The organism is Streptomyces sp. NPDC007896 (genome assembly GCF_042959425.1).
In the GTDB taxonomy this organism is placed as follows: Bacteria; Actinomycetota; Actinomycetes; order Streptomycetales; family Streptomycetaceae; genus Streptomyces.
In genome coordinates, this window is the sequence record NZ_JBIBKX010000015.1 from 296044 (window position 1) to 351582 (window position 55539).

The window sequence follows — 55539 nt, forward strand, 5'->3', positions numbered from 1 at the left end:
CTCAGGCGGGCGGCAGGAAGGGACGGCCGGTGCCGGCGTGCAGCGCGAACGCCAACGGGCGTACGCCGCTGAGCGCCTGCTCGTGCTCGTTCCCGTCGAGCGCCTCCGTCTCGTCCGGGCCCACCGGCAGGTCGCGCTGGATCAGCGGCGCGGCGGCCCGCAGGTGACTGCGGACCGTCACCGGCGCCAGGTCCAGCGCGGCGGCCGTCCGCCCGGTGTGGGTGTCGTTCTCCAGCCAGACCCGGAGCGTGCGCAGCAGATCACGGCGGTCGGCCCGCAGCGGCTCGAGGAAAGAGTCGGCCCAGGCGCGGACCTCCGGAGCGGACACCATCGCGCTGAAGTCGGCCCCCGGGTCCGCCGAGTGCGCGTCATGACCGTACTTCACGACGACCTGGAGCGCCGTCGAGACCACCACCCGGTTCAGGACCTGACCGCGGTCGAGCCCGAGCAGACCGAAGCCCTTGCTGATGCGGTGCGTCACCGTGTTGCGGTGGATGCCGAGCAGCCGGCCGACGGCCGTGTGCGGGAACTCGAGACCCAACTCCAGTGTCCGTACGAGCTGTTCGCGCTGCCCGGCCGGCAGGGTGAGCACCGGGCGCAGCAGTGTGCCCGCCCACCGGCGGGCCGCGGCCGGCGGCAGGACGTCCAACAGGTCGGCACGCTGTTCGGCGAGCGCGACCCGGCCGGGCGACCGGCGCGCCGTCAGGAGGGTGCCGGCCGCCTGCGTGTAGGCGTCCGCCACAGCGCTCAGCGCGTACACCCGGCTGCCGCCCATGCAGTGCCCGGGCAGTGCGGCGACGACCGCCTCCAGCGCGCGGCGCACACCGCCCGGAGCGTCCTCGTCCGTCTGGAGCGGATCGACCACGATCAGGTGATTGAACACCGGGCACCGCGCCAGCAGCGCGCGTCCGGCGAGCGCGTCCTCCGCCCGCCGGAGCGCCACCTCACGGTCCTCCCGCGCGCAGTCGATCACATGGACACGCACCGACTCGGTCGCCAGCAGCCCCGGCGCGAGGCCGGCCAGCACGCGCTGGGCCGCCACCTCCTCACCCACCATCAGCAGTTGCAGGACGCTCAGCTGCACCTCACGCCGGGTCTCCGCCAGTTGGTCCCGCAACCGAGTCCGGTCGATGAGACCCAGCGCCTTCGCCGCGTGCCCCAGCAGCTCGGTGCGCACGTCGTCGAGCGGACGGCGGGCGGTCACCGACAGCACCGCGCCGGAACCGGCGGCGCTCAGAGGGAGCGACTGCGTCCGCGTCCGGGGGGAGGCGGTGCGAGGGGGCCGCCGAGTGAGGATGTCGGGCGCCGCGGCCAGTACACCGCGCAGGGGATCACTGACCACCACATCGGCGTCCACGGCGGCCGCCAGCCAGTCCGCGATCCGCTGCATCGCCTCCGTGTCCGCGTCCGTCTCCGCGTCCGGGTCCCTGTTCGTGTCGGCGAGCCGGTCCGGAAGCCGGTTCAGCAGCGCGGTGAGCTGATCGGCGTGCCATTCGGCCTGCCGGTAGCGGTACTCGCGCAGCCGCGGGATCAGTTCGTGCCAGTCGCGCAGCTCCTTCGTCGTGGTCAGCAGCGGTACGCCGAGGCGGACGGCCGAGCTGCGGATCACCACCGGAACGGACTGCGCGCCGTGCTGCCCGACCACCACGGCGAGTCCGGCGGCCCGCTGCCGCGACAGCTCACGCAGCAACGGCTCGACCCCCTCGTGCACGGATGTCCGCCCGGAAACCCAGAAGTCACCGATCACCACCAGCGTGTCCCTCACGTCACCCAGCGAGCCGCCCGCGGTCGCGGCCAGGGACAGGGCGCGTACGGAATCGACCGCGCGGTCGGCCATCGGACCTCCGTTGACGAACCGAAGACAGAAGTCGGGCTCCTCGCACAGGTTGATCAGCGTGGGCATGGCGTCCTTCCCGTGTCGATGGCGCACCGGCCGCTGCCGACACCGTAGGCGCGTCCACCGCCGGGCCGCAGTACGGGGTGCGCGAAATAGACGCAGGACGGCTGGTACCCCTCCGCCATCAAGACGGGTTGCACCCCCGCCATCACGCCGTGTGCCGTCGCCACTTGGGCCCCGTACACGCCCAGTCCCGCTCCCACTCGGCAAGCCGGCGACGCGCGGCGATCCGCCGTACGGCGAAGTGCCAGGCGAGTACGACGGCCACGACCCCAGCGGCGGTCGACGCGCCCGTCGTCAGCGCGTGTTGCCAGACCGCGCCGGCGCTCACCGGCGGACCGACGTTCCGGCCGCGCGCATCGAGCCAGACGGCGACGCGGTCGCCCCGCTGCCCGCCCGCGGGGACCAGGGCCTCACCGGTCCGCGGCTCCTTGCCCGGCTCGCTCCAGCGCACCTTCACCCGGAACGTGGGCAGCCTGGCACCCTGCGGCGAGGGCACGGCCGCGGGCGCGGTCTCGACGAGTACGGCGCTGACCCGGTGCCGCTCGGCCCGCTGCGCCGCCGCCCGCGCCTGCGCGCTGTCGTACCGCCACCACCCCACAGCGGCTCCGGCCAGCGGCGCACCGACGAACAACAGCACGGCGACGGCCAGTACCGTCCACGCCTCGACGACGTCCGAGCGGCGGCGCAGCGGATTGCGGCGCCAGCGCCAACCGCGTACCCGGGTACGCATCTTCACCTCCTCGCCTCCACGGCCTTGCCCGCGGAGGGCCGAACGGGCCCCCGTACCACGACGATTCGGCTCACCCGGCGTGACTGATCCGTGCCTCCTGTGGAACCCGCGAACCACTCCGCACAGCGAACAGGAGCCACCATGACCTGTGCCCATCCAGCAGCACTCGACGCGCGCTGGCGCGTAACCGACCCCCGTACGAACGGCAGTTGCCCGAGGTCGCACCCCCAAGGAAGGCAGGAGCCATGAGCATCGGCACGCGGACGATCACCGTGGGCATCGACGGCTCGCGGCCCAGCCTGGACGCGGCCGACTGGGCCGCCCGCGAGGCGCAGCGCCGTCGGCTCCCCCTGCGGCTGTTGCACGCGGGGACCGAACCGGCCGTCTTCGGCCGCGTCTGCGACGTCGACGTTCCCGCCGGGCGCACCCGCGCCGCACTCGACCGGGCCGCCATCGAACTCTCCTACGCCCACCCGGCCTTGGACATCATCGCCCGCCGCACCGCGACACCGGCGGTCCCGGCGCTGCTGGCCGCGGCCGTCGAGGCGGAGACGCTGGTCCTCGGCTCGCGCGGCCGTACGGGGAGCGCGGGGTTCCCGGTCGGCTCGGTCGCCCTCGGCGTCGCGGCCCGCGCCGACCGCCCGGTCGTGCTGGTGCGCGCGGGCGAACTCCCCGAGGACGAACGGATGCCCGTCGCCGACGGCTCATCGCCGAGTACGGCGCCCTACCTGCCGGTCGTCCTCGGACTCGATCCGGACGCCTCGGCCGACGAGCTGATCGGCTACGCCTTCGACACGGCCGCCGTCCGCTCGGCGCCGCTGCACGTGGTGCACCCCTGGACCGTGCCGACCAGCACGCTGCGGCCGTGGCGCCACAGGTTCCCCGGGACCACGGTCAGCGAGCACCGCGTGGACGGCGATCCCGGCCCCCGTCTGCTGGAGGCGTCCGCGCGGGCCGGTCTGCTGGTCGTCGGGCGCCGCACGGGCCGGGGTCCGGGCCGCGCCGCGCGGTCGCTGATCCGGCACGCCGACTGCCCGGTGGCGGTCGTTTCGCACGACTGACCGGGTTCGACGGGTGAGGACGTCTCAGCCGAAGCGTTCGATACGAATGCGGTCCACCGGCTGCCCGGCCTCCACCAGCAGCCGCGAGGCGTGCTCCGCGAAGCCGTTGGAGCCGCACACATAGGCCTCCCACCCACCGGCCGGCCGCTCGGCCAGCAGCGGCGCCAGATGAGCCGCCGCGAGTCGTCCCACAGCCACGCCCTCGGGGGCGGTGCGCGTGAAGACGGGCGTGGTCTCGGCGCCGTACTCCCGCGCGTAGATGAGTTCTTCGGGGCCGCGCGCGGAGACGAGCAGCCGCAGCGGCACGTCCAGCGCGCGGGCGCGGTGGTGGCGCAGCATCGACATCAGCGGTACGACACCGGAGCCCGCGCCGACGAGCAGCGCGGGCCGGTCGCCGGGCCAGGCGAAGAACCCGCTGAGCGGGCCGCGCACCTCGACCGAGTCACCGGGCTTCGCCACCGTGTGGAACCAGCCGGAGACCTCGCCGCCCTCGACGTGGTCCAGGGTGAGTTCGACGTGCCCGGTGTCGTCGGGCGGCGACGCGAGGGAGTAGTGACGCTGCGCCACATACCCGTCCTCGGCGGTCAGCCGCAGCATCAGGTGCTGCCCGGGCAGATGCCCCGCCCACTCCGGCACCGCGAAGCGGAACGTGGCGGCGCCCGGCGTCTCCCGGCGGATCTCGGTGAGCGTGGCGGTCTGCCAGGTAACGGCGGCCCGGTCGCTCACCGCGATCCGCCCGGGCACGGCGAACCGGGTGGGGGGTACGAACGTGTCGGTCATCGTCTCAGTCACCGGAGTAGCGCTGCTCTTCCCAGGGGTTGCCGCGTGCGTGGTAGCCGTTCTGCTCCCAGAAGCCCGGCTCGTCGTGGTCCAGGAGCCTGAGGCCCGCGATCCACTTGGCGCTCTTCCAGAAGTACAGGTGTGGCACGATCAGCCGCGCCGGGCCGCCGTGTTCGGCGGGCAGCGGCCTCCCCTCGTACTCCCAGACGATCCAGGCACGACCGCCGGTGATGTCGGCGAGCGGGAGGTTCGTGGTGTACCCGGTGTGCGAGTAGGCGACCACGTGGGTGGCGGACGCGTCCGGGCGCACGGTGTCCAGGAACGCGTCCAGGGAGACACCCCCGAAGCGCACCCCGAACTTCGACCAGCTCGTCACACAGTGGATGTCGCCCTCGTACGCCGAGGCGGGCAGCGCGTGCGCCTGCTCCCAGGTCCAGGTACGCGGCTCGGCCACCAGCCCGTCGACCCGGAAGGTCCAGTCGGCGGCTGCCAGGTCGGGGGTGACCTCGGCGGACAGGACGGGCCAGTCGTCGCCCGCGTCGTACTGGCCGGGCGGCAGTCCGGCGTTGTCGACGCGGGGGCGCCCGGTGAAGGCTCGGGTGACGTTCATGGCGGTGGTGCCTCCAGGCCGTCGGGTGCGGCGGCCCGCGGCCGAGCGTGATCGGTGCGTACGCAGTCAACCGTACGTGGCGGTTACACCGTACGTGACCGCGGGCCGTGCTCCGTGCCCGGGCGCGGTCCCGATCATTGCGGCCGTATGAACTCTCCCGGGACCCGGGAATAGCCGCACCGTGATCTTCCTTGCCGATAGTGCCGCCCGTGGTGGTGACGGCGGAGGAGAGTGAGGAAGCAGATGCCCAAGGCGTACGTCTTCACCCGGTACGGCGGACCGGAGACCGAGGCCCTGGTGGAGCAGGACCGGCCGAGCCCGGGCCCCGGCCAGGTACTCGTGGCGGTCCGCGCGGCGGGCGTGAACCCCGTCGACTGGAAGCAGCGGACCGGATACGCCCGCCCCGGCGCCGGGGCCCGCGAGCTTCCCGCCGTCCTCGGCAACGAGGTCGCGGGCGTCGTCGAGCAGCTCGGTCCCGACGTGACCGGGTTCACCGTGGGGGACGAGGTCTTCGGCAACCCGGTGGCCGGCGGATACGCCGAGTACGCCCTGCTGCCGACCGCGGTCACCGCCCACAAGCCCACCGCGCTCTCCTTCACGGAGGCTGCGGCCCTGCCCATCGCCGCGGCGACCGCGTACGACGGGATCCACCAGCTCGGCCTGCTCTCCGGCGCCACCGTGCTGATCACCGGTGCGGGCGGTGGCGTCGGCGTCGCGGCCACGCAGATCGCGCGCGCCCTCGGGCTCACCGTGGTCGGCGTCGCGAGCGAGGGCAAGAAGGACTTCGTCGAGGAGCTCGGGGCCGTACACGTCCCGTCGGGGCCGGATCTGGCCGAGCGGGTGCGGGCCGCCGCGCCGGACGGCGTGGACGCCGTCTTCGACCTGGTCGGGGGCGAGGTGCTGGAAGCCGCGGCGACCTTGCTGGACGACCGTACGAAGCTGATCACCGGTGCCGACCGGGAGACGGCCGCCCGGCTCGGGGGCGGACCCGTCGAACGCGCCCGCACCGCCGCCGTCCTCGACGAGGTGGCACGCCTGGTGGTCGACGGCCGGCTGAGGCCCTTCGTGACGCGGACCTTCCCCCTCGACCGGGCCGCCGAGGCGCTGCGCACGGTCGAGGAAGGCCACGCCCGCGGCAAGATCGTGATCGAGGTCGCCCGATGAGCGACCGTCGCATCACGAGCCCCCGTCCGCCGGCCGGCGCCACGCACCCGCTGGACAACCCCGCCCTCGCCTCGCTGACCGGCCCGCACGCCCACTTCGCCGAACGCCGGGGCAGGGTCCTGCGCTATCCCGTGGACGTGTCGCCGTGGCTGGCCCTGCCCGACCACCCGACCGACCACGACTGGGCGGACCTCGCCGCCCTCGTCGGCCCCGGCGGCGAGGCCCCGCTGGCCGGCTTCAACGGGCCGACCCCGGAAGGCTGGGAGGTGACCTTCAGCCTGGACGGCGTCCAGCTCGTCGACGACGGGCTCGCCGCGGCGCCGGACGCCGAAGCGGTGCGGCTCGGTCCCGCGGACGTACCCGAGATGCTGGATCTGGTGGAGCGCACCAGGCCCGGCCCCTTTCTGCCGCGCACCGTCGAACTCGGCACCTATCTCGGCATCCGGCGCGGCGGCGCGCTGATCGCCATGGCGGGGGAGCGGCTGCACCCGCCGGGCTGGACCGAGATCAGCGCGGTCTGCACCGACCCGGACTTCCGCGGCGAGGGGCTCGCCTCCCGTCTGATCCTGGCCGTGGCGCACGGCATCCGCGCACGCGGCGAGACCCCCTTCCTGCACACCGCCGCGAGCAACACCAACGCCATCCGGCTCTACGAGTCCCTGGGCTTCAAGCTGCGCCGCAGCACCCGGTTCATGGCGGCACGGGTTCCGGAGCACCTGACGGACGGCCAGGCCGTGGGGGTTCGTTGACGGCTCCCGAATGGCCTCCGGTGGTGAAGCCTCAGCCCTCGGAGGCCTTCGCGGCGGGCGGCGCCCCGGCCGCCGCCGTGTTGTACCGCACCAGATAGGCGGCGAACCGCTCCAGGTCCGCCGCCGGCCAGTCCGCGAGCCGCTCACGGAACGCGATCCGACGGCTGTCGGTGACCTGGGCGAGGATGCGGGTGCCCGCCTCCGTCAGTTGGAGCACCTGCACCCGGTGGTCCTCGGGGTCGACTCGGCGTTCGATGAGCCCGGCCCGCTCCAGGGCCGCCACTTGCCGGCTCACCGTGGACTTGTCCAAGGCGTAGTGCGCGGCGAGGTCGGTGGCGCGACAGCCGCCGCTCTCCTCCAGATGACCCAGCAGGGTGTACGAGACCAGCGACAGCTCCGGATGCATCCGCCCCGCCGAGGCCCGGGCGCGGCGGGCGAAGGCCGTCATCTCGCGCTGGATGGTCTCGACGGACGCGTCGGCTGCATTCACGGGAGCTCCTTGCCTCTCTAGTTGCATAGTACAACTTGGCGGCCTGTGGCAGGCGGAGGCTTGGCGGTCCGCGACCGGCGGAGGCGAGGGAGTGCCTCCTTCGCTGTCCGGCCCTTCCTGTAAGGTGACCGTCCTGGCTGCGGACCACCCCAGCCCGGGAGTTGCCGAGGAGGTGAGACCCATTACCGCTGTGTCAGGTCGGGTGCTCTCACCTCAGGACCCTGCGGATCGCCGCCTGTAGGTGACCGCGAGAGCGCCCTTCGGCTCACCGAAAGGCTTCTCGGCTCTCATGCCCCCTCTTTCCGATTCCGTTGTCGCCGCGCTCCGTTCTGCGGGCTGTGTCTTCGCCGAGGACGAGGCGGAGTTGATCCTCTCCACCGCCCGCACCCCGGACGAGGTCACCGCCATGGTGGACCGGCGCGTCTCGGGACTTCCCCTCGAACACGTTCTCGGCTGGGCCGGGTTCCACGGCCTGCGCATCCTCGTCGAGCCGGGCGTCTTCGTACCCCGCCGCCGCACCGAGTTCCTCGTCGACCAGGCCGTGGCTCTCGCGCGCGGCGCCTCCCTCGTCGTGGACCTGTGCTGCGGCTCCGGCGCGGTGGGCGCCGCACTGGCCGCCGCCCTCGGCGGGCCCGAACTGCACGCCGCGGACATCGACCCGGCCGCCGTGCGCTGCGCGCGCCGCAACGTCGCACCCTTCGGCGGGCACGTCCACCAGGGTGACCTGTTCGGGGCGCTGCCAAACACCCTGCGCGGCCGTGTCGACGTCCTCACCGCCAACGTGCCGTACGTTCCGACGCACGAGGTCGGCCTGCTGCCCGCGGAAGCCCGCGACCATGAACCGCTCGTCGCCCTCGACGGCGGCGCGGACGGCCTCGACATCCTGCGCCGCGTCACCGCCGAGGCGCCCCGCTGGCTGGCCCCGGGCGGCTGCCTCCTGGTCGAGACCAGCGAGCGCCAGGCACCTGCGGCCGTCGAGGCCTTCGCCCGCGGCGGCCTGACCGCCACGCTGGCCGTCTCCGACGAGTTGTACGCGAACGTGGTGATCGGCACCAGGTCCCGGGCGGCCTGACCCGCGTGGCGGGCTCGGCGAGCGCCCGGGCCCGCCCGTCGCCATGGAACGGGGCCGGCCGTCGCCACGGAAGCGGGGCCGGCCGTCGCCACGGAGCGGGGTCGCCCGTCGCCACGGAGCGGGGTCGCCGGTGCCACGGAGCCCGGTCGGCCCTCGTCGAGTGACCTCCGTCATTGTGCAACTAGTTGCATAAGGCGTTGTCCGTCGTCTACAACAGACACACGACACCGCGCACGGAGGGCCCGATGAGCCGTTACCCGCACCTGATGAACCCGCTCGACCTGGGCTTCACCACGCTGCCCAACCGCGTACTCATGGGCTCCATGCACGTGGGCCTGGAGGAGGCCGAGCGCGGTTTCGAGCGCATGGCGGAGTTCTACGCGACCCGGGCCCGCGGCGGCGTCGGTCTCATCGTCACCGGCGGCATCGCGCCCAACGACGCGGGACGGCCGTACGAGGGCGGCGCGAAGCTGACCACCGAGGCGGAGGCCGAGCAGCACACCGAGATCACCGCCGCGGTGCACCGCGAGGGCGGGAAGATCGCGATGCAGATCCTGCACTTCGGGCGCTACGCCTACCACCAGGACCTGGTCGCCCCGAGCGCCCTGCAGGCCCCGATCAGCCCCTTCCCGCCGCACGCGCTCACCGACGCCGAGGTCGAGCGGACCATCGACGACTACGCCCGCGCCGCCGGGCTCGCACAGCGGGCCGGGTACGACGGCGTCGAGATCATGGGCTCCGAGGGCTATCTGATCAACGAGTTCATCGCCGCCCAGACCAACAAGCGCGAGGACCGCTGGGGCGGCTCGTACGAGAACCGCATGCGCTTCCCCGTCGAGATCGTGCGGCGCGTGCGCGAGGCCGTCGGCGAGAACTTCATCATCATCTACCGGCTCTCCATGCTGGACCTGGTGCCGGGCGGCTCCACGCTGGGCGAGGTGATCACGCTCGCCCGGGCCGTCGAGGCGGCCGGAGCGACGATCATCAACACCGGTATCGGCTGGCACGAGGCCCGTATCCCCACCATCGCGACCTCCGTGCCGCGCGGCGCCTACACCTGGGTGACCAAGAAGGTCATGGGCGCGGTATCCATCCCCCTGGTCACCACCAACCGCATCAACACCCCCGAACTCGCCGAGCAGTTGCTCGCCGACGGCCACGCGGACATGGTGTCGCTGGCCCGGCCGATGCTCGCCGACCCCGACTTCGTGGCCAAGGCGGCGGCCGGGCGGCCGGAGGCCATCAACACCTGCATCGGCTGCAACCAGGCCTGCCTCGACCACACCTTCAGCGGGAAGATCACCTCCTGCCTGGTCAACCCGCGCGCCTGCCACGAGACGGAACTCGTCCTCGCACCGACCCGGCTGCGCAAGCGCGTCGCCGTGGTCGGCGCCGGGCCCGCCGGCCTGGCCTGCGCGGTCTCCGCGGCCGAACGCGGCCACGACGTCACCCTCTACGACGCCGCGAGCGAGATCGGCGGCCAGCTCAACGTGGCCCGCAAGGTCCCCGGCAAGCAGGAGTTCGACGAGACGATCCGCTACTTCCGCACCCAGCTCGAACTGCACGGCGTGGACGTCCGGTTGAACACCCGCGTCGCCGCCGAGGACGTCTCCGCCTACGACGAGGTCGTGGTCGCCACCGGCGTCAGCCCGCGCACCCCCCAGATCCCCGGCGTCGACCACCCCAGCGTCGTCGGCTACCTCGACGTCCTGCGCGACGGCGCCCACGTCGGCGACCGGGTCGCGATCCTCGGCGCCGGCGGCATCGGCTTCGACGTCGCCGAGTACCTGACCGACGGCGGAGACAAGGCGAGCGAGGACCCGGCGACGTACTTCCGCCACTGGGGCGTCGACATGGACTACCAGGCACCCGGCGGCCTCGCCGCACCCGAGCGCCCCGCCCCGCCGCGCACGGTCCACCTCCTCCAGCGCAAGGCCTCCAAGGTCGGCGCCGGACTCGGCAAGACCACCGGCTGGATCCACCGCACCGAACTCAAGCACCGGGGCGTCACCATGGTTCCGGGCGTCCAGTACGACCGGATCGACGACGCCGGACTCCATGTCACCGTCGAGGGCCACAGCCAGGTCCTGGAGGTCGACACCGTCGTGCTGTGCACCGGCCAGGAGCCGCGCCGCGGCCTGTACGAGGAACTGTCCGCGGCGGGGCGCAGCGTGCACCTCATCGGCGGTGCCGACGTGGCCGCCGAGCTGGACGCCAAGCGCGCCATCAAGCAGGGCACGGAGCTGGCGGCGGCGCTGTGACCGGGCGAGCCGTGGCCGGGGCGGTAGCGCCCGGGGCCTCGGTCCGGCGTCCCTAGGATGACCCCATGTCACTCCCGCACGCGATCCTCACCGCCCTGCTCGAGAAGCCGTCGTCAGGCCTCGAACTGACCCGGAGGTTCGACAAGTCGATCGGTTACTTCTGGTCGGCGACGCATCAGCAGATCTATCGCGAGCTGGGAAGACTGGAGTCCGAGGGCTACATCCGCGCCCTGCCGTCCGAACAGCCGGCCCGGGGACAGAAGAAGAGCTACGAGGTGCTGCCGGCGGGCCGCGACGAACTGGCCCGCTGGACCTCGGCATCCCAGGACCCCAAGCCCATGCGGGACACGATGCTGCTGCGGCTGCGCGCCTCTGCCGTCGTCGGCACCGCGGGCATCGAGACTGACCTGCGCCGCCATCTCGACCTGCACCAAAGGCAGTTGGCCGAGTACGAGCAGATCCAGAAGCGCGACTTCCCGCCCGGCAAGGACGCCCCCCAGGACCGGCTGCGGCATCTGGTGCTGCGGGCCGGAATCGACCTGGAGACCTTCTGGACCCAATGGCTGACCCATGCGCTGGACGAGTTCGAGCACCTCGACGAGCAGTAGGGGCCGTCCTCTTGACCGGAGTCGGCCGTCCAGCGGACCGGAGTCGGACGGACGGCCGCCGGTGCGACGGAGCCCGGGATCGGAGCTCAGAGCCGGTGGGGCTTGGCCCGGCGGCGCAGGAACCAGGCCGTCGCCACGACGCCCGATGTCACCAGCACGCCGCCGCCCACCAGCGTGGCGGTCCTGTAGTCCTTGGTGGCCCCGCCGAGACCGCCCAACACGCCGCGCGACGGCGAGGCGGGCAAGGAGGTCGAGGAGATTCTGGGGGGCGTGGAGACTTTGGGGACCGCGCTGGTCGAGACGATGATCGACTGCGTACCGGCCGTCGTCCCGTCCTGGCAGACCACGATGACGGTATAGGTGCCGGGGCTGACGTTGGACCAGACCGCCGACTGAGTGGTACTCGTTCCGGACAACGGCATCTGGCGGCCTTGGGAGAAGTTCAGCTGCCCACTGGCGAGCAGCGAGGCGCCGCCGAAACTGCTGCCTTTGCTCGGGCAGGAATTGGTGGTGACCGAGACGCTGGACCCGCTGGCGCTCACCGAGATCCCCGAACCGAAGGCGGCGGCCGACGGAGCGGTCAGAGTGAGCGGAAGCGCAGCGACGGCGGCCACGGTCAGGCCGGAGCGGAGAAATATCTGAGAAGTACGCATAGGACTGCCCTCCAGCGGCACGGTTGGCGGTACATCCCATGCGCCGCCGAGGATTGGAAAGGCCCGTGCTGCCTCAGGGAGAGCCAATGCGCCCTGGGCTCGGGGCGCACGTGGACGGGGACCGGGCAGGTGACGAATTCGTTCGTCCGGCGGATGAATCCCGCGTTTTGCGGGTGATTCTCTCTGTGGTGATGACAGGTGACAGATGGCAGACGACGGGTGAGAGGTGACAGGTGACGGATGACGATATCTGTCATCTGCTACCTGCTACCTGCTATCCGTCATCACCATCACCACGCGCGGCCCGCCTGCAGCAGCCGCTCCCGGACGACCGCCACGTGCGGGTTGTCCGACGCGCCCGGCCGCTGGGTGAGGTACCCGGTGTTGATGGGCGGTTCCTCGGGGGACAGCAGGGGCACCAGGGCACCGGAGGCCAGTGCGTCGAGGCACAGATAGCGGGGGAGCACGGTGATCCCGGCGCCCGCGACCACCGCGGCCAGCACGCCCCGCAGGTCGGGCACCGTGATCGAGGCCTGGCCGGTCAGCCGTACGCCGAACACGTGCCGCCAGTAGCGTCGGGCGATGGGTAGATCCTCGGCGTACGTCACCAGGGGTGCCCCGTGCAGCGCGGCGGGCCCCTCGGCCGCCACCCGGGCCGGGTCGATGCGCTCGGCCCACGACGGAGCGGCGACGAGCACGAACTCCTCGTCCATCAGCGGCACGGCGGTCAGGGTGCGGCCGCGCGGCCGGGTCGTGGCGATGACCAGGTCGAAGCGGCCGCCGCGCAGCCCGGCCAGCAGCTCGTCGGTGAGGCCGGGAGTGACGCGCAGACGTACGCCCTGTGCGGTCAGCGGCGCCAGCGCGGGCAGGACACGCGTGCACAGCAGCTCGGCCGGGCCTGCCAGATGCACCGGGTCCGGTGGCTGGTCGGCGCCGGCCCCGCGGCGGTCCGCGACCGCCGCGAGCGCGTCCAGGGGCGCCGCGACTTCCGCGGCGAGTTCGTCCGCCACCGCCGTGGGCACCACACCTCGTGGCTGCCGTTCGAACAGCTCCCGTCCCAGTTGCTCTTCCAGTGACCGCATCTGCGTCGTCACCGTCGGCTGGGACAGACCGAGCAGCCGCGCGGCGGCCGTGAACGACCCGGCGCGGTGCACGGCGAGGAAGGTGCGCAGCAGGGAGATGTCCAGGGGGGCCGTCGAGGTATCGGGTTCGCTATGGGGCACAGGGGTGAGCCTACGATTGGCCTATTTCGGAGTGCCCGCATTCCCGCCCGTGGCGGAGCCCGTCGTCACCGTCCTCTCCGCGGAGAACCCGCCCCAGGTGCCGTCCGGCAGCTTCGCCCTGATCCGCACCCGGTACGCGACCCCGGCCTCCCGTCCCACGTAGAAGCTGTAGGTGGCCCTGCCGCTGGGCGGTGTGCCGCCCCAGACGAGCGAGGTCGCCTGGCGGCCGTCCAGGTCGATCCGGTACTCGGTGATCACTCCGTCCGTCCGCGGCGGCAGCCAGGACAGGTCGAGGTAGTACGCCCCGTCCGTGCGGTGGGCGGTCGCGCGGAACCCGGTCGGCGCGGTGCCGCGGCCGTCGTCCGCGCCCGGCGCGGTGGTGAGCCGGACGGCGGCGCTCGCGGGGGAGAGGTTGTCCGCCGCGTCGCGGGCTCGCACGGTGAAGGCGTACGCGGTGCCGGGTCTCAGCCCGGTGACGACGGTCGCTGTTTGTCCGCCGCCCACGCTGTGGATCTTCGAGCCGCCCTGGTAGACGTCGTACGAGACCACGCCCCGGGAGTCCGTCGACGCCGACCACTCCAGCTGGGCCGCCCGGCTCCCGACCGCCCTGCCGTGCGGGTGTCCGGGGCGGGTCGGGGGTGTGCGGTCGGCGGCCACCTCGACCGGTGTGGTGGCGCGCACCGGCTCGCTGGGCGGTCCGGGGTTCCCGTCGGCGTTCAGCGCCCGGACCGTGAAGACGTACTTCGTGGACGGGACCAGTCTGGTGACGTCCACCATGTGTTCGTCGCCGGGCACCCGCTCGACGCGTGTGGTGCCGCGGTACACCTCGTAGCCGGTGACCTTCACGTCCCCCGAGACGCGGTTCCACATGACGTGCACGCTGGTTGCGCTGCCCGCCGTCGCGGTGACCCCCATCGGGGCCGGGGGCAGTCGCTCGCCCCCGGCGTCGGCTCCCGCACCTCCTCCGCACGCGGTGAGTATGAGCAGTGAGCCGCAGATCAACCCAAGGGAAACGCGTCGCACAGGCCTGCCTTCCCTCGACGGGATTGGTCTGTACCTATAAGACACGGATGGCGCGGCCACATCAAGGGGGCGGTGGCCGTTCGTCGGTCCGTCCTCGGGCTACGTATGCTGATGCCTGACGCGGTGTGAACTCACCCTCTTGACAGGGGAGTTCGTGCCCACGGCGCGGACCGCTGTCGTCGCTGATGCCGCGCCGGCGAGGGCGGTCGAGAGGCCCGGGTCGACCACGGCTCGGGCCCTCGGCCGCAATGCACCCGCCGAGGCCGTCCTGCACCCGCCGAGGCCCCCGCGCTCCCGCCGAGTCCGCCGTGCCCCCGCCGGGCCCGCTGTGCGCCGTCCGGCCCCTTCCGGGTGGACGCACCGTCAGAAACACGCCAAATTTTGCTAAGCGATCGTCAATGTCCCCCACGAGAGGGTCTCTTATCGTGCGTGTTCAGTCGCTGGCGCTGGCCGCGGCCGGCGTGGCCCTGCTCGCTCCCGCCCCGTTTTCCGCCGACCGTCCGACCCTGCCCGTGGCGGCGCGGGAGGGGAACGTGCGCGCCGCCGATCTGCTCGCCAAGGTCCGTGACTGCGTGCCCGTCTCGAAGGGGCGCTATCGCACCGACGCGGGCGCCCGCGCCGAGATTCCCGTCTGCGGGGCGCGGGGCGCGGTGTTCTGGAAGGCCGACATGGACATCGACTGCGACGGCCGCCCCGGCCTTGTGTGCAACGGGCGGACCGACCCGTCCTTCTCCGGGACCACCGCGTATCGGCAGTCCGACGGGCGGTACCTGAGCGCCGAGACCCTCCCGTACGTCGTCGTGCCCACACCCAGTGGTATCTGGGACTACCGCGCCCACGGCATCCGCGGCGGCTCGGTGGTCGCGGTGATCTACCAGGACCGGGTCCAGTACGCCGTGGTCGGTGACACCGGGCCGCGCGAAATCATCGGCGAGGCCTCGTACGCCAGCGCCAAGGCGCTCGGCATCCGCCCCGGCCCGCACGGCGGCGGGACGAGTTCCGGGGTCACCTACATCGCCTTCAAGAACTCCCGGGTGTCGCCCATCGAGGATCACAGGGCAGCCGTGACGGCAGGTGAGCGACTGGCCCGGGAGTTCGTGCGCGGCGGCTGAGCGGCCGCGGTGTCGGTTCCATCAGGGGCTCAAGGACGTCAGACCGCCGACCAGCCGTTGTCGACGGGCAGGATCGCGCCGTTGATGTTGCTCGCCGCGTCCGAGGCGAGGAACAGGATGGCGGCGGCCTGCTCCTCGGCTTCGGCCGCGGTGCCCACATTGCCCAGGTACGAGGCGAGGACCTGCGGGCCGAGGGCGTCGCGGTCGGCGTCCACGGTGATGGCGGTCTTCGTGCCGCCGGGGGCGATGGCGTTGGCCCGGATGCCCTTGTTGCGGTACGTCACGGCGAGGGACTTGGTGAGACCCGCGATGCCGTGCTTCGAAGCGGTGTACGCGGCGCCCGCGGCGCTGCCGCGCAGGCTCGCCTCGGAGGCGGTGTTCACGATGGCGCCCTTGCCCGCCTCCAGCATGTGCGGCAGCACCGCCCGGGTGAGCAGGAAGGGAGCGGTGAGGTTGACCCGGATGACCCGCTCCCACTCCGCGTCGCCGACCTCACCGACCGCCGACATGCGGTCCATGATCCCGGCGTTGTTGACCAGCACGTCCACCCCGCCGAACTGCTCCACGGCGGTCGCGGTCACCCGGTCGACCACCGCCTGCTCGCTCAGGTCGCCCGTCACGGCCACGGCGGTGCCGCCGGCCGCCGCTATCTCCTGGACGACCTTCTCGGCGCCCTCGGCGTTGAGGTCGGCCACGAGGACCCGGGCACCCTCCGTGGCGAAGGCCAGGGCGGTGGCCCGTCCGATTCCGGAGCCCGCTCCGGTGACGATGACGCTGCGGCCGGCCAGTCCAGTGGTGCTCATGACGTGCTCCCAGAAGTGCGTGCGTAGGGCGACGAGGTCGTCGCGCACACAGTACGACTTAATGTCTCTCAATGACATAAAGTCTGGGGCTGTTTTCGAGATCGTTAGAATCGCGGCAGCCCCGGGCGGCAGCCGCCCGTAGTCGAGTCGAGGAGTCGTCAGTGCCGGACGGCGCGATCACCGAACCACCTGGCCGGGGCGGCGGCCGTACGGGCCGGCCGCCGTTGACCGAGCAGCGCAAGGCCGAGATCCGGCTGGAGATCGCCCGCGCCGCGGTGGAACTGTTCGTCGCCCAAGGGGTGGCCGCGACCACAGGGGAGCAGATCGGGCAGGCCGTCGGGGTCACCGCGCGGACCGTGTGGCGTTACTTTCCGAGCAAGGAAAGCTGCGTGAGCCCGCTGTTCGCCGCCGGGATCGACGCGATAGCCGCCTCGCTGCGGGAATGGCGCTCCGGTCGGCCGCTCGAGGACGCCCTGGAGCGGGCGGCCACGACCGGCGACCCCGCGATGCCCCGACCGCACCTTCCCAAGATCCGGGCGCTGATGAGACTGACCCGGACCGAGCCGGGCCTGCGTGCCGTCTGGCTCCAGGCGCACGACGATGCCGAGCCTGCCTTCGCCCGTGCCCTTGCCGACCGGGCCGGCCTGCCCGCCGTCGACCTGCGCTCGGAGATCCAGGCCGCCATGCTCAACAGCGCTCTGCGCACGGCGGTCGAGCACTACGCGTGGCGCACGGACGAGGAGCAGCCCGACCCCGCGGTGGCGGAGGCCGAACTGGTGTCGACCGTGCGCGCGGCCCTAGCCATCGTTGCGGAAGGGCTCGCCTGAGGGCTGGGCCGGGCGCCGCTCGACCGCGGTCGGCGCCCGGCCGACGAGGCCTTCGTACGCCTGCACCCGCACCTTCCGGCCCCTGCTCTGAGACCTTCCGGCCCCTGCACCCGCACCTTCCGGCCCCCGCGCTGAGACCATCCGGCCCTCGCACCCGCACCTTCCGGCCCCTGCACTCACACCTTCTGGCGCCTGCTCACTCACGCCTTCCGGTAGGTGTACGCCTCCGTGGCCGCCGCCTCGACCGCCGCGAGGTCGGCTCCCGTCGAGGCCGTGACGACCGCGGCCACCGCGCCCTCGACGAAGGGCGCGTCCACCAGGCGGCTGTTGTCGGGGAGCTCGTCCCCCTCCGCCAGCAGGGCCTTCACGGTGAGGACCGCACTGCCCAGGTCGGTGAGCACGGCGACCCCGGCGCCGCGGTCCACCGAGGCAGCCGCCGCGGAGATCAGCTCGGCGCTGGTGCCGAGACCGCCGTCCACCGTGCCGCCGGCCGCGGCGACGGGAGCGGTCGTGTCCCCGCCCGCCAGTCGCGTCGCCAGCTCGGCCACCGAGACGGCGACGGCGGCGCTGTGGGAGACCAGCACGATGCCGACGAGGTTGCCCGTGCTGCCCGGGGATTCATTCATCGGAGGCCTCCAGCAGCGCGCCGATCAGCAGGGACGAAGACGTGGCACCCGGATCCTGGTGTCCGATGCTGCGCTCGCCCAGATAGCTGGCCCGGCCCTTGCGGGCCTGGAGCGGTGTCGTCGCGACGGCGCCCTCCTCGGCGGCCGTCTTCGCCGCGGCGAAGGACTCGGCGAGCGCGTCCACCGCGGGCACCAGCGCGTCGATCATGGTTTTGTCGCCGGGCGCGGCTCCGCCCAGCGCCATCACCGCGTCCACGCCCTCGCGCAACGCGTCCGTGAACTGTTCCTCGGTGACCTCCGTGGCGTCCCCCAGAGCCTTGCCCGTACGGCGGAGCAAGGTGCCGTACAAGGGCCCCGACGCGCCGCCGACCGTGGAGATCAGCCGGCGTCCGGCGAGGGTGAGAACGGCACCGGGGGTGTCCGGCGCCTCCTTCTCCAGCGAGACCACCACGGCGGTGAACCCGCGCTGCAGATTGCTGCCGTGGTCGGCGTCGCCGATCGGCGAGTCCAGAGCGGTGAGCCGCTCCGCCTCGCGGTCCACGGACGTGGCGATCGCCGTCATCCAACGGCGGAAGAACTCGGCGTCGAGCACAGAATCTCCTTGCGTGGTACGAACGTTGACCGGGCGGAACGGCGACATCATGCCGATGCCGCCGGGGTTCACACGCCCCAGCGCAACGCGGGCGTCTTCACCGGTGCGTCCCACAGCCGCAGCAGTTCCTCGTCCACCTGGCACAGCGTCACCGAGGCGCCCGCCATGTCCAGCGAGGTGACGTAGTTCCCGACCAGCGTGCGTGCCACGGGTACCCCGCGTTCGGTGAGCACCCGCTGCACCTCCGCGTGGAACCCGTACAGCTCCAGGAGCGGCGTCGCGCCCATGCCGTTGACCAGCAGAAGGACGGGATTGCGCGGGTTCAGATCCTCCAGGATCGCGTTCACCGAGAAGTCCGCGATCTCGTGCGAGGTCATCATCGCGCGCCGCTCGCGGCCCGGCTCGCCGTGGATGCCGACGCCGAGCTCCAGCTCCCCGGGCGGGAGGTCGAAGGTGGGGCTGCCCTTGGCCGGCGTGGTGCAGGCGCTCAGTGCGACACCGAAGCTGCGGGAGTTCTCGTTGACCTGCCGGGCCAGTGCCTGAACCCGCTCCAGCGGGGCGGCCTCCTCGGCCGCGGCGCCCGCGATCTTCTCCACGAACAGGGTCGCGCCGGTGCCGCGCCGCCCGGCGGTGTACAGACTGTCGGTGACGGCGACGTCGTCATTGACGAGGACCTTCGCCACCTGGATGCCCTCGTCCTCGGCGAGCTCGGCCGCCATGTCGAAGTTGAGCACGTCCCCCGTGTAGTTCTTCACGATGAACAGCACGCCCGCGCCGCTGTTCACGGCCGCCGCCGCGCGCAGCATCTGGTCCGGCACCGGTGAAGTGAAGACCTCGCCCGGACAGGCCGCCGACAGCATCCCGGGGCCCACGAAACCGCCGTGCAGCGGTTCGTGCCCCGACCCTCCACCGGAGACGAGTCCCACCCTGCCGGGCACCGGAGCGTCCCGCCGTACGATCACCCGGTTGTCCACATCCACCGTCAGCTCGGGGTGCGCGGCCGCCATACCCCGCAGCGCGTCCGCGACCACCGTCTCCGCCACGTTGATGAGCATCTTCACGGGTACCTCCTGGTGAGACTAACGGATGAGCCTCTGACCCCTATTTTCGCAGGTCAGACCACGTTGAGCTAGCAAATGATCTTGGCGGTCATGCGGATCGACCCGAGAAGCCTGCTCCGGGAAGTGTCGGCGCCGGGGATGCGGTGGTCATCTGTGCTGATGCGAGCGGAAACGTCTGCGGCTGTCCGGCTGCCGGGCGAAGCCCGCCCTCGGGGCGGACTGTGGAGACACTGTCCGACGGAGTGTTCATCGGAGGCGCGGAGGGCTCCGGCGCGACTGTAGTAAGCACTTAGTGTCTCGATCCCAGGCTCGGCGTGTTCCCCATTCCATGCGGGCCTGGTGGTGGAGAAGTCTGCTGCGGCCCGCTGAACCGAGCATCCCCGAAATTCTGGCTGGCTGCCAGATGTCGTGAAGGGGGTCGGAGGGCAGGGTGGCCGCAGCCCTCGGGGGTGCATCCGGTGGAGGGGATCGTCGCGCGGTGGAACTTCATCGGGCGCTCCCGGCAGGGCATCGAACAGGGCCGGAAGGACTGGATGGAGGGGACTCGCTTCGGCGAGGTCCGCGGCTACGGGGGCGCCTCACCGCACTGCAATGTGCAGGTGAAGGCGTCTGTGACCAGGTCTGATCAGACACGGACCATCAGGTCGTCATTGATGCCGATACCCGGCGGGGCGTTGTAGTCGGCCGGCCCCTGCCGGGCAACCGGCACGCTTCATCCGGAGGGCCCTAAGACTGGCACCGGCTTTGGTTGGCCGACGGCACCGGTCGCCACTGAACAGGGTGTCGATCTCGGCACGGATCCCTTCAGTCGGGGATCCTCGACGGGACACGAGCGTGTGTCCCCTTCGTGGGAACTGGCAGGTTCGGCACCGAACCCATGCTCGTGTCCCCTTTTCAACCGCAGAACGGACGCAGCCGTTCAACATCAGCGAGTGCGGACGGGGCCTACGGAGCCTCCGGAGCCTCCGGGGGCTGGGGGCTGCTCCCTCCGCACCCGCTCAGGCTCGGGATTCTCAGAGCTTCCCGCCGATCTCGCATGCCCGGCACGGCGGCCGGCCGCAGGTGCACTGCATGATGGCGTCGAGGACCTCACGATCGTGGTAAAGGCACTCGTCCTTGCAGGTGTGGCGTGGGATGAATCCCGCCGGGATCTCACCAGGCCACGGCTCGTGACCGTCCCGGCAGCGAGCGAACCGCTCGGGGTCGGTGGAGTGCAGGTCGTGCATGCCCGACCGCGCCTCGTCCTCCATTTCCCGCACTCGCTCCACCAGGCTCTTCAGCTCGGCGGCGATGCTGGAGTACCGGTCGGCGCCGGTCCTTACGTGTGCGGCCCGCAGTGCCATCGCTGCGTTGCCCAAAAACCGGCCGGCATCCTGAAGATCGGTCACGTGATGCAACTGAATGCCGTTCACGCCCCGGACCCATACGGCGTCCATGCTGCTCACTGATCCACCTTCCCGGCGTTCGCCTTGATTATCTTGCGAAACAGTATGCGCGGCGCCGGTGCGTCCGCATAGAAAAATCTGTCTGTTTAGCAAACTAAGGGTCTCGGCCGCACCCCGCCAGCAAATTCGGGGTGAGTCGGCTCACAGGCGACATGGGCTCGCAACAGGCACGACATAGCCGAAGGTCCATTGCCCACTCATGTGGTGGATCTTCGGCTGCATCTCCCAATGGATCTTCTGCTGATTTCTTGTTCGCCGCGTGTTATCGAGCCGGAATTGTCCGGATGCCTGTCAGCGATGCGCCGACCAGAGGCGTTGCCATGCTTGGGGCAACAGGGCCGTTCCGGCTCAATGTGCGTTATCCGGCGACCGTGTAGGAGCGTGCTCCCGTTCCGGCGAGTCCGCCGCCGTCGACGATCAGGTACTCCGGGCGGATGGGGCGTCCGTCGAACCAGCATTCCAGGATCTCCCGGGTGCCCGCGGCGTAGCGGGCCTGCGCCGAGAGGGTCGAACCGGACACGTGCGGGGTCATCGCCTCATGGGGCATGGTGCGCCAGGGATGGTCGGGCGGTGGCGGCTGCGGATACCAGACGTCACCGGCGTATCCGGCCAGTCGGCCGCTGTTGAGGGCCCGGACCACGGCGTCCTGGTCGACGATGAGCGCGCGTGCGGTGTTGACGATGTACGAACCGCGCTTCATGACTGCGATCAGGTCGTCGTCGAAGAGGTGGTACGTCTGCGGATGCAGCGGGGTGTGGATCGACAGCACGTCGACCGAGGAGGCCAGCGAGCGGGCGTCGGGATGCCAGGTCAGCTCCAGTTCCTCCTCGACCTCCTTGGGCAGCCGGTGCACGTCGCTGTAGTGCAGGGTGACGTCGAACGGCTGGAGGCGGCGCAGTACAGCCTGGCCGATACGGCCGGAGCCCAGGACGCCGACGTTCATGCCTTCGAGGTCGTAGGCGCGCGAGACGCTGTCGGCGATGTTCCAGCCCTTCTTGGCGGTCACCCAGTCGTGGGCCGGCAGGTAGTTGTGCACCAGGGTGAGGATCTGCATGACGGCGTGCTCGGACACGCTGATGCTGTTGCTGTAGGTCACCTCCGCCACCGTCATGCCGTGGGCGATGGCGCTGGGCAGGTCGACGTGGTCCGACCCGATCCCCGCCGTGATCGCGAGTTTGAGCCGGGGAGCGGAGGCGATCCGCTCGGGGGTCAGATAGGCGGGCCAGAAGGGCTGGGAGATCACCACGTCGGCGTCGGGCAGCTCGCGGTCCAGGGTGGAGTGGGGTGCTTCCTTGTCGCTGGTGACGACGTAGGTGTCGCCTCGGTCCTCCAGGAACCGGCGTAGTCCCAGTTCTCCCGAGACGCAGCCGAGAAGCTGCCCCGGGGTGAAATCTATGGAGTGTGGAGTCGGCGTTGTCTGACCGCCCGGATATCCGGTGATGGCCGGAATCTCGTCGCGGGCGTAGTCGGGAGGATATCCGCCCACGGGGTCGGGATAGAGCACCGCAAGGATCTTTGCCATGGCCGTCCTCCATCGGTGGGGCCTCCGCACCGGCTGAACCGGCCGGATACCGATGATCTTGAATTTTAGTTGAGCATGCGCCGACGCTGCAATCCCCGCAGATATCATGGGGGTGCGCCAGTGGATAAGGATGCGGATATTCGATGGGGTCTGCACCGGGAGTTGGGGCGCCGGGAGTTGAGGCGACAGAGCGTACCGATCCGTATTCGGTGCGGAGGGTTCTGATCCGGCGAACGAATCCGGGCCCGAGAGGGAATCTCGAGAGCCTACATACGTCTCCGGTAGCGAGCCCGAGCCGAGCCCGAGCCAGGAGGCGATCCCGCGCCGTCACGCGAGCCGTTCCGCTCCCGTCTGCGCAAGGGCGTCAGCCCTGGCCCGGCGAGTGCGGCTCACCGCGCGGCATGGCCGCGCCCGCCAGTACGGCTGGTGGGTCCGGTGATCATCCTGCTCGCCGTCGGTGCTGCGGCCGCGGTCGGGGCAGTCGCACACTACGTACTCGACCAGTACGTGCAGTACAGACACCCGGGCCTGTTCCCGCGCGGCACGTGGCTGATCAGTATCACCGGTTCGTACGTGCTGGGCATTGTGATGGGCCTCGGCGCACGGCACGGGTTGCCGGAGCAGGCTGTGCACATTGACGGTGTCGGATTCTGCGGCGCATATACAACGTTCTCCACATTCAGTTACGAGTTGGTCCACCTGCGCGAGAAGGGACAGGTCAGAAGGTCCCTGCTGTACGGCACTTCAAGCCTCGTGGTGGGTCCGTCGGCGGCAGCGGCGGGGCTCTCCATCGGGTCGTTCTGAGAATGGACAGGTACAGCCGTCGGGGACTTGACACGTGGATTTACGAGACGTCTCCTTGAAGGTAAGAAACATGATGTGGCGCGCCTATCCGGGTACGCCGCACCCGCTCGGGTTGGCCAGCGTCCACCGACATCCGGAGGCTGCTGATGGCAACCTATGAATATCAATGCAGCCGCTGTGGGCCCTTCGATGTGAAGTTGGAAATCGGGACGGCGCCCAAGGCTTACGGTTGCCCTGTTTGCGCAGGCACTGCGAGACGTGTGTATTCCTCGCCCGGTCTCTCGCTGACCTCGAATGCGGTCGCCGCCCTCCATCTCTCGGAGGAGCAGGCGCGTGAGGCCCCGGCAGTGGTCTCCCAAGTGCCGCCACGCAGAAGGGTGCCACGGCACCCGCACCCCGCACTCTCGCGGCTGCCGCGTCTCTGAGGGCGGTGGTCGACAAGGCAGAACGTCTCATGCGGGTTTCGACATCGGAACACGACGTCGTTCCCGTAGCGGTGCGCGGAATTCGGAATCACGGAACGCGCGCCGGGAGCCGAATCGTATCCTCGGCAGGTGATCGGCGGCCCGGGCGTCACATGATTCCTCCCCCACGCGGACTTAGGAGGTGTGTCCCCGTGGGAAACGTGGGACTGCTCTTTGTCGGTGCGGTGCTCTTCATGAACGGATTGCTGCTGCTCGGGAAGGTCGATGCCAAGTCAGGAGCGGTGTTCAACCTTTTCGTAGGCGCACTGCAAGTACTGACGCCGACCTACCTCGTCTTCACCGCCAACGGCGACCCCATGAAGATCCTGGCGGCATCCGGCATCTACCTCTTCGGCTTCACCTACCTCTACGTAGGTATCGGCCTGCTCGCCGGTCTCGACAGCACCGGTGTCGGCTACTACTCGCTGTTTGTGGCAGTTGCCGCCCTGGGATACTCGTTCGTCAATTTCCGGCTCTTCAAGGACTACCCCTTCGGGGTCATCTGGCTCTACTGGGCCTACCTGTGGTTCCTGTTCTTCCTGCTGCTCGGTCTCAAGAAGGACAACCTCAAGATCTATACCGGTTGGGTCACGGCGATCGAAGGTTGGGTCACCGGCGTGATTCCCGCGGGGCTGCTGCTCTCCGGCTACTGGAAGCACCCCACCGAGACCGCCATCGCACTCGGGGTCTTCGGCGTCGTGGTGTTCGCGGGGCTGTGGCCGCGCACCCATAGAACGCCCCGCCCGACCTCAGCCGCCCCGCGGGCCGGAGGTGTGGGCGCACCGACGTGACCGGATCAAAAACGAGGAGTTCTCATGCCTGAAATTCTCTTCAGCGTGGACCACAGCAAGTCGATGCGCGACCAGGCCGTGCCCGGCCACAACAGGTGGCACCCGGACATCCCCACCGTCGCCATGGTGAAGCCAGGAGCGGAGTTCCGCATAGAGTGCCGCGACTGGACCGACTGCCAGGTCGGCAACAACGACACCGCCAACGACGTACGCGACATCGACCTGACCATCCCTCACATGCTCAGCGGTCCGATAGGCGTGGAGGGCGCCGAACCCGGCGACCTGCTCGTCGTCGACATCCTCGACCTCGGCCCCGTGCCGCAGCAGACCGGGGACGCGGCAGGACAGGGCTGGGGCTACACCGGCATCTTCGCCAAGGCCAACGGCGGAGGCTTCCTGACCGACTACTTCCCGGACGCCTACAAGGCGGTATGGGACTTCCACGGACAGCAGGCCGTCTCCCGCCACCTTCCCGGGATCCGCTTCACCGGAATCACCCACCCCGGGCTGTTCGGAACCGCCCCTTCCACCGAGATGCTCGCCCGCTGGAACTCCCGCGAGCAGGCGCTGATCGACACCGACCCGAACCGGGTCCCCCCGCTCGCCGTACCGCCGGACGTCACCAACGCACTCGCCGGCACGGCCACCGGAGACCTCGCACGGCGCATCGGCGAAGAAGGCGCACGCACGGTGCCGGCCCGCGAGAACGGAGGCAACCACGACATCAAGAACTTCACCCGGGGATCGAGAGTCTTCTACCCCGTACACGTCAAGGACGCGAAGCTCTCCGGAGGCGACCTGCACTTCAGCCAGGGCGACGGAGAGATCACCTTCTGCGGCGCCATCGAGATGGGCGGCTTCATCGACTTCCACGTCGACCTGATCAAGGGCGGCATGGAGACGTATGGCATCTCCACCAACCCCGTGTTCATTCCAGGCAACGTCGAGCCTAGGTACACAGAGTTCCTCACCTTCATCGGGATCTCCGTCGACCACGACACGGACACGAACTACTACCTGGACGCGACACTGGCCTACCGCCGGGCCTGCCTCAACGCCGTCGAGTACTTCAAGAAGTTCGGCTACAGCGGAGAGCAGGCCTACCTGCTGCTCGGCTCCTCCCCCATAGAGGGACGCATCAGCGGCATCGTCGACATCCCCAACGCCTGCTGCTCGCTGTACGTACCCACCGCCATGTTCGACTTCGACGTCCGGCCCACCGCCGCCGGTCCGATGAAGGCCGACCGCGGCAAGTGCGCGCTGTCCACAGCCTGAACCGGACGACGAGGGATGCTCGCCCTCACACAAGAGCGGCGACCCCACCCTCAACCAGTGGATCAAGGCGCGGGATACGCGAAAGCAGGTCTGCCGATCGACACATCAGGGGCGTCACCGAAACCTTCGGTGACGCCCCTTGGAGCACCCGTGTCGGGGCCCGGTGCTGCGCTTCACCTGATGGGGGTTCTCCCGGGGTCCGGCACCTGTTTGCTGCCCATGACCTGGCCCAGGACAAGCTCTACGGCCACATCAAGAAGGTCAAGAACCGGTCGAAGTTCCTGGAGTTCCGCTGGTACCTGCGCACCCTCCACCCAGCCGCCACGTTGACGACCAGCACCTACGAACCGTGGTCGCCGGGGCAAACGTCGCCTGATACAGCCTAGGTGGTCGTCGGTTCCTGGGCGGCCGTGACGACGGCTGCCAGGTCTGCGCCGGCTCGGAGCAGCGCCACAGACCGTGTGGCGATCTGGTCAAGACGCTGTTGCAGGATGCGTTGGGTCTCTCCCAGGCCGTCGAGTTGGTACAGGGAGCCCATGATCTCGCGCACTGCGGGAATGCCGTAACCGGTGCTGCGCAGGGCCGCAACGATTCGGGCCGCTCTGACGGCAGAAAGACCGTAGCGGCGTGCTTGCAGTGACGTCACTCGCTCAGGGGTGACAAGCCCTTCCTGCTCCCAGAACCGCAGCGTGGAGGGACGCACACTGAGCGCTCCGGCGAGCTCTGTGATCGTCATCGCGTCGCTCTCCTGCTCGAACTCGGGTGTGTTCGCTTCGGCCTGGATCGCACGCAACGCTTGTTGAGCGCGCAGGGCCTCCTCTCGTTCCCGCGCGAGCCGAACATGGACCGTGTTGATCGCGGAGGCTGCCTCCGCGATCGTCTCTGCTCGCAGCTCCGCGAGCAACTGCCGGGCTGTGACAGGCCCAACAGCACCTGCGAGTCCTCGATAGGCGCGAAGGGCGTGCACATGCAGCGGTGTGTAGGAACGGTAACCGTTGCTCGATCGAGCGGCTGGGGGAATGACTCCCAGCCGCTCCAGGTCGCGAACCTGTTGCACCGAGTACCCCGACTCCATGGCCACATCGGCCGTTCGGAGCGGCACCCGTTGCGAACCACTCACCAGCTCGCCCATCAGCCAACCCCACATAAGCACTTGAAGGTGATGCTTGAACCATGAGTATGGAACAGATCATCGCGACCGTGCGAGGCTTCGCCGGCGCGCTCGTGGTTATCCCGGAGCCGGGCGGCGACTTCCCCGAGCTCGCATGGGGGGATGCGTTCTTCTACTACGCCCCCGACGGTCGGATGCCTCAGAACGTCCAGCCTTACGGAACGATCGTCATCAAGAACTACCCCGACGACGCCGCTTCCGACCTTGACCCTCCGGGCCGCTGGCGCGTGAACATCCACGCCGACCTCTCGACGTTCCGGGAGCTCACCGGGGAGGAGCCACGCAGCCTCACCCGACCTCGCGACTACGCAGCCGCCGACAGCGTGATGCCGCACCCGGTATACGGGGCACTCGGCTGGATCTCTGTCGTCAATCCTGGTGAGAGGACAACGGACACAGTCGTGCAGCTTCTACGCAGCGCCCACGACGCCGCTCGTGCCAGGTTCGCGCGGCGACACGAACTGGGAAGGTCTCTGGAGAATGACTGACACGGTTCCAGATCAAGCGGACTTGAGGCCGAACGTTGCGCAGGCAGCCCGGTACGGGGCGTTCACACGGCGCTGTCCCACACGAAGTCGGAGCGGTACTTCTTCCTGGACGACGCGGACCGGGAAGCGGTGCAGGCCAAGGGGCGTGCGCACAACCGGCTGGGGTTGGTGGTCCACCTGACGAGCCTGCGGTATCCGGGCCGGTTCATTCCGGACCCGCGGCAGGTGCCGACGGAGATCGTCGCGTACCTGGCCGAGTAGTTGGAGATCGCGGACCCGTCGAGTCTGAAGTCACCGGCGTCCGGAGCGAACGCGGCAATGTAGACCAGACCGGTGACGTTGGGCAGATCACCCGCCTCGGTGACGACCGCGCCACCGTATGAATGGCCGACCAGCACCACCAGGCCGTCGATCTGCTTGACCATCCCCCTGTGGTCACCGCACGCGGAACTCATCCCGTAAGCGGATGGCTCCCAACGTTCCCCGACTCCCGCCCGGGGTCGTACCCGAGGCCGACTTCCTCGGAGTTATACGAGAACAGGGCCGATGCTGAGACCTGTGAGGGCTACCGCCGAACGCTCGCCGCGCACCAGGACGCCCGTCCGGACAGCCGGGTGGATCCGGGCATCGCGAAGGCAGTTGAGCGGCAGACCCGCGCGGAACGAGCAGGACGGGAGGCCAGAACGGTGGGCCGTGGTGCCGGGTCCGGGGTCGCTGCGGTCCACGGCGTGAACGGGGTGGGGGACTGGCCCGAGAGGCAGCAGGCCCAGCGCCCGCTCCAACCAATCGCTGAACACAGAAGCGAAGTTGTCCACGACCGGAGCGTGTGGGCAGGTCGCCTGAACGGTGAGCAGCTCTCGCATGTCACGAGCCCAGTCCGTTGGACGTCCGGCCGATCCAGTCGTTTCTTGTCCGAGCGGGAAGCGAGGGCCGGAGCATGCGCGCGGCGGTGGACTTCGACGAGTGGGCCTCGCATGAGGCCTACCGCTCCACCGTTCGAGCACGCGGCAGGCCTGGCGTTGCCTGACCGACCGGCTTCTGCTCCTGCGCCTCGAACGCCGTGCCGCAGGAGCCGACCTGTCCGCCGTCGACACAGCAGACACTCCGAGGTCGTCGTGGAGTTCCTCGCGGACGCCGCGGTCGACGACGGCTGCAGTCGTACGGCACTGTCGGGCTCGACCCGGCTCGCGTAGTGTCCGCTGCCTCGCTTCGGAGTCTGACCTCCGACCGTACGACCGGGAAGTCATCGTCAACCGGTCGGCGCACGCAGGTTGGAGCACCCGGGACCGGGGGCTGCACGGCAGCCGCGGTCCCGGTTCAGCTCAATCGACAGCCCCTTCGGCCGGGGGGGAGACCGGCGAGGCCGTCATTCCTGCGGCGTCTGCCGGATCTTGGCAAGCGTCAGGACACCGCCGCCGATGCCCCATCCGGCATCGGCGACCTCCTCGACGAGTACGAGGGTGGTGGCCCGGGCGCGGTCGCCGAAGATCTCGGCGTACAGGTCGGTGGTGCGCGTGATGATCTGCTCCTTCTGCTCTGCGGTGAGGGCGCCGGCGGGGACCTTGAAGTTCGCGAATGGCATGGTGATCTCTCTTCGTGTGGGGGCACCGGAGCTGCTCACAACGAGCAGGAGGTCGACCCCGAGGGGGCAACCATCCGTCCGAGTCACCTGCTCCGGCCAGGGCTGAGCCCACCCAGGGGTCACCAACCCCTGGCTCGGACCCCGCCGGAGAGGCGACCATGAGTGGGTGAACCTTCCCGAGCTTGCGGCGTTCCTCAGGTCCCGGCGTGATCGGATCCGGCCTGCCGACGTCGGCCTGCCCGCCGGGCCCCGGCGCCGGGTGCCGGGCCTGCGGCGCGAGGAGGTTGCGCAACTGGCGGGCCTGTCGGCCGATTACTACACCGAGTTGGAGCGCGGACGCGGCGCCCAGCCCTCGTCCCAGACACTCGCCGCCCTCGCCCGGGCGCTGCGGCTGGGCGGCGACCAGCGCGACCACCTGTTCCATCTCGCCGACCGGCCGCTGCCCGCATCGGCGCGCGGCGCGAGCGCGCGGCACGTCCAGCCCGCCCTGCTCGGGCTGCTGGACCGGCTGGCCACTACCCCGGCCCAGGTCATCACCGACCTGCACGAGACGCTCGTCCAGAACGAGCCGGCCGCGGCACTGGTCGGCCGGGCTCCGGAGCCGCGCGGCCCCGCCACCGGCTTCGCGTACCGCTGGTTCACCGATCCGGCCGCCCGCGCGGTCTACCCGCCCGAGGACCATCCGCACCACTCACGGGTCTTCGTCGCTGACCTGCAGGCAGTCGCCGCCCGCCGGGGCCGCGACACCGAGGTCGCCGGGATGACGGCCGCACTGCGGCGGCGCAGTGCGGAGTTCGCCGCCCTGTGGGACACCCACGACGTCGGCCTGCGCCGCACTGATCACAAGCGCATCGTGCACCCCGCGCTGGGCGTCATCGAGTTGGACTGCCACAGTCTCTTCAGCGAGGACGGCCGTCAGCGCCTCCTGTGGTTCACGGCCCCGCTCAGCTTGAGCTGCTCGGCGTCATCGGCACACAGAACATGGCGGCGACCGAGGGCGCCTCCCGCACCGAAGGCGGCGTCCACACGGGCTGAGAGCGGACGGCCGGGCCCGGAACCGCCCGTGTGGCAGGCTCCCGCCTCTCGTGGCCATCGCCAACGACGCAGAGCAGAGCACTCGGGCGCGTCCGATAACTGATCTTGAGGTGGGACGAGGAGTTGACGGAGTCGGTGTGGGGGCGGATAGCTCCGCGGAGGCGCGGTGATTCTCGACTTGGTGCGAGATACACGAGATACAACGGAGGCGCAGGCCGAGCAGCGAAGGCACAACCTGATCAACGTGGTCTTCCACCGTGCGGACGTCGACACGGCAGTGGTGTGGGCCCACCTGATGCTGACGTCGAACGCAGGTGGGAGCCCGACCGCGATCACGACCGGCTTCTACGCGTTCACGCTGCGGCACGCCGGAAGCGAGTGACGTATCGCGAAGCTGTTAGCCCTGTCCGTACGACAGCAGCGGCTCCAGGCTTCCTCGCCTGGGGCCGCTGCGCGCACGTCGCCCAGGAGCGCTGTCAGGGCCCGCAGACATAGCGGTAAGCGGTTGAGCGGTAGCCGCTGGACAGGTGCTCGACTGTGTCGAGGAAGTCAAGGAAGTCGAGGAAGGCCCGGTCGGTGCGGGTGGTGTCGCCGGTGGCGTCGAGGTCCATGAGGAGACCACGGATGACAGCGAGAACGAGCGTCGCGAGATCCGGCCGACCGATGCTGCGCAGGCCGTCCTCGAGCGGCCCGAGCCAGTCGGTCGTCGCGGTGCGCCGGAAGTTGGGCCACAACTGCTGCTCCGCACTTTCGCGCAGCTGACCGAACATCCGCAGGTACGGCCGCCCGTCCGGGCCGGTGATGGAGGTCCAGGCGCGGTTCAGGGTGGCCGTGTAGGGCTCGTCGGATCGCACCCGCAGGAGGTCGCCGAATGTGTCGAGTTGGCGCTGCCGCGCGTGCCCGAGGACGGCCCGCAGCAGGGCGTCGCGGGTGCCGAAGTGATAAATCAGCATGCGGGCTGAGGTGCCGGTGGCGGTGGCCAGCGGCTCGAGCCGGTCGGGGAGGCCGTGCGCGAGGGCGTGATCAGCGCAGGCATCGAGCAGCCTCTCCTTGATGTGCGGTTGCGGTCGTCTGCCCACGGCCCGACTTTTTCACGTAACGATGGCTACGTCTACCGTTGATCGAAAGGCAGTCAGGGCAGACGTGGAGGTAGCGATGAGGGTCGTGTTCGTGCATGGGGCGTGCGTGCGGGACGGGTCGTGGTGGTGGCACCGCACCGCCGAGCTGCTGCAGGAGCGAGGGGTGTCGAGCGTGGCCCCGGCGCTGCCGAGCTGCGGCGAGGCGGACCTGCCCGGCGGCGTCGGCGGTCCGGGACTGTCCGACGATGTTGCCGCGGTGCGGCAGGTGCTGCAGGCCGGCGACGAGCCGACCGTCGTGGTCGCCCACAGCTACGGCGGCATCATCACCGCGGAAGCCGCTGCGGGAATCGGGTCGGTACGCCACCTGTTGCTGGTCTCCAGCTACCTGCCCGAGGTCGGGCAGAGCCTGTCGGAGTTCGGGGACGGCAGCCCCGCCCCGTTCCTCGACGTCGACCCCGACGCCGGCACGTTCGGGGTCCGCCCCGAGCTGCTCGTGGACACGTTCCTGCAGGACTGCGACCCTGAGGTGCAGGCGCAGGCGGCGGACCACCTCGCCCGGCAGAGCGTGCGGGTGACCGGGCAGCCGGTCGGGGCGGCCGCATGGCAGCAGGTGCCCTCGACGTATCTCGTCTGCACTCAGGACCGCGGCACCCCGCCGCGCCTACAGCGCAGGTTCGCCCGCCGGGCCGGCAGCGTCGTCGAACTCGACGCCGGCCACCACCCGTTCCTGTCCCAGCCCGCCGCGGTCCGGGACCTGCTACTGAGCCTGTGACAGCAGCCGCGGACGAGCCTGACCGGCGATCCGAGGACCAGGAGGCCGTCGTGAGCGCCGAGGAAGAACTTCCGTCGAGGGGCTACACGGCCTACAACGGGCAGGACGTCGGCCTGCGAACACCGGCTTGGCGCCAGATTTCCGGCCGTTGATCCCCAAGGGCCGTCTCCCTCCGGCGCGCGGCCCTCCAAGGTCTACCGCGTAGCGTTGGCGACTATGCGTACACATCTGGGCACGCTCCGAACCGTAGTGAGGCCGTATGTCACCTAGGGGTGATATTGACATATCCGCGATGTTATATGGGCATATGCATCAGCTGATCGGGCGTATGCGGTCCTGGCGTGGGCTGCCCAGCGTCGCGGGCCAGGTCTTCCTCCTGCAGGCCATTTTGATCCTGGCCCTTGCGGCAGCTGCGGTCGCCACCCTGATGTTCCAGTACCGGGCCGACGCCCAGCGAGAGGCCCGCAACCGGTCACTGGCCGTTGCCTCGGCAGTCGCCGCCTCCCCCACCGTGCGACAGGCGTTGTCCAGCCCGAATCCGACCGCCGTGCTTCAGCCGCAGGCCGAAGAAACACGCCGACGCACCGCCGTGGACTTCGTCGTCGTGATGAGTCCCATGGGCATCCGCTACACCCATCCGAACCCCGCGCAGATCGGCCGGCACTACATCGGCAGCATCGCGGCAGCGCAGCACGGCGGGATCGTCACCGAAACGACTGCCGGGACGCTGGGCCCCTCGGTCCGCACAGTCGTTCCCGTCACTGCAGGTGACGGGAGGGTCATAGGTCTCGTCTCCGCGGGCATCACGGTCAAGCAGGTGAGCCTGGCAGCCGAGCGGCAGGTGCCACTCGTCCTCGGGGCAACCGGCGTGGTGCTCTCGGCGGCCACCGGGGGAACAGCGCTGATCAGCAGGCGCCTGCGCCGTCAGACACACGGCCTCGGCCCGACGCAGATGACCCGTATGTACGAGCACCACGATGCTGTTCTGCACTCGGTACGGGAAGGTGTTCTGATCGTCGATCCCCAGGGTCGTCTGTTGCTGGCCAATGACGAAGCACGGCGCCTGCTCGGGCTGAGGGCCGACGGGGACGGCCGGCCCGTCACGGACCTGGGGCTCGAACCGAAGGCCGAGCAGCTTCTCCTGTCGGGCAGGGCGACCACGGACGAGGTCATCGAGGTGGGCGACCGGATCCTGGCCGTCAGTCAACGCCCCATGGCGCAGCAGCCCGGGCTGGGAGGCTGGGTCGCCACGCTGCGCGACACAACCGAACTCAGCGCACTGATGGGCCGGGTGGAAGTAGTCCAGGAACGGCTCAAACTGCTGTACGACGCCGGTATACGCATCGGCACCACTCTCGACGTGACCCACACGGCTCAGGAACTGGCGGCGTTCGCCGTGCCCAGGTTCGCCGACTACGTCACCGTCGACCTGGTCGATGCCGTGCTGCGCGGCGACGAACCGAACCCATTGCGTGCAGCGGAACTACGGCGTGTCGCAGTGGACGGCATACGCAAGGACGCGCCGCTCTACCCTCTCGGTGAGCTCATCCTTTTCGACCCGACAACACCACAGGCATCCGGCTTCGCTTCCGGGCGGATCGTGCTGGAGGCCGACCTGGCAGCCTTCTCCGGCTGGCAGGCCCAGGACCCCGACCGAGCTCGCAGACTGGTGGCGTACGGCATCCACTCCATGATCGCTGCTCCCCTGCGAGCCCGCGGAGTGATTCTCGGCATGGCGACGTTCTGGCGTTCGAAGGAGCCGACACCGTTTACTCAGGAAGATCTCGCGCTCGCAGAGGAACTGGTCGCCCGCGCGGCGGTGAGTATCGAGAACGCCCGTCGCTTCACCCGCGAGCACACCATGGCGGTCACGCTGCAACGCAGCCTTCTGCCGCACGCGCTCCCCGAGCAGAGCGCGGTCGACGTGGCCCACCGCTATCTTCCGGCAGAGGCAGGACTCGGTGGTGTCGGTGGCGACTGGTTCGACGTCATACCCCTGCCCGGAGCCCGCGTCGCCATCGTGGTGGGCGACGTTGTGGGGCACGGACTGCACGCCGCCGCCACCATGGGGCAACTGCGCACCGCCGTCCACAACTTCTCCACGCTCGACCTGCCACCTGACGAACTGCTCTGGTACCTGGACGAACTTGTCACCCGCATCGACCAGGACCGGGACGGCGACGGTGAAACACCGACACTCACGGGCGCCACGTGCCTGTACGCGATCTACGACCCGATCTCCCGTCTCTGCACCATGGCCAGGGCGGGCCACCTGGAACCCATCATCGTGCGCCCGGACGGGCATGCGGAGCTGCCCGGCATACCGGCCGGCCCGCCGTTGGGGCTGGGAGGACTGCCCTACGAAAAGACAGAGCTACTTCTGCCCGAGGGCAGCGCCATCGTCCTCTACACCGACGGCCTGATCGAAGACCGGCAGCGTGACATCGATCAAGGCATCGAGCTCCTGCGTCGTGCTGTTGCACACGCCGGGCAAACGCCGGACCAGGTGTGCCGGGAAGCGATGGATGCCATGGTCCCCGTAGCGCCACGTGACGACGTAGCCCTGCTTGTCGCCAGCACTCGGCTGCTCGACGGCAATCGCACCGCGTCCTGGGACGTACCGTCCGACCCCTCGGCCGTTGCCGGCGTGCGTGCTGCCGCCACCCGGCTCCTGGGCGACTGGGACATGGAAGAGGAAGCGTTCACTCTGGAGTTGATCCTCAGCGAGCTGGTCACCAATGCCATCCGGCACGCAACCGGCCCCATCGGTGTGCGCTTGATCCGCGACCGCAGCCTCATCTGCGAGGTCTCCGACGGCAGCAGCGTCTCACCGCACCTGCGCCGAGCCGCCACCATGGACGAAGGCGGCCGGGGCCTCTTCCTGGTAGCCCAGTTCGCCGACCGCTGGGGAATTCGCTACACATCCGACGGAAAGGTCATCTGGACGGAACAGCAGCTCTCCGCAATGAACCAGCCCACCGAACAAGCCTCGCCCAACGCCCCACCGCCCGCCTGATCCGGCCCCGCCTCGCGGCTGCTCGCGACCTCCTCTGCGCCCCGACCGTCTCCGCGCCCCGACCGTGCAACCGGGGCCGCGAGCAACGCTGTAGGTTCTCGCGGCTCAATGCAGTCCGGTGCCGTTGCCGTCGGACAGCCGGATCGTCAAGGTCTCCGCTCTCGCCCGCCACCTGCAGGTCAACCGCCAGCCCCTCTACCGCGACTTCCCTGGCCAGATCACCCGCCACCGACGTCGCCATCATCCGCCTCACGGCACGGCAAACCGAGGCGTGACGGCGCAACAGCACGCCGGTGGTCACTTTGGCGTCGGTTCACCGGACGGCATGAGCCTCGTGGCCTGACCGTGGCCCGCGCTGCGGTCACACGGGTGCCCAGATGTCGAGTTCGGCGAGCACGCCGCGCACCCGTTGTGCGATGGCGTCCTGGATCGGCCGGACTGCCTCGACGCCCTATCGTGAGGCGATCTCTCTGCCCTGGACACTGCCGGGGCGAACGCGCGCCTGGGTCGACGGACTCTGTGACCGCGCGGTCTGGTCCTCGCGGTCAAGCGACCTGGTGCTGGAAGGTGCGGCGATAGGCGGTGGGCGTGACGCCGAGGGCGTCACGGAATCGGGCGCGCATGTTGGCGCCGCTGCCGAGGCCGCACCGGATGGCGATCTGATCCACCTGGAGGTCGGTGGTCTCCAGGAGTTCCCGCGCGCGGTTGATACGGGCGGTCAGGAGCCATTGGTGGGGGCTGACGCCGGTTTCCTGGCGCCATAGGCGGGTCAGGGTGCGCGGGGAGACGCCGGCATGGTCGGCGAGGTGGGGGATGGTGAGGTCTTCTTCGAGGTGGAGCAGGGCCCGTTCACGAGTGTCGGCGAGCGTGGTGGCCTGGGGGGTAGGGAGGGTCCTGTTGATGTATTGGGCCTGTCCGCCGTCACGGTGTGGGGCGGCGACGATGTCCCTGGCGATGTCGTTCGCGACGGCTGCGCCGAGGTCTTTGCGGACCAGGTGCAGACACAGGTCGATGCCGGCCGTAAATCCCGCGGAGGTCAGGATGGTGTCGTTGTCGATGTAGAGGACGTTACGGTCGACGCGCAGCCGGGGGTAGAGCTCTTCGAGGTCATCCGCCTTGGCCCAATGGGTGGTGACGGTGCGGCCGTCGAGCAGTCCGGCCGAGGCGACGGCGAAGGCGCCGGTGCAGATGGAAGCGATACGTATCCCGGCGCGGCCGGCGAGCTTGAGAGCGGCCCTCACCCGTGGGCGCGGAGGGCGCCGGAAGTCCTCGAAGCCCGGGACGATGATCGTGTCCGCTTCGGCGAGCGCCTCGAGACCCGCGGTCAGCCCGAGGGTGAAACCGGAACTCGTGGTCACGGCCTCCTCGGTGTCGCCGCACACGGTGAGCTCGTAGGGGGTGTTCGGACGGGCGTTGAAGATCTGCGTGGGGATCCCCAGATCCATGGGCAGCACGCCGTCGACCGCCAGGACCATGACCCGGTGCATGTTCATGGCCGCAATATTACGTCCGATACCCATGTCACAGGGAGGCCAGGGAGCCCGCCACGCCCTGACCCAGGGATGCTTCCGGGATAAATCCCCAGATCAATCCGCTGATCGTGTGTCCGGAAAGCAATGTCTCACCCGCACCGATCTGGCCCAAAAGATGCGCATGCTGGCAGATGAGCCGTGGCCTGGGAGGGAGGTTCCGGAGCAGGATCGAAGAGCGAGCGCGGGGCAGTCGACTCCACACACCGGTGGAGCGGTCGAGAGCCCCGGCCGTGGACGAGGAGCCGGTAATGACTTCGCAGAATGTGGTGGGCCGCTTCTTCGACGTGCAGGGCGGTCAGGTGTACGCCCACGTCCGCGAGGGTGACGGCCCGGCGCTGATCTTCCTGCACTACTGGGGAGGCTCACGGCGCACCTGGATCCCGGTGCTGCAGCGTCTGGATCCCGGGCAGGGCTTCGTGGCCTACGACCAGCGTGGATGGGGCGACTCCACCAGCGTGCCGGGACCTTATGACCTGGAGCAGCTCGCGGACGACACGCAGCGGGTCGTCGACGCGCTCGGATACTCCCGCTATGTGCTGGTCGGGCATTCCATGGGCGGCAAGGTGGCTCAGATGCTGGCCGCACGCAAGCCCGCCGGTCTGAGGGGAGCCGTCCTCGTGGCGCCCGCGCCGCCCGCGCCGATCGGGGTGACCGAGCAGGTGCAGGAGACGGTTTCCCACGCCTACGACAGCGAGGAGGCGGTTCTTCAGAGCATCGACCTGATGCTGACCCGCGGCGGGCTGACTCCCGAGCTGCGCCGGCAGGTGGTCGAGGACAGTCTGCGCGGCGGCGACGAGGCCCGTCTCGAGTGGCCGCGCCAGGGCCTGGTCCAGGACGTGTCGGCCGGCGTCTCAGCCATCGAGGTGCCGGTGCTGGTTCTCGCGGGCAGCCACGACAAGGTCGACCCGCCGACCGTGCTCGCCGACCACCTGCTGCCGCTGATCCCGACCGCCACGCTGACCGTCCTGAAGGACACCGGCCACCTCTCGCCCCTTGAGGTGCCCGACCAGGTGGCCGCGCACATCGGTGCGTTCGTCGCCCAGCTGTAAGCGCGGCACTCCAGCCGCACATCCCCCCGTGTGGCGATCGGCTGTCACTCCCCGTGCCGTGCAGCCGCACCCCCCCTGCCCGGCACGCGTGAGCGTGCCGCCCGGCCACCGTGCCGGTCTGCCCCGGACAGGGGCCCAAAAGAAGGAGACACATCATGACCACCGACGCAGACCTGTCCGTCTTCGAGCAGCTCGACCTCCCCGACACGAGCCTCGCCCGGGACACATTCGCCTTTGCGGCACAGGCCACGCCTGCCTTCATTCACGATCACTGCGTCCGCAGCTACATCTTCGCCCGCGCCCATGCGCAGAACCAGGGTCTGCGCGCCGGTACCGACTACGACGACGAGCTGCTGTTCATCAGCTGCGTCCTGCACGACTTGGGACTGAGCGAGGAGGGCAGCAACGGCGACCAGCGTTTCGAGGTCGACGGCGCCGACATCGCAGCGGCATTCCTCCGCGAGCGTGGTGTCGACGAAGGGCGTATCGCCGTCGCCTGGGACGCCATCGCTCTGCACACCTCGGACGGCATCGCCTCGCGGAAGGGCACGGAGGTGGCGCTGGCCCAGGCGGGTATCGCCACCGACATCCTCGGAATCCAGCGTGAGAGCCTTCCGGCCGGCCTCGCCGACGAAGTGCACGCCCTGCTGCCGCGTCAGGACCTGGCCCACGGGTTCAGCGACCTCATCATCACCCAGGCCGTGGCCAAGCCCCACAAGGCGTCCCCGACGACCTTCATCGGCGACCTGCTGCGTCGCCACCTGCCCTACGGCGCCTATCCCAACTGGTACGACCTGATCGACGCGGCCGGCTGGGGCGACAAGCCGGTCGGCGTCACCGCGCGGCGCCGTGCCGAGACGCCCCAGCAGGTGGGGACCTTGTTCATGGAGTACCTGGAGGCGGGTGACGTCGAGGGTTTGGTGTCGCTCTACGAGCCGAACGCCCACTTCGTCCCCACTCCCGGAACCCACCTGGTGGGCACGGACGCCATCCGCAAGGCCATGCAGCAGATGGTCGACAGCGGTGCCCGCCTCACGCTCGAACAGCGCGAGATCCGACAGGTCGACGACGTCGCCCTGGTGTCGAACAACGCCATCCTCACCGGGGCCGGACCGGAGCCGGTGGTCTCCACCACCACCGAGATCCTCCGACGCCAGCCGGACGGCGGCTGGGTTCACGCCGTGGACGACCCGTTCTTCAGCTGACCGCGTCGGGCGGCCTGGGCACGGATGCACAGGCCGCCCGCCCCTCCCAGGGCTCAGCGGGCATGGCACGACCGGGGTGCGACATAGGCCTGCGCCGCCGGTCCCCCGTAACGCCCCGGGTCCGCGGGCGCCGGGGCGCCCGCGGACCCGGGTGGTGGAGCAGCGGATCGGGTCAGTAGGAGAACTGCTGGATCTGGCTGTTGTCGCCTGCGTACGTCCAGCCGGTCCGGGTTGCCGGGTCGAGCTGGATGGCGCGCTCGTGATGGAATTCGAGCCGACCGTTGTAGGAGCCGAACTGCGGGTATTCGACGCCGGTCACGGTGCGCACCGTCTTGCCCGTCTTCAGGTCGACGACGGCGATGCGGCCGGTGGCGTTGTTGTCGCCGAAGCCGTACTGCTGGAAGCCGCCAGTGGGCTTCAGGTCCGGGACCCGGAAGGCGAACAGCGCCAGTTGGTGCTCGCCGTCGACGGCGAGCGCGACGGGTGCCTGCTGCATTCCGAGATCCACCTGGTCCCCACTGGGCAACTGCGCGAAGTACCCGGTGCCGGGGAAGTGGATGCTAAACGAGTGGTACCACGTTTCGTAGAGGTTGCCCTTCTGGTCGGAGGCGAGGTTCCCGGCGCAAGGGACTCCTGCGTCGCTGTGGGTGACCGTTCCACTGTCCAGGTTGACCGCTGCCATCGTGCCGGAACCCATCGAGGCCAAGCAGTTGACGCTGATCCCGATCAACTGTGCGGAAAAGACGCCGGTCGACTCGTCCACATCCAGCAGGCCGTACGTGGAACGGCCGTCCGGGGTGGGGTCGAGCTGGAGGGCGGTGCCCAGAGCGCCGGTCGCCGTGTCCACGGGGAGCACGAAGCCCGCACGGTCGCTCGAACGGTAGGCGAGCACCGCTGCACGGTGGCGCTTGGCGTCCACCCGCCCGCCGGTCACGACGTACTGGTCGTCGACCCGGACGGGGCTGCCGACCGCGTTGCCGGTGCTCGTGTCGTAGGTCTCGAGCCACTGCTCGCCGGTGGTGGTCTGCTTGTGCAGGACCAGCGTGTGGTGGGCGGAGTCGACGCCGAACACCTCGTAGATGGAGCCGTACGCGGGGTCGCTCGTCAACTTACGCCCGTAGCTTCCGGTGGCGGCGTTGTAGTCGTACACCGAGCCTTCACCGGTGGGGCTCTCGACCGCCGCGACGGACGTGCCGCCGGGGACGATCGCGAAGTTGGTCAGGTTGGTGCCGTCGGGGGCCAGTCCGTCGTCGTATCCCAGCAGCGACGTCGGCGAGGCCTGGCCGACTGTCTTGCCGTGCTCGTCGACGGCGAACACCCGCAGGTCGTAGTTGACCGATGAGGGCAGCCTGAGCGCCAGTGCGTCGAGCGTCACCGTGCCTAGCGTGCCCTTCAGCGAGCGGTCGAGCGTGGCCGGGCTGTCCACCCCGTCGTGGTCACGGGTGGTGCCGTTCTGGTTGCTGACCATGTTGTACGAGTGGTACAAGTTCGGCCCGGGCGCGGAGAACTCCAGCAGCGTGCCGGTGGCACCCTCGACCTTCGATACGTCGTAGTGCACCGAGAACTGCGGTGCGGCCCGGTTGATCTCCAGCAGGTGACCGAAGTCTCCGGATGTCTTCGCGGCCAGGGTCGGCGCTGCCGGGCGTTGCGAGGGGGCACCGCCATCGACCCGGATCGAGGCGAACTCGCCGTACAGCGGGCCGCTCTGGGAGTTGCCTGTGGGGTTCTCGAGGACACCGATCCCGTAGATGCCGCCGCCGGCGGAGAGGGCGGAGGCCGGGACGGTGACCGTGCCGCGAAGTTCCGTCAGCGGGGCGGTGTAGGAGGCGGAGAAGATGGGCGCCATCGCGGGGCTCCAGTGGCCGACTCCCGACACGACCAACTTCGGCGAGCTGAGGTTCCGCACCCCGGTGAGGTCGTAGCTCACCTGCACGGAGTGCCCCGCCTTGACGACGGGCTGGACCACCGGGGCGAGCGACTCGACGTAGCCGCCGTCGGTGGGGCCGAAGGTCAGCTCGTGGGTGGCCGAGGCCAGCACCTGGTGGCCGCGGCGCACCTCGAAGGTGAGCGAGATCTGCCGGTCCGTCGCGGAGACGACCGGAAGTCCGGCCGCGGTCAGCATCTGCGTGGGGGTCAGCCGGATCGCCGACACATCGGAGGTGAACTCCTTGTTCCCGATGCGCAGCACGTAACTGACGCCCTGCCGGCTGGACAGGCCGGTCACGTCGGCGCCGATGGTCACCGGTCCCACCAGGCCCTCCCCGGTGGCTTCGGAGTCCTTGCCCGGTCCGGCCAGGTCGATGCGTCCGGGATCGGTGCCCTCCAGGTACGCGCCACCGAGTCCGCCCACGGTCTGGCGATGCGCCACGGAGAGCCGGACGATGCGGGGCGCGCCCGTGTCGGCACGGCTGCCGTGCGCCTTGGCCAGGACCGCTTGCAGCGCGGCGGTGACGTCGAGCTGCGGGCCCACGTGCAGCGGCTGGTCGATCTGCGGCGGCGTGGGCACGGCCCGGCCGGTGCGCTCCAGCAGCGAACGGACGTCATCGGGCGACGGGTGCTGCCCGGTCAGCCGGGAGGCCTGCAGCACGACCGCGGCAGCGGCCGCGATCTCGGGTGCCGACGCCGAAGTGCCTCCGCTGAGGACCTCGGCCACCGACTGCGCGGTCCTTCCCTGGTGCTCGAAGGCGGGGATGCCGTCACTGGGAGCAGAGACGTCCACGCGCGTGCCGAATCCCGAGGAGAAGACCCCGGAACCGTTGAGCCTGGTGGTCGCCCAGGTCCCGTTGGTCGACCCGGCCGCACCGCTCTGCGGCGGAACGGACAGCGTGTCGTCGGTCGTGGTACCGCCCGCGGCGATCGCGCCGGAGTCCAGCACCTTGCTCGGCGTGGTCGACAACTGGTCGTCGTCGATCCGGGTGGTGTCGGCGCCCTTGCGGGTCACGTTGGTCGCGGTGCTGCCGCCGTCGGGCCCGACGGCCGCGTTGGTGAACAGCCTGGTCCCGTCGTTCGACGAGACCACCACGGTGATGCCGTACTGCTGCACGATCGACGCGATCACAGCCTGCTGGACCGGGTCGTCCTCCAGGTAGCGGCCGGGGAGCCCGAAGGCGTCGGTGCCGAAACCGAGGCTGGCGGTGATCACGTCAGGTCGCGGCTGCTGCCGGGCCGCGGCCAGCAGCGCCACAGCGATCTGGCTGAACGTCGGCTGCTGCGGGACGACGAGCCGGTAGTTGGCACCCGGGGCGATGCCCAGCAGGTCGGAGTTTCCTCTGCCCTCCATGCCAGGGCGCTGCAGATCGTGCGGGAGCGGCGCCATCACGGAGAAGTCCAGCAGCACCTCGCCCAGCGCAGCGTCCTGCCCCTGGGTCGAGCCGGTCGGGTCGAGCGCGCCGGTCGAGTCCGCGGTGTAGGTGGGGATCAAGGGCATCGTGGGGATGTCCAGGTACCGCTGGCCGTTCTGGACGACGGTCGTCGGCCCCTTGGCGCTCGGGGTCGACGAGTCGACGAGGTCGCCGACCGAGACGTTGGTGATGGTTTCACCGGCGCCCGGCAGCTGGTCGAACTTCCGCTTCAGCACGCTGTAGGCGCCCGTCGCGTTCACGCCGCCGGCGTTGAGGAAGCTCTGCAGCGAGGTGGCGAGAGCCGCGTTGCCGGGCACTCCGTCGGAGCCGGTCGCACCGCTGTCCTGCGCCTTCGCCGACGAGTCGGCCTTCCCCACCGTGGCACTCGCCGCGGCGGGCAGCGGCACGGAGCCGGTGTTCATGGGGGAGACGGTCTGGTCGGGCTCGGCGTAGACGACACCGGGCGTGGCGGCCAACGCCCGGGCAGCCGCTGAGGCGTCGCCGCCGGCGAGCTGGACGACCTGGACCCTGGACAGGTCGATCGCCCCAGAGCCCAGCTTCGACTGGGCGGCTGAGCGCAACTGCTGGGCCTGGGCGGCCGCGAGACCCGGCATCAGGGGCCGGATGGAGACCGCGTGGGCCCGCTGGAGCGCGGTGTTGACCGCGGTGTCCGAGGTCAGCGGGGTACGGACCTGGAGATTGCGCTGCTTGCCCAGCGACTTGCCCGTGACTTGGGTGGCCGAGCCGAGTACCACAAGGACCTGGTGAGGGCTGTTCTTCGCGGACTGCGCGGGCGTGGGCTTGAGGAACGAGCGCCACGGACCGAGCGCTGAGGATCCGGGTGCGGCGGGCAGCGCAGCCCCCGCAGACGTACCTTTCGCGCCGGAATCGGCCAGTGGGGTCTGCGCTCCGGCGGCCGCCGCGTACGGCACGGGTGTGCCGAGCAGTACGGCCGCGCTGGCTATGGTGGCGACACCGCGAGCGATCGCTCTTCTCCGCCGTTTCATGGGCACTCCACTTCTCACAAAAGAACTCAGGAGGAAGCACAGAGAAGGCGCCACCCCCCGGACAGCGCCCACGCCTTGGGGAATGTGTCAATCCGGCGAAGCCTGCACAAGATCGTGAGGGCGGCGGACTTACGCCAACTGGCAAGAAGTCGCCACCGAAACGGCTTGATTGCGCGGCGTTCAACGTGCTGGGTAGGACCGACGAAACAGAGTGTGGCTGCGACGTGCCTGCCGCCTGCCGCGGTAAGCAGCCCGAGAGTTGGCGGGCGGAAGCGGGGACGGCCCGTGACGCGGAATCGGTCGCCCGCCTCACCGCGTGGCGCAGGCTCCCGTACCGCGGTCCTCTCGCGGTGGCGTTCACACGCGCCGCGTGAACCAGCCGCTCACCGATGCCGCGCCGACGCCGACGCCGGGCGACGTCGTTCGCGCCGGGCCGCCGGCGCAGGCAAGAGCACAGTGACGCGATGACGACCGTCGCCCAGCGTCCCGCCGGCACTCCGCGTACTCCTGACACGTCACCCGGCAAGGAATGGATCGCGTCCTGTCTGCCGGAGCCACATCACAGAATGAGACGGCCGTCCGATGCCATGGATGCTCCGGCCCAACGGGTATTCGGCTCCGCCGCGGGCGGCTGTCAGAAGCTGTTGCCGTTTACAAGGCTGTTGACACTTGGCCGCCCGGATCTCCGCGACGACTCGACCGCTGATGGGGATCGGCGACTCGATCCTTCGTAGGACAGTGCCGGCGAAGTCGTGTCACGTCCTCTTTTCGCAGCGGCTCTTCAGGCGACGGTCGCGAGGGTGGCCGGGACCGTCTCGGCGCATCGGCGCCGCCGGACCAGGCGGCTTCCGGGGGGGAGGGGGGGAGCCAGGCGCCGCAGCGAAGAGCCCGCCGGAGGGCACCTCCGTACCGGAAGGGAAGATGTCGATCACGACACGAGCCGCACAAGGCGACAGAGGTGGCCGTCTCCCGCCAGCCGGCGGAAGTCGCCATGGAAACGGTGAGAACGCATGGCATTCAACGTGCTGGGTCTGACGGACGAAACGGAGCGCGCGTACGCCGTGCTGGTCGGCCTGCCGCGGGCCACGGCCCGCGAATTGGCGGACGCCTGCGGCTTGTCCACGCCGGCCGTGGCACGGCTCCTGGCCGCGCTGGTCAACAACGGCCTGGCGACACGAGCGAGTGGGCGGCCGCCCCGGTTCACCGCGGTGGCACCCGATGTCGCGGTCACCGCCCTCATCCGCCGACGGGAGGAGCAACTGGGCGAGGCCCGGTTGCTGGTGCACCAGTTGATGGACGCTCACCGCGAGGCATCCCGGATCAGCCACCCCGACATGCCGGTCGAACTGCTCACCGACCGCACCGACGTCATCGCTGCGGTACGGCGGCTGACCGCCGAGGCACGTCGCGAAGTGCGGGTCTTCGACCGGCCGCCGTATGTCGACCGCCCGGGCAGCAACTTCGAGGGACAGATCCAGCAGCAGCGCGCGGGCGTGGCGCACCGGGTGGTCTACGACCGTGCGGCGGTGGCCTGGCCGGGCCGTCTGAGCGACGACATACTGCCCAGCGTCCGGGCCGGCGAACAGGCGCGGGTCCGAGCAGAGTTGCCGCTCAAGCTCGTCATCTGCGACAGCCGGGACGCTGTTATCCACTTCAGTCTCGCGCCGGGCGGACAGTCCGCCGCCTACCTGGTGCACAGCTCGCCGATGCTGGTGGCCCTGGAGTCACTCTTCGAGGCGGAGTGGGAGCGAGCCGTTCCGGTGTCCGTGACGGGCCACGCGCCGCACACCGGTACCGCGGAGGAACCTGCGGGCGACGGACCCGACGTGGAGACCCGCCACCTGCTCACGCTGCTCGCCGCCGGGCTCACCGACGCCGCCATCGCCCGGGTTCAGGGCTGGAGCGAGCGCACCACGCAAAGGCGCATTCAGCGTGTGATGGCCCAGTTGGGTGCCCCCACACGCTTCCAGGCCGGCCTCCTCGCGGCTCGCCGCGGCTGGCTGTGACCATGACCGCCGCACCCGAGTGCAGGGCGGTCTCGGCGGGAACTCACGTCGTTACGAACCGCCGACGAAGCCACCAGGTTCCGTTCTCACGAACCTTGCTCATGGGAACACCTTGGCCACCAGCGTAAATGATGTCCGGAAGAAATGAGGAAACAAGTTCCATTTCTCTCTGTCTCCTTCTCCTGTAACGGGGTGTCCTGGCGTGCAACGGTCACCGTCGATTACGGCCGCAGCGGGGCGTGGACTCACTGCAGTGACGGCACGGACATCCATGGCGATGGCGGTGTACCGGAACCTGATTCATTGTCCGGTACACCGTCACCCGTGCAGGCAATGGCCGAAGACCACGAACACGCCCGAGGGAACTGCACCTGCCCGCACCCGTGGCCCGCACCGGCCACGGTCATCGAAGGGCGCGCCGGCTAGCGGACGACGTGGACGGTCACTGGCGTGGAGGTGCGGTCCGTCTTCGCGTGCTGGTGGTGCCTGTCGGTCGCGTACAGCACTGAACGGAACTGCAGCTCGCCCGTGTGCGTGGCCTTGACGTCTGCGCGCGCATCGCCGTTGAAGCTCCGCGTGACGGGGTGCCACTGGCCCCAGTGGCCGGGTTTGCCGGACCGCTCCTGTATGACGAGTATGGTGTACCGCTCGGCGTCGTCGTCACCCTGGCCGTGTACCTTCACGACGTGGCCGGCATGCGCGGTGTGGGGGGTGGCCTGAATCGAGATGTCGCTCTTCGCGAACGCCGGGGATGCCGCCAGTGCTGCTGAGGTCACACCCAGCGCGCCGACTACCGCGAGCCGCTTCATACCAAGCTTCATGCTCAGGTCTCCTTGAATTTCTTCGTTCCCTTTGCGCCAACTAGGTTCATAGCTGCCCAATTGGCGCGCTTTCACCGAAGAAGAGCAGTCGGCGCGCCAAGAAGTTGGCCCCCGATTGTCACTACCTCGTAACTGGCGTCGGATGACCACCGCGCTGCCTCACCGTGCACATACCGAGATGGGCGAGAGCATCGGCGGCACGGTCAAGGTCTCGGTCGGCAAGGGCAAGCAGGTCGCGCGGCTGAGGCAGGGTCACCTGCGGCTCGCCGCAGGTGAGGCGCCGGTCTGGAGCGACACGCGGGGCGGCCGCAGCGCGACCCTCAAGCCGCCGTTCCGGCTGAAGCCGACGGCCGGGAAGGTCCGGCCGGCGCCGAAGTCGTCGGCGAGATGAAGGCACTGCACACCGCACTGACGACGAGCGGGGCCCCCAGGCTCACCACCTGAGGGCCCCACTGGCTCGACCGGGTCTGCTCTTGCCGAGCAACTCGCGTACGTGCTGGACGATTTCCTCGTCGGTGTAAGCGTGACCGCCGATGCCCCAACCGCCGGGAACCGCCTCGGTGAGGGCGACCCAGGTGCGCTCGGCGAGGGAAGGGTCCCCCGCGGCCGATGCCACCAGCTCCGAGAGCTCCTTGACCAGGCTGAGCTGCTGCTCGCGGTCGAGTGCGCCGGCGTTGGTCGTGACGGTGACGCGGACGTGGTCGTTGCTGCCGCCGGCGGTGCGCCGCTGCGGCGCTGCCGTCCGGCTTGACCGGTACGCGCAGCAACGCGGCCTGGTCGGAGTTCGACACCCACACCGCGCCGTTGTGCAGCTTGACTCCGTTGACGCTGAGCAGGCTCGTGGGCTCATAGGCCGTCCCGGAGGCCCAGACGGTGGGGGTTTCGCCGGTGATGGGGGCGCCCCAGATGACTCCGCGGGTGGAGTCGGCGATGTAGAGCCGGCCGGTGCGCTCGTCCAGCGCCATGCCGTTGGGGAAGCTCGCGGCGCTGAGTGCGATGATGCGCTGGGGCTTGCCGCCCGGTCGGATGCGCCAGATGCCGGTGAGGGAGCCGTCGTCGGCCGCGTAGCCGACGTAGAGCGTGCCGTCGTCGGTGCGTACCAGCCCTGTGGCGAGGCTGTAGTCGAGTGCCGGGGTGTTGACGCCGCCGTCGGCCGGCTGCGGGAGGGAGGCCAGCAGCCGCCGGTGCCCGCCCGGTGTGACCTCCTCTAACTGCGCGGATCTGGACAGGACGATGTTCAGCTTGCCGTTCGGAGTCACCACCACGTTCTCCGGCTGCTCGCCGGATGCGAGGTCGTACTCGACGAGGACGCGCGGATGAGAGGCGGGGAAGGCGGCAGCGGACGCGGGCTGCGTGGTGAGGGACAGAGCGGCCAACCCGGCGATGGCCGCCGGAAGGAGCGTCCGTCGTGGGTGCGAAACGCGCATGTCCATGTTCATGGCTCCTTGGGTGGTACCCGAAGGGACGTCGGGGTGAAGTCGGGCTTGCCCGTTGTCAGTCGACGGAGATCTCGGTGAGGTCGATGGAGATCAGGACCGGTTCCTTGAGAGCGGGTCCGTCTTCCCGGGCGGGCACGATGTACCGGTGGGTGGGGAAGACCAGTCCCGACGCCGTGATGTGCCGTTCGGCGAAGTGCGAGGCGTTGGGGCGGCCGAGCACGTCGGGAGCGTAGTCGTGGCGTCGCAGAAGGCCGTCGGCGTCGTAGTAGAAGACCTGTTCCGTGTTGTGCGTGGCGATCTCCTCGGGGAAGGTGGCGTGGAGCCATCGCCAGGCCGTACCGTCCACCTGCCAGGGCTCCACTTCCTCCAGTACGACGCCGGGGCGGGTGAGCAGGTAGGGGGCCGTGAGGTAGTTCCACATCGCGTAGCCCGCGAAGTAGAGCGCGTGCAGCTCGTCCCAGGGGGTGTCCGGGCCGTGGTCGGCGAAGGACTCGCGGGGAGCGGTGCGTTCGGCGACGACCTCGCCGTCCCGCTTCTCGATCGCGACGCGGTCGGGGGTGAACACCCCGCGCAACTCCGGTCCGGTGAAACCCTCGTAGACCAGATGCTGTCGCTGTACGTCGACGGTCATGTGGGCCTTGGAGAAGATTCCCTCCTGGCCGCGCATGGGCCACAGCAGCCCGCCCAGGGAGCCCTTGGCGCGGATGGTCTGAGCCTCTTGCCAGCGGGGGAGGCCGCCGTGGGCCTCGAGAACGAGATTCAGTAGGTCGCTCATGGGACGCCGTCCATTCGTGGGGAGTTGTGTTCCGATGGGGGAGGGGGCGGCCGGTCGGCTTGCTGCGGCAGGCCGACCGGGCCGAGCGGCTTACTGTCGCCAGGCCGCGACGAGGTTCTGCACCGGGACTCCGCCTTCGCGCGCGAGGTTGAGAGCGCGGGAGCTGACCCAGAGAATGGTCGGGCCGGCATGGTCCGGGTAGCGGTCGAGCAGCGCCTGGAAGAACGCCTCCGGGGTGTCGTGCGCGGCCGGCGCGGCCTCGGCGTCGTCGAGGTACCGGCGGGTCTCGGCGAAGAGGCGCGCGGCGTCGTCGTCGAGGTTCTTGTTCCGGTGGCTCGCCACGATGTGGCGCGGTGTCAGCGCGGCGACGGTGTCGATGGCCTCGCGCCAAGGGCCGAAGTCGCCGTCGGCGGACTCGGCGAGGTAGACGTGGACGCCGTTGTAGATGACGTCGCCGGCGACGACGAGGTCGAGGTCCGGCACGTGCACCGCCGCGCTGTCGTCGCTGTCCGCGTGCCCCACCTCCACGAGGTTGACGTCGTGACCTTCAAGGCCGAGGCGGTAGAGCTGGTCCTTGGCCAGGTCGTAGGCGGCGAAGAGCCGCCGGACCCTGTGCGGGCGGGTGTAGGTCGCCCGGCGTCGGGGCCGCGGTCCGCCGCGTAGAGATGGACGCGCACTCGCTCTGCGACGGGCGCAGCCTCACGGTTACGATCACCGGGGCGGCGGCCGCGGAACGCGTGAGCGCATCCTGCGGGCGGCGGAGGAGCTCTGCTGTACATGTGGAATCCACGCCACTGGGGTGGCGGCGCTCGTGGAGGCTGCGCACGTCTCGACCCGGACCTTTTGCGGGGTGCCGGAGAGCTGCCGGAAGTCGCCCGTCTCGCGCTGCGCCACAAGGAAGCCTTCCGCGATCGCGTGGTGGCCGCAGCCGCCCAGGCCGGAGCAGCTCACTCGGCGAGCCTCGGCAGGCAACTCGCCGTGATCTTCGAGAGCGCCAACGTACTGGCAGGGCCCGGGATACCGGTATGCGTAGCTGATTCTTCGTTCCTTCGACCGTCGAGGTCTGGACCTCCAGGTACTTCACGCTGTCCTCCATTGCCGGTCCGATCTGTGCGATGAGTGGCAGGGCGGGAGACGGCGGTGTCAGGCTTGCGCGCTCCCTACGCTGCCGGTCGCGGCGCAGGTATCTTCCTCAGCCACCCGAAATGCGCCGAGGGGCACGACTCGTTTGGTCCGGAAGCAGGATGGATCAGCGACGGGGTGCTCGTCCCTCACCTATATGAGTGAGGGACGACAAGGCTGGCGGACGGATCGGGGGTTGCGCTTGTTCACGGCCCGCACCGCAGAGGATCGTCCCGGCTGCGGTGTTGAATCCTGGCGTGCCACCGCCGGTGAGTGGACCGTCCCATGACGGGACGGTCGAGACCCGGTCGTAGGGTCAGGTCAGGGTCCGTAGCGGAGAGCCTGCGGCCCACGCTGCGATGTCTTCGACTGCGTCCTGGTAGAACACCTCGTACAGGTCCCGGCTGACGTATCCGATGTGCGGGGTCACCAGGGCGTTGTGCAGGGAGCGCAGAGGATGGTCGGCAGGCAGCGGTTCGCGATCGAAGACATCCAGTGCCGCGCCCGCGATTCTCTTCTCGTTCAGCGCGTCCAGGAGGGCGGCTTCGTCGATCACGGGCCCGCGTGATGTGTTGACCAGGAGCGCGGTGGGTTTCATCAGGCGCAGTTCACGTTCGCCGACGACCCCGCGTGTGCGCCGGCTGAGCACGACGTGGATGCTCAGCACGTCCGAGCGGGCGAACAACTCGTCGCGTGGAACGTAGGCCACGCCCTTGGCCTGAGCGTCTTCCGGCCGGAGATTCTGGCTCCAGGCGATGGTCTGCATGCCGAAGGCTTTGCCGATCTCTGCCACACGGGTGCCCAGCTGTCCCAGGCCCAGGACTCCCAGAGTGGCGTGGTGCAGGCTCGTTCCCAGGCCCACCTGCCAGCCGCCGCGGCGTACCGACTCCACGTTCTGGGGGATCAGGCGGGCTGCTGAGAGGATCAGTCCCCATGTCAGTTCGGCCGTGGGGTGGGGGAAGTACCTCGTGCCGCTGACGGTGATGTTCAGCCGCCGGGCGGCATCGACATCGATCGCGGCGTTGCCGGGGCCTGTGGTGACGAGCAGGGCGAGTTCGGGCAGCCGGCTCAGTGTCGAACTCGGGAACGGCGTCCGCTCGCGCATGGCTACGATGACGTCGTGGTCGGCCAGCGCCGCGATGACTTCCGCCTCGTCGCTGAACGGCTCGTTGAAGACGTCTACTTGGGCGTGCAGGGAATCCCAGTCCGCCAGGCTCAGGGCGACGTTCTGATAGTCGTCGAGTACTGCGACCTTCATGTTGGGTCACCGGCTCTCGTGATCGGCACGCTTTCATGGTTACCAGGCGGAATCGTGCCGGCGGCCCGCTTCCGCCGTCGGCTCGCCAGTTTCCTCTCAGTGGCTTCCGTCTCCACCGCGGGGCAGGCCTCTGGTACGTTCCCTTTCCCGTTGCGGGAAGTCGGTGTAGCCGGCGGCGTCCGGGCCGTAGAAGAGATCCGGCTTCGGTTCGTTGAGGGGCGCGTGGTCGGCGAACCGGTCGGGCAGGTCCGGGTTGGCGATGAACGCCTGTCCGTAGGCGACCAGGTCCGCCAGGTCGTCGGCCAGGGACTCGCTTCCGGCGACGAATGCGCCCGTCTCCGCCCAGGCGGGTCCGGCCTTCACACCGACACGGCGCAGGTCGACATGGACACCGATGGCCTCGATGATCTCGAAGAGGGAGCGCGCCCGGTTCGCGATCGAGCCGGCCGCAGCGGTCCGTGCGCACATTGGTGCGGGGGTTCAGGAACTGGCTGATCAGGTAGGTGAAGCCGGCCTGGAGCTGTGCCCCGTCGAATCCGGCGCGCATGGCGTTACGGGCGGCCCTCGCGAAGTCGGCGACCGTCTGCCGGATGTCGTGCTCCGACATCGCCAAGGGCTCCACGGTGGCTTTGCCGCCCGCCGCCGTCGGCGCCGGCAGCCGCGGGCTGACAGCCGACGGCGCGAGAGGCGGCCGGCCGTCGAAGAAGCCGGGGTGCGAGGCGGACCCGGTGTGCCAGAGCTGGGCGAAGATGACGCACCCTGAGCGGTGGACCGCGTCCGTCACCTGCTTCCAGTGAGCGACCTGCTCGTCGGTGAACAGCCCCGGTACGTCGTGCCGGCCGATCGCGTCGCGGCTGATCCACACGCCCTCGGAGATGACCAGACCGGCCGACGCGCGCTGAGCGTAGTACTCGGCGTGCCGATCGCCGGGCAGCAGATCGCGGTTGCTTGCGCGGGCCCGCGTCAACGGGGCCATGACCATGCGATTCGCCAGCGGGACATCCCGCAACCGGTACGGCTGGAGCAGAGGCTGCGTCGAACTCGTCAGGTGAGTCTCCTGATCAAGGGCGAAGCCCGGCAGGCCCCGGGAAGGGTGCCGGGTCAGATTCCGGGGCGGCATCGGACGCCCTGACGCGCAGATCCACTAATGCACAGATCTCTGCCTTAGATGGCTTAGCGGCTACCCGCCTCAACGCAAACTTCTGCGCATCGAGCATGGGTGGAGGGAGCGGAGACTCAACGGGGGGTGGGGGCTCAGGGGTGCCGACCATGGAGTTCGTCGACGTAGGCGCGCGCGTCGATCTCGGACAGGGTCCAGGGTAGGAAGATGACGCGGTAGATGATCGGGGCCACCACCCGGTCGATGACGTCGTCACCGCTGAAGACGCCGCCGGACCGGGCGGCGAAGGCAGCCGCCTCGGCCCGCCGGTCGCGCAGGCAGTCCGACTCGCTCTCGCCCGCCGCGGCGGCCCCGCCCCGAAGGATGGCGGCGTTCACCGGGACGCCGTAGTGACCGATCATCTCCTGTGCCCATACGGCCAGATCGGCCCGCACGTCCCCGGTGTCCGGAAGGCCGCGCTCGGGGTCCAGTCGGTAGGTCGCCAAGTCGTTGATCATGGTTCGCGCATCGCCCCACCGCCGGTAGATGCTGGAGTGATTCACCCCGGCACGCTCCGCGACCATCGGGACGGTGATGGCGTCACTGCCTCGTTCGGCGATCAGTTCCTCGACGGCTTTCCTGATGGACGCGAGCACTGCGGCACTGCGGCCGCCGGTGCGCCGCCGGGGGGACGATTCTGCAGTCATGGAGCCCACGGTAACGCACGGTGCTTTGCATTAATCCCCCTCCGGGGCTACGCTCCTTGTAACGCACAGATCCTGGCCTTAGAGGGCTTCGAGGTGGTCGGACTGCTCACGCAGTACCGCATTCACACGCGCCGGTGACCGATGGCGCGCGCACTGGTGACGGCCGCTGAGTACCAGCGACTGTCCGCCCCTTGTCCCTCGGCCGGCCAGACCGACTCCCTCACCTGTCCAGATGAGAGAAACACAGCTGGCTGATGACTGGGAATGGAGGTCATGAAAGCCGTCGAGCGCAACCAACGCCACGCCACGCCGCGCAACCAACGCCACGCCGTGAGGGCAACGCCCAGGTTCGCCATCGGCGAGCCGGAATTCCAGGCCCTCGGCCGAGCCACGGCAGCAGCGGCCCGACCGGCCCATTGAACGGCATGCCCCCTCCGGAGCAGGAAAGCTCCACGCGCAGAGATCCGAAGCACGAATAACGCATTCGTCACAGTGAGGAATCAACGATGCCGTCCGCACCTCGCACCGCACCGCAGCAGTACCTGGGCCGCTTCGGAATCTTCAGCCACGAACTGCGCTCCGAGGACCCGGCACTTCAAGAACAGCGGCGACGCGCGGCAGCCGCGCTGGAAGAACTCGGTTTCGGCGCGATCTGGCTCGGGGGAAACAGCGGCGTGCACCACGCCGCCGCGCTCGGCGGGTCCACTGAACGCATCGCCCTGGCCACCGGCATCCTCAACATCTGGCACGAGGACGCCAACATCGTGGCCCGGCAGCGAGCCGAGATGGAAGAAGCCCACCCCGGCCGGTTCCTCCTGGGCCTGGGCGCAAGCCACGCGCAGCTGGCCCAGAACTACCAGCGGCCCTACTCCACGATGGTCGGCTACCTCGACACCCTCGACAACGCTGCCATCCCCGTCCCGACAGACCGCCGGATCCTGGCGGCGCTCGGACCGAAGATGCTGCGTCTCGCCCGCGACCGGGCCGCCGGCGCCCACCCCGCCATGGTCACCCCCGAATACATCAAGCAGGCCCGGGAGGTCCTGGGCGACGGACCGCTCCTGGCTCCAGTGGCCACTGTGGTCCTGGAAAGCGACCCCGTCCGGGCACGTGCCATCGCACGTGACTTCCTCGACCTGTACCTCCGGCTGCCCAACTACACCGCGAACTTCGAACGCCTCGGCTTTACCGACGAAGACTTCACCGGCGGCGGCAGCGACCGCCTGGTCGACTCCCTGGTGGCCTGGGGAACCGACGACGCGATCAGTGACCGCCTGACCGAGTTCCACACCGCGGGCGCCGACCATCTGGCCCTGCAGCTCATCACCGCCGGGGGAGGCGAGACCCCGCCGCTCACCCAGTGGCGCCACCTCGCCGACCTCACCGGCGTCACCGCGAAAAGTGCGTAGCCGCACACGTGACGACGCCCGAGGCACTCATGACAACCATCCTCTGGAGCACGGCATGTCCACACCCGAGCAGAACAAAGAACTCGTTCTGACAGCCTTCGACACACTCTTCGGCAAGCGCGACTACGCGGCCGCGGAGGAGTTTTGGTCCGAGGACTACCTTCAGCACAGCCAACACATCCCGCCGGGACAGGAGGGTCTGTTCAACCTGGTTCGTGCCCTGCCGGCCACCCTGCGCTACGACAACCAGCTCGCGGTCGCCGAGGGCGACTACGTGATGCTCTACGGCCGGTTCTCAGGCACCGGCGAGACCGCGTCCGTCGTGGCCGACGTCGTACGCGTCGAGAACGGCAGACTGGCCGAACACTGGGACGTCTGGGAGAGCGAGGCGACCCGCGCCGAGTCCGCCAGCGGTCTGCCGATGTTCGGCGACCACTTCCCGCCCGACCGGTCGAGGTGAGCCGAGATGACCGGCACCAATCGCCAGTTCCGCCTCAAGGCCCGCCCGTCCGGCCCCTTCAAAGATTCCGACTTCGAGCTCGTCCAGACCCCCACTCCCGTGCCCGGCGACGGCGAGCTTCTGGTCAAGGTCACACACCTGTCGATCGACCCCGCCATGCGCGGCTGGATGAACGCAGGACACGTCACTCCGGTGGACGTCGGAGCGGTCATGCGGGCGATCACGATCGGGCAGGTCGTGCACTCCCGCCACCCCGGCTTCGCGGAGGGCAACTTCGTCCACGGCACGTTCGGCGTCCAGGAGTTCGCTCTGTCGGACGGAACCGGGGTCTACAAGGTCCACTCCGAGGAGGAGGGCACGTCGCTCGCGGCGTATCTCGGCGTCCTGGGCATGACCGGCATGACCGCCTACTTCGGGCTCCTGGACGTCGGCGGGCTCGCCGCGGACGACGTGGTGCTCGTGTCGGGAGCGGCCGGGGCCGTCGGAAGCGTCGCCGGTCAGATCGCGAACATCAAGGGCGCCCACGTGATCGGGATCGCGGCGCGCGAGTCGTCATCAGCGGGGCGATCTCCCAGTACGACAACGCCGATACGGTCGTGGGCCCGAGCAACTATCCGACTCTGCTGTACCGGAGCGCCTCCATGGCAGGCGTCGCCTTTCCCGCATTCGCCGACCGGTATCCCGAGGCCATTGCGCAGATGTCGCAGTGGCTCGCCGCCGGTCAGCTGACGAGCGTCGAGGACACGGTGCACGGCGACATCGAGACGTTCCCGGCCACGCTCAGACGCCTGTTCACCAGCAAGAACACCGGCAAGCTCGTCCTCGAACTCGAGCACCAGGCGTGAGCCCACCCCCCTGCCTCCGGCGCACCTGCACTGGTCCGCCGGACCGACTCCTTCACCTGTTCAGGTGAGGGAAGCACAACCGACCGATGACTAGGACTTGAGGTCATGACAACCACTCAGCGCATCCACACCCCCTTCGGAGAAGAGTCGACGGCCGCCGAGGTCATCGCAGGCGTCGACCTCTCCGGCAAGCACGCAGTCGTCACCGGCGCCGCCTCGGGTCTCGGCGCCGAGACCGCCCGCGCCTTGGCCGGCGCCGGCGCCTCGGTCACCCTCGCGGTTCGCAACACCGACGCCGGCGAGCGCACCGCGACCGAGATCCGCAAGGCGACCGGAAACGACGCCGTCCATGTCGGTCGGCTCGACCTCGCCGACAAGGCTTCGCTCACCGCCTTCACGAGCGCCTGGGCCGGGCCACTGCACATCCTCGTCAACAACGCCGGCGTGATGGCACTGCCCACGCTCGAGCGCACACCGGACGGCTGGGAACTGCAGTTCGCGTCCAACCATCTCGGGCACTTCGCGCTCGCGCTCGGCCTGCACGACGCGCTCGCGGCGGCCGGCAACGCGCGGATCGTGTCGCTGAGCTCCCGGGGCCACCACGCCTCGCCCGTCGAGTTCGACGACATCAACTTCACCTCCCGCCCCTACGACCCGTGGCTCGCCTACGGGCAG

The 55539-nt window shown here is 69.7% G+C and carries 51 protein-coding genes and 6 pseudogenes (1 of these 57 only partly in view); 28 read left to right on the plus strand and 29 right to left on the minus strand.

The window, feature by feature from the left end:
• Position 1 precedes the first annotated feature (1 nt).
• Together ACFZDJ_RS39550 and ACFZDJ_RS39555 are read right to left on the minus strand one after the other, a co-directional pair.
• On the minus strand, positions 2–1903 hold the full coding sequence (locus ACFZDJ_RS39550; RefSeq protein ID WP_390931685.1) for a helix-turn-helix domain-containing protein: 1902 nt from the start codon (positions 1901–1903) through the stop codon (positions 2–4).
• A 142-nt stretch (positions 1904–2045) separates the two neighbouring features.
• Positions 2046–2630: a hypothetical protein gene (locus ACFZDJ_RS39555; RefSeq protein ID WP_391066346.1), complete on the minus strand. Its 585-nt coding sequence runs from the start codon at positions 2628–2630 to the stop codon at positions 2046–2048.
• A gap of 245 nt (positions 2631–2875) precedes the next feature.
• Here ACFZDJ_RS39555 and ACFZDJ_RS39560 point away from each other — a divergent pair, with 245 nt between their 5' ends.
• A complete protein-coding gene (locus ACFZDJ_RS39560; RefSeq protein WP_391066349.1) occupies positions 2876–3691 on the plus strand; it encodes a universal stress protein in 816 nt (271 codons plus the stop codon).
• Positions 3692–3715: 24 nt separating this feature from the next.
• Here the strand turns inward: ACFZDJ_RS39560 and ACFZDJ_RS39565 are convergent, their stop codons facing one another.
• Positions 3716–4471 carry an FAD-binding oxidoreductase gene (locus tag ACFZDJ_RS39565; RefSeq protein ID WP_391066352.1) on the minus strand — a complete coding sequence of 252 codons (756 nt, stop codon included), beginning with the start codon at positions 4469–4471 and terminating at the stop codon, positions 3716–3718.
• Positions 4472–4475: 4 nt separating this feature from the next.
• On the minus strand, positions 4476–5081 hold the full coding sequence (locus ACFZDJ_RS39570; protein ID WP_168506157.1) for a sulfite oxidase-like oxidoreductase: 606 nt from the start codon (positions 5079–5081) through the stop codon (positions 4476–4478).
• Between the two features lie 243 nt (positions 5082–5324).
• Between ACFZDJ_RS39570 and ACFZDJ_RS39575 the strand changes: the two genes are divergently transcribed.
• Together ACFZDJ_RS39575 and ACFZDJ_RS39580 are read left to right on the plus strand one after the other, a co-directional pair.
• Positions 5325–6245: a zinc-binding dehydrogenase gene (locus ACFZDJ_RS39575; protein WP_391066357.1), complete on the plus strand. Its 921-nt coding sequence runs from the start codon at positions 5325–5327 to the stop codon at positions 6243–6245.
• Positions 6242–6994, plus strand: coding sequence for a GNAT family N-acetyltransferase (locus ACFZDJ_RS39580; RefSeq protein ID WP_391066360.1), 753 nt, complete (start codon positions 6242–6244; stop codon positions 6992–6994). The genes ACFZDJ_RS39575 and ACFZDJ_RS39580 overlap by 4 nt, the downstream gene beginning before the upstream one ends.
• Positions 6995–7025: 31 nt before the next feature.
• Here the strand turns inward: ACFZDJ_RS39580 and ACFZDJ_RS39585 are convergent, their stop codons facing one another.
• A complete protein-coding gene (locus ACFZDJ_RS39585; protein ID WP_385383524.1) occupies positions 7026–7442 on the minus strand; it encodes a MarR family winged helix-turn-helix transcriptional regulator in 417 nt (138 codons plus the stop codon).
• A gap of 331 nt (positions 7443–7773) precedes the next feature.
• On the opposite strand from ACFZDJ_RS39585, the gene ACFZDJ_RS39590 reads away from it, so the two are divergent.
• The 3 genes from ACFZDJ_RS39590 to ACFZDJ_RS39600 all read left to right on the plus strand — a co-directional run bounded on the left by ACFZDJ_RS39590 (position 7774) and on the right by ACFZDJ_RS39600 (position 11425).
• A complete protein-coding gene (locus tag ACFZDJ_RS39590) occupies positions 7774–8556 on the plus strand; it encodes a putative protein N(5)-glutamine methyltransferase (RefSeq protein WP_391066363.1) in 783 nt (260 codons plus the stop codon).
• 245 nt (positions 8557–8801) lie between these two features.
• Positions 8802–10817, plus strand: a complete 2016-nt coding sequence (locus ACFZDJ_RS39595) for an FAD-dependent oxidoreductase (protein WP_391066366.1) — start codon at positions 8802–8804, stop codon at positions 10815–10817.
• Between the two features lie 65 nt (positions 10818–10882).
• Positions 10883–11425 carry a PadR family transcriptional regulator gene (locus ACFZDJ_RS39600; RefSeq protein ID WP_384913227.1) on the plus strand — a complete coding sequence of 181 codons (543 nt, stop codon included), beginning with the start codon at positions 10883–10885 and terminating at the stop codon, positions 11423–11425.
• A gap of 86 nt (positions 11426–11511) precedes the next feature.
• Here ACFZDJ_RS39600 and ACFZDJ_RS39605 read toward each other — a convergent pair whose 3' ends face one another.
• The 3 genes from ACFZDJ_RS39605 to ACFZDJ_RS39615 form a co-directional block, all read right to left on the minus strand.
• Positions 11512–12078 carry a hypothetical protein gene (locus ACFZDJ_RS39605; protein ID WP_391066369.1) on the minus strand — a complete coding sequence of 189 codons (567 nt, stop codon included), beginning with the start codon at positions 12076–12078 and terminating at the stop codon, positions 11512–11514.
• A 290-nt stretch (positions 12079–12368) separates the two neighbouring features.
• Positions 12369–13301: a LysR substrate-binding domain-containing protein gene (locus ACFZDJ_RS39610; RefSeq protein ID WP_390931704.1), complete on the minus strand. Its 933-nt coding sequence runs from the start codon at positions 13299–13301 to the stop codon at positions 12369–12371.
• A 21-nt stretch (positions 13302–13322) separates the two neighbouring features.
• Positions 13323–14171: a fibronectin type III domain-containing protein gene (locus tag ACFZDJ_RS39615; RefSeq protein WP_391066372.1), complete on the minus strand. Its 849-nt coding sequence runs from the start codon at positions 14169–14171 to the stop codon at positions 13323–13325.
• Between the two features lie 578 nt (positions 14172–14749).
• On the opposite strand from ACFZDJ_RS39615, the gene ACFZDJ_RS39620 reads away from it, so the two are divergent.
• The gene (locus ACFZDJ_RS39620; RefSeq protein WP_390931708.1) at positions 14750–15436 is read left to right on the plus strand and encodes a glycoside hydrolase family 75 protein; all 687 of its coding nucleotides are present in this window, start codon (positions 14750–14752) and stop codon (positions 15434–15436) included.
• A 38-nt stretch (positions 15437–15474) separates the two neighbouring features.
• Here ACFZDJ_RS39620 and ACFZDJ_RS39625 read toward each other — a convergent pair whose 3' ends face one another.
• On the minus strand, positions 15475–16239 hold the full coding sequence (locus ACFZDJ_RS39625; protein ID WP_391066375.1) for an SDR family NAD(P)-dependent oxidoreductase: 765 nt from the start codon (positions 16237–16239) through the stop codon (positions 15475–15477).
• A 161-nt stretch (positions 16240–16400) separates the two neighbouring features.
• On the opposite strand from ACFZDJ_RS39625, the gene ACFZDJ_RS39630 reads away from it, so the two are divergent.
• On the plus strand, positions 16401–17066 hold the full coding sequence (locus ACFZDJ_RS39630; protein WP_391066378.1) for a TetR family transcriptional regulator: 666 nt from the start codon (positions 16401–16403) through the stop codon (positions 17064–17066).
• Between the two features lie 200 nt (positions 17067–17266).
• On the opposite strand, the gene ACFZDJ_RS39635 is transcribed toward ACFZDJ_RS39630, so the two are convergent.
• The 3 genes from ACFZDJ_RS39635 to dhaK all read right to left on the minus strand — a co-directional run bounded on the left by ACFZDJ_RS39635 (position 17267) and on the right by dhaK (position 19345).
• Positions 17267–17692, minus strand: a complete 426-nt coding sequence (locus tag ACFZDJ_RS39635; protein ID WP_384913207.1) for a PTS-dependent dihydroxyacetone kinase phosphotransferase subunit DhaM — start codon at positions 17690–17692, stop codon at positions 17267–17269.
• On the minus strand, positions 17685–18284 hold the full coding sequence (gene dhaL, locus ACFZDJ_RS39640) for a dihydroxyacetone kinase subunit DhaL (protein WP_391066381.1): 600 nt from the start codon (positions 18282–18284) through the stop codon (positions 17685–17687). The genes ACFZDJ_RS39635 and dhaL overlap by 8 nt, the downstream gene beginning before the upstream one ends.
• Before the next feature lie 68 nt (positions 18285–18352).
• Positions 18353–19345, minus strand: a complete 993-nt coding sequence (gene dhaK / locus ACFZDJ_RS39645) for a dihydroxyacetone kinase subunit DhaK (protein WP_384913203.1) — start codon at positions 19343–19345, stop codon at positions 18353–18355.
• Between the two features lie 479 nt (positions 19346–19824).
• On the opposite strand from dhaK, the pseudogene ACFZDJ_RS39650 reads away from it, so the two are divergent.
• Both ACFZDJ_RS39650 and ACFZDJ_RS39655 read left to right on the plus strand, forming a co-directional pair.
• Positions 19825–19923, plus strand: a pseudogene (locus ACFZDJ_RS39650) (pirin family protein); the annotation flags it as partial.
• Positions 19924–19976: 53 nt separating this feature from the next.
• Positions 19977–20054: pseudogene (locus ACFZDJ_RS39655) on the plus strand (IS5/IS1182 family transposase); the annotation flags it as partial.
• Between the two features lie 304 nt (positions 20055–20358).
• Here ACFZDJ_RS39655 and ACFZDJ_RS39660 read toward each other — a convergent pair.
• On the minus strand, positions 20359–20781 hold the full coding sequence (locus tag ACFZDJ_RS39660) for a hypothetical protein (RefSeq protein WP_168516984.1): 423 nt from the start codon (positions 20779–20781) through the stop codon (positions 20359–20361).
• Between the two features lie 367 nt (positions 20782–21148).
• Positions 21149–22312: an NAD-dependent formate dehydrogenase gene (locus ACFZDJ_RS39665; protein WP_391066384.1), complete on the minus strand. Its 1164-nt coding sequence runs from the start codon at positions 22310–22312 to the stop codon at positions 21149–21151.
• A 435-nt stretch (positions 22313–22747) separates the two neighbouring features.
• Here ACFZDJ_RS39665 and ACFZDJ_RS39670 point away from each other — a divergent pair, with 435 nt between their 5' ends.
• From ACFZDJ_RS39670 to fmdA, 4 genes are all read left to right on the plus strand, one after another.
• A complete protein-coding gene (locus tag ACFZDJ_RS39670; RefSeq protein WP_391066387.1) occupies positions 22748–23116 on the plus strand; it encodes a CrcB family protein in 369 nt (122 codons plus the stop codon).
• Positions 23117–23262: 146 nt separating this feature from the next.
• Complete coding sequence (locus ACFZDJ_RS39675; RefSeq protein WP_181649487.1) at positions 23263–23541, plus strand: FmdB family zinc ribbon protein; 279 nt, start codon at positions 23263–23265, stop codon at positions 23539–23541.
• A gap of 191 nt (positions 23542–23732) precedes the next feature.
• A complete protein-coding gene (locus tag ACFZDJ_RS39680) occupies positions 23733–24371 on the plus strand; it encodes an AmiS/UreI family transporter (RefSeq protein WP_391066390.1) in 639 nt (212 codons plus the stop codon).
• A gap of 24 nt (positions 24372–24395) precedes the next feature.
• Positions 24396–25646: a formamidase gene (fmdA, locus tag ACFZDJ_RS39685; RefSeq protein ID WP_384913192.1), complete on the plus strand. Its 1251-nt coding sequence runs from the start codon at positions 24396–24398 to the stop codon at positions 25644–25646.
• Between the two features lie 382 nt (positions 25647–26028).
• On the opposite strand, the gene ACFZDJ_RS39690 is transcribed toward fmdA, so the two are convergent.
• Positions 26029–26778 carry a MerR family transcriptional regulator gene (locus ACFZDJ_RS39690; protein ID WP_390931721.1) on the minus strand — a complete coding sequence of 250 codons (750 nt, stop codon included), beginning with the start codon at positions 26776–26778 and terminating at the stop codon, positions 26029–26031.
• A gap of 47 nt (positions 26779–26825) precedes the next feature.
• On the opposite strand from ACFZDJ_RS39690, the gene ACFZDJ_RS39695 reads away from it, so the two are divergent.
• Entirely contained in the window at positions 26826–27305 is a 480-nt protein-coding gene (locus ACFZDJ_RS39695) for a DUF6194 family protein (RefSeq protein ID WP_391066491.1), read from the plus strand.
• Positions 27306–27410: 105 nt separating this feature from the next.
• Positions 27411–27566 (plus strand): DUF4158 domain-containing protein, encoded by a 156-nt coding sequence (locus ACFZDJ_RS39700; RefSeq protein WP_390931903.1) that lies wholly within the window; start codon positions 27411–27413, stop codon positions 27564–27566.
• Between the two features lie 26 nt (positions 27567–27592).
• Here ACFZDJ_RS39700 and ACFZDJ_RS39705 read toward each other — a convergent pair.
• Positions 27593–27730 (minus strand): annotated as a pseudogene (locus ACFZDJ_RS39705) (alpha/beta hydrolase); the annotation flags it as partial.
• A 941-nt stretch (positions 27731–28671) separates the two neighbouring features.
• Positions 28672–28887, minus strand: coding sequence for a 4-oxalocrotonate tautomerase family protein (locus tag ACFZDJ_RS39710; protein WP_057602221.1), 216 nt, complete (start codon positions 28885–28887; stop codon positions 28672–28674).
• A gap of 166 nt (positions 28888–29053) precedes the next feature.
• Between ACFZDJ_RS39710 and ACFZDJ_RS39715 the strand changes: the two are divergent.
• Both ACFZDJ_RS39715 and ACFZDJ_RS39720 read left to right on the plus strand, forming a co-directional pair.
• Positions 29054–29922: pseudogene (locus ACFZDJ_RS39715) on the plus strand (helix-turn-helix domain-containing protein).
• A gap of 181 nt (positions 29923–30103) precedes the next feature.
• Positions 30104–30304: a hypothetical protein gene (locus ACFZDJ_RS39720; protein WP_391066393.1), complete on the plus strand. Its 201-nt coding sequence runs from the start codon at positions 30104–30106 to the stop codon at positions 30302–30304.
• Positions 30305–30398: 94 nt separating this feature from the next.
• On the opposite strand, the gene ACFZDJ_RS39725 is transcribed toward ACFZDJ_RS39720, so the two are convergent.
• Positions 30399–31001: a TetR/AcrR family transcriptional regulator gene (locus tag ACFZDJ_RS39725; RefSeq protein ID WP_391066396.1), complete on the minus strand. Its 603-nt coding sequence runs from the start codon at positions 30999–31001 to the stop codon at positions 30399–30401.
• A 76-nt stretch (positions 31002–31077) separates the two neighbouring features.
• Here ACFZDJ_RS39725 and ACFZDJ_RS39730 point away from each other — a divergent pair, with 76 nt between their 5' ends.
• Entirely contained in the window at positions 31078–31773 is a 696-nt protein-coding gene (locus ACFZDJ_RS39730) for an alpha/beta fold hydrolase (protein ID WP_391066399.1), read from the plus strand.
• Between the two features lie 307 nt (positions 31774–32080).
• Positions 32081–34789 (plus strand): SpoIIE family protein phosphatase, encoded by a 2709-nt coding sequence (locus ACFZDJ_RS39735; RefSeq protein ID WP_391066493.1) that lies wholly within the window; start codon positions 32081–32083, stop codon positions 34787–34789.
• A 545-nt stretch (positions 34790–35334) separates the two neighbouring features.
• Here ACFZDJ_RS39735 and ACFZDJ_RS39740 read toward each other — a convergent pair.
• Complete coding sequence (locus ACFZDJ_RS39740; protein WP_390931731.1) at positions 35335–36282, minus strand: helix-turn-helix domain-containing protein; 948 nt, start codon at positions 36280–36282, stop codon at positions 35335–35337.
• Between the two features lie 287 nt (positions 36283–36569).
• Between ACFZDJ_RS39740 and ACFZDJ_RS39745 the strand changes: the two genes are divergently transcribed.
• Positions 36570–37370: an alpha/beta fold hydrolase gene (locus ACFZDJ_RS39745; RefSeq protein ID WP_391066402.1), complete on the plus strand. Its 801-nt coding sequence runs from the start codon at positions 36570–36572 to the stop codon at positions 37368–37370.
• 155 nt (positions 37371–37525) lie between these two features.
• Entirely contained in the window at positions 37526–38575 is a 1050-nt protein-coding gene (locus ACFZDJ_RS39750; RefSeq protein ID WP_391066406.1) for an SgcJ/EcaC family oxidoreductase, read from the plus strand.
• Between the two features lie 172 nt (positions 38576–38747).
• On the opposite strand, the gene ACFZDJ_RS39755 is transcribed toward ACFZDJ_RS39750, so the two are convergent.
• Complete coding sequence (locus ACFZDJ_RS39755; RefSeq protein WP_391066409.1) at positions 38748–42923, minus strand: S8 family serine peptidase; 4176 nt, start codon at positions 42921–42923, stop codon at positions 38748–38750.
• Between the two features lie 1010 nt (positions 42924–43933).
• Here ACFZDJ_RS39755 and ACFZDJ_RS39760 point away from each other — a divergent pair.
• Positions 43934–44929, plus strand: a complete 996-nt coding sequence (locus ACFZDJ_RS39760) for a TrmB family transcriptional regulator (protein WP_384913157.1) — start codon at positions 43934–43936, stop codon at positions 44927–44929.
• A 422-nt stretch (positions 44930–45351) separates the two neighbouring features.
• Here the strand turns inward: ACFZDJ_RS39760 and ACFZDJ_RS39765 are convergent, their stop codons facing one another.
• From ACFZDJ_RS39765 to ACFZDJ_RS39805, 9 genes and pseudogenes are all read right to left on the minus strand, one after another.
• Positions 45352–45750 (minus strand): hypothetical protein, encoded by a 399-nt coding sequence (locus ACFZDJ_RS39765; RefSeq protein WP_390931737.1) that lies wholly within the window; start codon positions 45748–45750, stop codon positions 45352–45354.
• Positions 45751–46070: 320 nt separating this feature from the next.
• Positions 46071–47183 (minus strand): hypothetical protein, encoded by a 1113-nt coding sequence (locus tag ACFZDJ_RS39770; RefSeq protein ID WP_391066412.1) that lies wholly within the window; start codon positions 47181–47183, stop codon positions 46071–46073.
• Positions 47184–47244: 61 nt separating this feature from the next.
• Entirely contained in the window at positions 47245–47964 is a 720-nt protein-coding gene (locus ACFZDJ_RS39775; RefSeq protein ID WP_391066415.1) for a hypothetical protein, read from the minus strand.
• 90 nt (positions 47965–48054) lie between these two features.
• Complete coding sequence (locus tag ACFZDJ_RS39780; protein WP_391066417.1) at positions 48055–48486, minus strand: hypothetical protein; 432 nt, start codon at positions 48484–48486, stop codon at positions 48055–48057.
• 39 nt (positions 48487–48525) lie between these two features.
• Positions 48526–48618 (minus strand): annotated as a pseudogene (locus ACFZDJ_RS39785) (transposase); the annotation flags it as partial.
• Between the two features lie 784 nt (positions 48619–49402).
• Complete coding sequence (locus ACFZDJ_RS39790) at positions 49403–50344, minus strand: NAD(P)-dependent oxidoreductase (RefSeq protein WP_391066420.1); 942 nt, start codon at positions 50342–50344, stop codon at positions 49403–49405.
• 96 nt (positions 50345–50440) lie between these two features.
• Positions 50441–50812: a hypothetical protein gene (locus ACFZDJ_RS39795; protein WP_391066423.1), complete on the minus strand. Its 372-nt coding sequence runs from the start codon at positions 50810–50812 to the stop codon at positions 50441–50443.
• A gap of 37 nt (positions 50813–50849) precedes the next feature.
• A pseudogene (locus ACFZDJ_RS39800) lies at positions 50850–51464 on the minus strand (alkene reductase); the annotation flags it as partial.
• Positions 51465–51598: 134 nt separating this feature from the next.
• A complete protein-coding gene (locus tag ACFZDJ_RS39805; RefSeq protein WP_391066425.1) occupies positions 51599–52150 on the minus strand; it encodes a TetR family transcriptional regulator in 552 nt (183 codons plus the stop codon).
• 506 nt (positions 52151–52656) lie between these two features.
• Between ACFZDJ_RS39805 and ACFZDJ_RS39810 the strand changes: the two genes are divergently transcribed.
• From ACFZDJ_RS39810 to ACFZDJ_RS39830, 5 genes are all read left to right on the plus strand, one after another.
• Positions 52657–53559 carry a TIGR03620 family F420-dependent LLM class oxidoreductase gene (locus tag ACFZDJ_RS39810; protein ID WP_391066428.1) on the plus strand — a complete coding sequence of 301 codons (903 nt, stop codon included), beginning with the start codon at positions 52657–52659 and terminating at the stop codon, positions 53557–53559.
• Between the two features lie 55 nt (positions 53560–53614).
• Entirely contained in the window at positions 53615–54019 is a 405-nt protein-coding gene (locus tag ACFZDJ_RS39815) for an ester cyclase (protein WP_391066431.1), read from the plus strand.
• Between the two features lie 6 nt (positions 54020–54025).
• Positions 54026–54748: a hypothetical protein gene (locus ACFZDJ_RS39820; protein WP_391066434.1), complete on the plus strand. Its 723-nt coding sequence runs from the start codon at positions 54026–54028 to the stop codon at positions 54746–54748.
• Positions 54718–54864 (plus strand): hypothetical protein, encoded by a 147-nt coding sequence (locus ACFZDJ_RS39825; protein ID WP_391066437.1) that lies wholly within the window; start codon positions 54718–54720, stop codon positions 54862–54864. The genes ACFZDJ_RS39820 and ACFZDJ_RS39825 overlap by 31 nt, the downstream gene beginning before the upstream one ends.
• Before the next feature lie 105 nt (positions 54865–54969).
• On the plus strand, positions 54970–55539 hold the 5' portion of the coding sequence (locus ACFZDJ_RS39830) for an SDR family NAD(P)-dependent oxidoreductase (protein ID WP_391066440.1). The gene runs 417 nt beyond the window's last position; 570 of the gene's 987 nt are visible here — the first part of the coding sequence; it begins with the start codon at positions 54970–54972; the stop codon falls past the right edge of the window.

Coding starts and splice junctions, on each gene's coding strand:
- ACFZDJ_RS39765 (WP_390931737.1), bottom strand. CDS start 45,750: ATGAAGCTTGGTATGAAGCGGCTCGCGGTAGTCGGCGCGCTGGGTGTG.
- ACFZDJ_RS39570 (WP_168506157.1), bottom strand. CDS start 5,081: ATGAACGTCACCCGAGCCTTCACCGGGCGCCCCCGCGTCGACAACGCC.
- ACFZDJ_RS39810 (WP_391066428.1), top strand. CDS start 52,657: ATGCCGTCCGCACCTCGCACCGCACCGCAGCAGTACCTGGGCCGCTTC.
- ACFZDJ_RS39565 (WP_391066352.1), bottom strand. CDS start 4,471: ATGACCGACACGTTCGTACCCCCCACCCGGTTCGCCGTGCCCGGGCGG.
- ACFZDJ_RS39730 (WP_391066399.1), top strand. CDS start 31,078: ATGAGGGTCGTGTTCGTGCATGGGGCGTGCGTGCGGGACGGGTCGTGG.
- ACFZDJ_RS39600 (WP_384913227.1), top strand. CDS start 10,883: ATGTCACTCCCGCACGCGATCCTCACCGCCCTGCTCGAGAAGCCGTCG.
- ACFZDJ_RS39790 (WP_391066420.1), bottom strand. CDS start 50,344: ATGAAGGTCGCAGTACTCGACGACTATCAGAACGTCGCCCTGAGCCTG.
- ACFZDJ_RS39755 (WP_391066409.1), bottom strand. CDS start 42,923: ATGAAACGGCGGAGAAGAGCGATCGCTCGCGGTGTCGCCACCATAGCC.
- ACFZDJ_RS39740 (WP_390931731.1), bottom strand. CDS start 36,282: ATGAACATGCACCGGGTCATGGTCCTGGCGGTCGACGGCGTGCTGCCC.
- ACFZDJ_RS39635 (WP_384913207.1), bottom strand. CDS start 17,692: ATGAATGAATCCCCGGGCAGCACGGGCAACCTCGTCGGCATCGTGCTG.
- ACFZDJ_RS39595 (WP_391066366.1), top strand. CDS start 8,802: ATGAGCCGTTACCCGCACCTGATGAACCCGCTCGACCTGGGCTTCACC.
- ACFZDJ_RS39660 (WP_168516984.1), bottom strand. CDS start 20,781: ATGGACGCCGTATGGGTCCGGGGCGTGAACGGCATTCAGTTGCATCAC.
- ACFZDJ_RS39820 (WP_391066434.1), top strand. CDS start 54,026: ATGACCGGCACCAATCGCCAGTTCCGCCTCAAGGCCCGCCCGTCCGGC.
- ACFZDJ_RS39760 (WP_384913157.1), top strand. CDS start 43,934: ATGGCATTCAACGTGCTGGGTCTGACGGACGAAACGGAGCGCGCGTAC.
- ACFZDJ_RS39575 (WP_391066357.1), top strand. CDS start 5,325: ATGCCCAAGGCGTACGTCTTCACCCGGTACGGCGGACCGGAGACCGAG.
- ACFZDJ_RS39615 (WP_391066372.1), bottom strand. CDS start 14,171: ATGTGGAACCGCGTCTCGGGGGACGTGAAGGTCACCGGCTACGAGGTG.
- ACFZDJ_RS39735 (WP_391066493.1), top strand. CDS start 32,081: ATGCATCAGCTGATCGGGCGTATGCGGTCCTGGCGTGGGCTGCCCAGC.
- ACFZDJ_RS39710 (WP_057602221.1), bottom strand. CDS start 28,887: ATGCCATTCGCGAACTTCAAGGTCCCCGCCGGCGCCCTCACCGCAGAG.
- ACFZDJ_RS39560 (WP_391066349.1), top strand. CDS start 2,876: ATGAGCATCGGCACGCGGACGATCACCGTGGGCATCGACGGCTCGCGG.
- ACFZDJ_RS39585 (WP_385383524.1), bottom strand. CDS start 7,442: ATGACGGCCTTCGCCCGCCGCGCCCGGGCCTCGGCGGGGCGGATGCAT.
- ACFZDJ_RS39805 (WP_391066425.1), bottom strand. CDS start 52,150: ATGACTGCAGAATCGTCCCCCCGGCGGCGCACCGGCGGCCGCAGTGCC.
- ACFZDJ_RS39695 (WP_391066491.1), top strand. CDS start 26,826: ATGGAACAGATCATCGCGACCGTGCGAGGCTTCGCCGGCGCGCTCGTG.
- ACFZDJ_RS39550 (WP_390931685.1), bottom strand. CDS start 1,903: ATGCCCACGCTGATCAACCTGTGCGAGGAGCCCGACTTCTGTCTTCGG.
- ACFZDJ_RS39815 (WP_391066431.1), top strand. CDS start 53,615: ATGTCCACACCCGAGCAGAACAAAGAACTCGTTCTGACAGCCTTCGAC.
- fmdA (WP_384913192.1), top strand. CDS start 24,396: ATGCCTGAAATTCTCTTCAGCGTGGACCACAGCAAGTCGATGCGCGAC.
- ACFZDJ_RS39825 (WP_391066437.1), top strand. CDS start 54,718: ATGTCGCAGTGGCTCGCCGCCGGTCAGCTGACGAGCGTCGAGGACACG.
- ACFZDJ_RS39555 (WP_391066346.1), bottom strand. CDS start 2,630: ATGCGTACCCGGGTACGCGGTTGGCGCTGGCGCCGCAATCCGCTGCGC.
- ACFZDJ_RS39690 (WP_390931721.1), bottom strand. CDS start 26,778: ATGGGCGAGCTGGTGAGTGGTTCGCAACGGGTGCCGCTCCGAACGGCC.
- ACFZDJ_RS39580 (WP_391066360.1), top strand. CDS start 6,242: ATGAGCGACCGTCGCATCACGAGCCCCCGTCCGCCGGCCGGCGCCACG.
- ACFZDJ_RS39590 (WP_391066363.1), top strand. CDS start 7,774: ATGCCCCCTCTTTCCGATTCCGTTGTCGCCGCGCTCCGTTCTGCGGGC.
- ACFZDJ_RS39605 (WP_391066369.1), bottom strand. CDS start 12,078: ATGCGTACTTCTCAGATATTTCTCCGCTCCGGCCTGACCGTGGCCGCC.
- ACFZDJ_RS39625 (WP_391066375.1), bottom strand. CDS start 16,239: ATGAGCACCACTGGACTGGCCGGCCGCAGCGTCATCGTCACCGGAGCG.
- ACFZDJ_RS39665 (WP_391066384.1), bottom strand. CDS start 22,312: ATGGCAAAGATCCTTGCGGTGCTCTATCCCGACCCCGTGGGCGGATAT.
- ACFZDJ_RS39795 (WP_391066423.1), bottom strand. CDS start 50,812: ATGTGCGCACGGACCGCTGCGGCCGGCTCGATCGCGAACCGGGCGCGC.
- ACFZDJ_RS39675 (WP_181649487.1), top strand. CDS start 23,263: ATGGCAACCTATGAATATCAATGCAGCCGCTGTGGGCCCTTCGATGTG.
- ACFZDJ_RS39770 (WP_391066412.1), bottom strand. CDS start 47,183: ATGGACATGCGCGTTTCGCACCCACGACGGACGCTCCTTCCGGCGGCC.
- ACFZDJ_RS39775 (WP_391066415.1), bottom strand. CDS start 47,964: ATGAGCGACCTACTGAATCTCGTTCTCGAGGCCCACGGCGGCCTCCCC.
- ACFZDJ_RS39750 (WP_391066406.1), top strand. CDS start 37,526: ATGACCACCGACGCAGACCTGTCCGTCTTCGAGCAGCTCGACCTCCCC.
- ACFZDJ_RS39745 (WP_391066402.1), top strand. CDS start 36,570: ATGACTTCGCAGAATGTGGTGGGCCGCTTCTTCGACGTGCAGGGCGGT.